At 59.5% G+C, this 41,929-nt stretch carries 35 protein-coding genes; 18 read left to right on the top strand and 17 right to left on the bottom strand.

Annotated features, from left to right (window positions below; all coding sequences use genetic code 11):
* Positions 1-691: 691 nt before the first annotated feature.
* Positions 692-1,288, bottom strand: a complete 597-nt coding sequence (locus tag HMPREF3175_RS09820; RefSeq protein WP_218078865.1) for a hypothetical protein — start codon at positions 1,286-1,288, stop codon at positions 692-694.
* A 233-nt stretch (positions 1,289-1,521) separates the two neighbouring features.
* Between HMPREF3175_RS09820 and HMPREF3175_RS10250 the strand changes: the two genes are divergently transcribed.
* A complete protein-coding gene (locus tag HMPREF3175_RS10250; protein WP_176744695.1) occupies positions 1,522-1,662 on the top strand; it encodes a hypothetical protein in 141 nt (46 codons plus the stop codon).
* Positions 1,663-1,711: 49 nt separating this feature from the next.
* Here HMPREF3175_RS10250 and HMPREF3175_RS02700 read toward each other — a convergent pair whose 3' ends face one another.
* The 10 genes from HMPREF3175_RS02700 to HMPREF3175_RS02660 form a co-directional block, all read right to left on the bottom strand.
* Entirely contained in the window at positions 1,712-2,095 is a 384-nt protein-coding gene (locus HMPREF3175_RS02700; RefSeq protein WP_070490557.1) for an SdpI family protein, read from the bottom strand.
* Positions 2,096-2,149: 54 nt separating this feature from the next.
* Complete coding sequence (locus tag HMPREF3175_RS02695; RefSeq protein WP_070490556.1) at positions 2,150-2,773, bottom strand: hypothetical protein; 624 nt, start codon at positions 2,771-2,773, stop codon at positions 2,150-2,152.
* Positions 2,774-2,858: 85 nt separating this feature from the next.
* A complete protein-coding gene (locus tag HMPREF3175_RS02690; RefSeq protein ID WP_070490555.1) occupies positions 2,859-4,484 on the bottom strand; it encodes an inorganic phosphate transporter in 1,626 nt (541 codons plus the stop codon).
* A 107-nt stretch (positions 4,485-4,591) separates the two neighbouring features.
* Positions 4,592-5,197, bottom strand: a complete 606-nt coding sequence (locus HMPREF3175_RS02685) for a response regulator transcription factor (RefSeq protein WP_070490554.1) — start codon at positions 5,195-5,197, stop codon at positions 4,592-4,594.
* Positions 5,194-5,607, bottom strand: a complete 414-nt coding sequence (locus tag HMPREF3175_RS10345) for a sensor histidine kinase (protein WP_218078864.1) — start codon at positions 5,605-5,607, stop codon at positions 5,194-5,196. Before HMPREF3175_RS10345 ends, HMPREF3175_RS02685 begins: the two co-directional genes overlap by 4 nt.
* The gene (locus HMPREF3175_RS10340) at positions 5,582-6,388 is read right to left on the bottom strand and encodes a histidine kinase (protein ID WP_218078863.1); all 807 of its coding nucleotides are present in this window, start codon (positions 6,386-6,388) and stop codon (positions 5,582-5,584) included. The genes HMPREF3175_RS10345 and HMPREF3175_RS10340 overlap by 26 nt, the downstream gene beginning before the upstream one ends.
* Positions 6,325-7,101, bottom strand: coding sequence for an ABC transporter permease (locus tag HMPREF3175_RS02675; protein WP_070490553.1), 777 nt, complete (start codon positions 7,099-7,101; stop codon positions 6,325-6,327). The genes HMPREF3175_RS10340 and HMPREF3175_RS02675 overlap by 64 nt, the downstream gene beginning before the upstream one ends.
* Before the next feature lie 4 nt (positions 7,102-7,105).
* The gene (locus HMPREF3175_RS02670) at positions 7,106-8,074 is read right to left on the bottom strand and encodes an ABC transporter ATP-binding protein (RefSeq protein WP_083289356.1); all 969 of its coding nucleotides are present in this window, start codon (positions 8,072-8,074) and stop codon (positions 7,106-7,108) included.
* 149 nt (positions 8,075-8,223) lie between these two features.
* Entirely contained in the window at positions 8,224-9,057 is an 834-nt protein-coding gene (locus HMPREF3175_RS02665) for a PspA/IM30 family protein (protein ID WP_083289355.1), read from the bottom strand.
* Positions 9,058-9,238: 181 nt separating this feature from the next.
* Positions 9,239-10,855 carry a coiled-coil domain-containing protein gene (locus tag HMPREF3175_RS02660; protein WP_070490552.1) on the bottom strand — a complete coding sequence of 539 codons (1,617 nt, stop codon included), beginning with the start codon at positions 10,853-10,855 and terminating at the stop codon, positions 9,239-9,241.
* A 147-nt stretch (positions 10,856-11,002) separates the two neighbouring features.
* Between HMPREF3175_RS02660 and HMPREF3175_RS02655 the strand changes: the two genes are divergently transcribed.
* The 4 genes from HMPREF3175_RS02655 to HMPREF3175_RS02640 all read left to right on the top strand — a co-directional run bounded on the left by HMPREF3175_RS02655 (position 11,003) and on the right by HMPREF3175_RS02640 (position 15,373).
* Positions 11,003-12,457: a S1C family serine protease gene (locus tag HMPREF3175_RS02655; RefSeq protein WP_070490551.1), complete on the top strand. Its 1,455-nt coding sequence runs from the start codon at positions 11,003-11,005 to the stop codon at positions 12,455-12,457.
* A 170-nt stretch (positions 12,458-12,627) separates the two neighbouring features.
* Complete coding sequence (locus HMPREF3175_RS02650; protein WP_070490550.1) at positions 12,628-13,434, top strand: electron transfer flavoprotein subunit beta/FixA family protein; 807 nt, start codon at positions 12,628-12,630, stop codon at positions 13,432-13,434.
* Positions 13,435-13,513: 79 nt separating this feature from the next.
* On the top strand, positions 13,514-14,485 hold the full coding sequence (locus HMPREF3175_RS02645; protein WP_070490549.1) for an electron transfer flavoprotein subunit alpha/FixB family protein: 972 nt from the start codon (positions 13,514-13,516) through the stop codon (positions 14,483-14,485).
* Positions 14,486-14,497: 12 nt separating this feature from the next.
* Positions 14,498-15,373 (top strand): PIG-L deacetylase family protein, encoded by an 876-nt coding sequence (locus tag HMPREF3175_RS02640; RefSeq protein ID WP_239446442.1) that lies wholly within the window; start codon positions 14,498-14,500, stop codon positions 15,371-15,373.
* A gap of 151 nt (positions 15,374-15,524) precedes the next feature.
* Here HMPREF3175_RS02640 and HMPREF3175_RS02635 read toward each other — a convergent pair whose 3' ends face one another.
* From HMPREF3175_RS02635 to HMPREF3175_RS02625, 3 genes are read right to left on the bottom strand one after another with little or no spacing between them, the layout of a single operon-like run.
* Positions 15,525-16,091 carry an anti-sigma factor domain-containing protein gene (locus tag HMPREF3175_RS02635; RefSeq protein WP_035754436.1) on the bottom strand — a complete coding sequence of 189 codons (567 nt, stop codon included), beginning with the start codon at positions 16,089-16,091 and terminating at the stop codon, positions 15,525-15,527.
* Positions 16,092-16,107: 16 nt separating this feature from the next.
* Positions 16,108-16,614 carry a tRNA (cytidine(34)-2'-O)-methyltransferase gene (locus HMPREF3175_RS02630; protein WP_070490548.1) on the bottom strand — a complete coding sequence of 169 codons (507 nt, stop codon included), beginning with the start codon at positions 16,612-16,614 and terminating at the stop codon, positions 16,108-16,110.
* A gap of 30 nt (positions 16,615-16,644) precedes the next feature.
* The gene (locus tag HMPREF3175_RS02625; RefSeq protein ID WP_070490547.1) at positions 16,645-17,646 is read right to left on the bottom strand and encodes a DnaJ domain-containing protein; all 1,002 of its coding nucleotides are present in this window, start codon (positions 17,644-17,646) and stop codon (positions 16,645-16,647) included.
* A 142-nt stretch (positions 17,647-17,788) separates the two neighbouring features.
* Here HMPREF3175_RS02625 and HMPREF3175_RS02620 point away from each other — a divergent pair, with 142 nt between their 5' ends.
* From HMPREF3175_RS02620 to secA, 9 genes are all read left to right on the top strand, one after another.
* Positions 17,789-19,027 (top strand): cysteine desulfurase family protein, encoded by a 1,239-nt coding sequence (locus HMPREF3175_RS02620; RefSeq protein WP_256276242.1) that lies wholly within the window; start codon positions 17,789-17,791, stop codon positions 19,025-19,027.
* A gap of 148 nt (positions 19,028-19,175) precedes the next feature.
* Positions 19,176-20,315 (top strand): tRNA 2-thiouridine(34) synthase MnmA, encoded by a 1,140-nt coding sequence (mnmA, locus tag HMPREF3175_RS02615; protein WP_070490546.1) that lies wholly within the window; start codon positions 19,176-19,178, stop codon positions 20,313-20,315.
* Positions 20,316-20,324: 9 nt separating this feature from the next.
* Positions 20,325-20,690, top strand: coding sequence for a chorismate mutase (locus tag HMPREF3175_RS02610; protein WP_052048209.1), 366 nt, complete (start codon positions 20,325-20,327; stop codon positions 20,688-20,690).
* A 22-nt stretch (positions 20,691-20,712) separates the two neighbouring features.
* Positions 20,713-22,035 carry a hypothetical protein gene (locus HMPREF3175_RS02605; RefSeq protein WP_141742445.1) on the top strand — a complete coding sequence of 441 codons (1,323 nt, stop codon included), beginning with the start codon at positions 20,713-20,715 and terminating at the stop codon, positions 22,033-22,035.
* A gap of 96 nt (positions 22,036-22,131) precedes the next feature.
* Entirely contained in the window at positions 22,132-22,812 is a 681-nt protein-coding gene (gene mtrA / locus HMPREF3175_RS02600; RefSeq protein WP_035754442.1) for an MtrAB system response regulator MtrA, read from the top strand.
* Between the two features lie 160 nt (positions 22,813-22,972).
* Positions 22,973-24,691, top strand: a complete 1,719-nt coding sequence (mtrB, locus tag HMPREF3175_RS02595) for an MtrAB system histidine kinase MtrB (RefSeq protein ID WP_141742444.1) — start codon at positions 22,973-22,975, stop codon at positions 24,689-24,691.
* On the top strand, positions 24,688-26,427 hold the full coding sequence (locus tag HMPREF3175_RS02590) for an LpqB family beta-propeller domain-containing protein (protein ID WP_070490543.1): 1,740 nt from the start codon (positions 24,688-24,690) through the stop codon (positions 26,425-26,427). The genes mtrB and HMPREF3175_RS02590 overlap by 4 nt, the downstream gene beginning before the upstream one ends.
* A 1,203-nt stretch (positions 26,428-27,630) precedes the next feature.
* Complete coding sequence (gene hpf / locus HMPREF3175_RS02585; RefSeq protein ID WP_070490542.1) at positions 27,631-28,275, top strand: ribosome hibernation-promoting factor, HPF/YfiA family; 645 nt, start codon at positions 27,631-27,633, stop codon at positions 28,273-28,275.
* A 186-nt stretch (positions 28,276-28,461) separates the two neighbouring features.
* Positions 28,462-31,152 carry a preprotein translocase subunit SecA gene (secA, locus tag HMPREF3175_RS02580; protein WP_070490541.1) on the top strand — a complete coding sequence of 897 codons (2,691 nt, stop codon included), beginning with the start codon at positions 28,462-28,464 and terminating at the stop codon, positions 31,150-31,152.
* 123 nt (positions 31,153-31,275) lie between these two features.
* Here the strand turns inward: secA and HMPREF3175_RS10435 are convergent, their stop codons facing one another.
* On the bottom strand, positions 31,276-31,767 hold the full coding sequence (locus HMPREF3175_RS10435; RefSeq protein ID WP_256276241.1) for an Rv3235 family protein: 492 nt from the start codon (positions 31,765-31,767) through the stop codon (positions 31,276-31,278).
* 91 nt (positions 31,768-31,858) lie between these two features.
* Positions 31,859-32,557, bottom strand: coding sequence for a LysM peptidoglycan-binding domain-containing protein (locus HMPREF3175_RS02570; protein ID WP_070490540.1), 699 nt, complete (start codon positions 32,555-32,557; stop codon positions 31,859-31,861).
* 159 nt (positions 32,558-32,716) lie between these two features.
* Between HMPREF3175_RS02570 and HMPREF3175_RS02565 the strand changes: the two genes are divergently transcribed.
* The 4 genes from HMPREF3175_RS02565 (at position 32,717) to HMPREF3175_RS02550 (ending at position 40,949) form a co-directional block, all read left to right on the top strand.
* Positions 32,717-33,259, top strand: a complete 543-nt coding sequence (locus HMPREF3175_RS02565) for a hypothetical protein (protein WP_070507125.1) — start codon at positions 32,717-32,719, stop codon at positions 33,257-33,259.
* A gap of 262 nt (positions 33,260-33,521) precedes the next feature.
* Entirely contained in the window at positions 33,522-34,166 is a 645-nt protein-coding gene (locus HMPREF3175_RS02560; protein WP_070490539.1) for an SAF domain-containing protein, read from the top strand.
* 9 nt (positions 34,167-34,175) lie between these two features.
* A complete protein-coding gene (locus HMPREF3175_RS02555; protein WP_070490538.1) occupies positions 34,176-35,939 on the top strand; it encodes a hypothetical protein in 1,764 nt (587 codons plus the stop codon).
* A gap of 54 nt (positions 35,940-35,993) precedes the next feature.
* Positions 35,994-40,949: an NAD-glutamate dehydrogenase gene (locus HMPREF3175_RS02550; RefSeq protein ID WP_083289354.1), complete on the top strand. Its 4,956-nt coding sequence runs from the start codon at positions 35,994-35,996 to the stop codon at positions 40,947-40,949.
* A 185-nt stretch (positions 40,950-41,134) separates the two neighbouring features.
* Here HMPREF3175_RS02550 and HMPREF3175_RS09815 read toward each other — a convergent pair.
* The coding region (locus HMPREF3175_RS09815; protein ID WP_176745113.1) for a lytic transglycosylase at positions 41,135-41,929 on the bottom strand (795 nt) is incomplete at its 5' end.

Raw genomic sequence — 41,929 nt, 5'->3', positions numbered from 1 at the left:
CTCGCCTGGATTAGCGGAAATAGATACCAGATGCTCGTCATGTTGCTGAGCGAAAAACTCAGGAAACATAACCCCTGTCCCTTTGAGGACAAAAGTTTCTATCTCGACTTTCGTCTCATTCATCCAGTCGTTCATACGCTCCCAATCTATCGTGGATAAAATGGCGAGCCGGCAATCGACTCAGCTAAAATCCGCACACACGAATAGACCGCCGCCGTATGCATCGCGGAGCGTTCAGTCCCCAACCTACCCGAACTGGTGTGCTCGAACAATAAACTATAAGAAGAACCAAGCACGTGGTCATCACTTTTGCGGGCGGTGGTGCCACGTAACCAATTGATTAAACCCGTGGTGGCCTTCTTTCAATAATAGTTATGGGTGCCTCCACAATGGAGACACCCATAACTTTAGCGGGAATAGCAGGCTCTCACCTGCTGTTATACGGTGGTGCAGCCTGTATCTTATTTCATGGTGAAAACAACGAACTGATCATGATTTCCTGTTTTGATCACGTGGTTGAACATTGGTTTTACTTTTCCAGGTTGCCAGATGTCCAATAAGAGCCCCCGCACACAAAACGGCTCCGATCTTTCCGGTATCAACCCAAAAACTAAGAATTAGCAATGTTAATCCGAGGATTCCCATTACGAAAATAATTATTCGTGCCTCTTTTTGCTTTCGCACTCTATCCTTACTCGAAGCAAGCACTATAAACATTCCCTAGGTTAAAGAGTTCGATCAAAGTCTGTTGAGCTTCTGGTCCAGCCTTTTTTGCAGCCCGCTTAACGGCCCGCGAAACTGCCGTCTTAAATGGTACTTTTGCTCTCCGCTGTGCATCGTAAACACGCTTGAAAGTCTTTGCAAACTTAGTTGCACCACCAGCAGCTTTCAGAGCCGTACGGACTTTCGTAATCTTAAAGATTGGAAGGTTTGTCACGATGGCAAGGCCGATAGCACTAACACAGCCGACTACTCCAAAAGTGGTAATCGCACCTGACTCTGAGTGAAATCCATCTCCCAGTCGCGCTTTGAGCCAAGATTGCGCTACAGCATCTCCGGCTTGAAGGACACTCTCAGGAATCTCTTCAATCGCTTTAAAAGCAGCTAATAGCTGATCCTCCGATAATACAGGGGCTGGTGTGGTGCGTTGTGTGCCGTGAGAAATTTGTTGAGACGATGGTGTGTACTCGCTAAGTGGCGTGGCATTAGCTACTCCGCCAAATGCTAATGACAACGCAATTGTGCAGGTACTAGCAGTCGTCAGCTTCACAAATTTTCGAAGATTCATGGTCTTCATTCCTTTCGTCGTGCTGTCTTGATTGACGGCGGGTAGTGCAGCTTGGGAATCTGGGCTACGGCCTCCTCTTGGAGACAAGAAAAATGTTAAGTTAGATAACCCTTACCGTCAATAATGTTCATAAAAAATTCTCAACACCAATAGACCGCGTGACTCGTACACCGGCCGGCTCGTATCCGCGCCGCCGCCTCGGTTTGTTCCATCTTTAGCCTTAGCACTTCGTTGTGCGAGGTAACAAACTCGTGCCCGGCAAACCCGCAACTGAACGCCACATTGACGAGATTGAAGACAGCGAGCACGTCCTCCCAGACTGGCGTCCAGCCCACGACCGCAAACCTTTGGAAGATCTACGCAACACACAGTAGCCACTGGCTTGGCTTGCCATTACTCGAACGGGCGACCAATGGGGGCGGTTCAGTTTTCCTGTTTCACGACTTCCTTGGCCCGCCGGTGGCCCACTACGGCGCCCCACACCAAGATGATGACTTGCAACGCGCACGCGGCGATCGCGACGACGCAGTGCAGAAAGGTGAGCGAACTACCACCAGGCCTGATCAGCAGAGACACCAAGGAGAGTAGCGCCCCCGCATTCCCGATGCGTACCACCGCGTTCATGTGCGGAAGGGACGCCTTATGCGCTTCGGCCCACGCCTCATCCGACGCAAGCGTAGCCCTGGTCCGGATGCCGATCATCGGATTGCGTTCTAAACTGCCCTTGCCGATCGACTTGACCACCCACATCGCCATCAACGAGACCAGCAGGGCATCGAACAAGAAGACGCCGTAAAGAACAACCAAGGGATGAGCCTCCTCCGCCGTTGCTAGGCTCCCGGCTTCACCCCAGCATATGGGTTACGCGGTTCGTTTTGCGACCTGAACCACTTTCCAGCCGTCAGGTAATTCCCACACATAAAACGTGGCGTATTGGGTTGGAGCCTCAAACTGCTGAGCCACTCCCGTCGTGTGGCGCACCAATAACTGCCCACTCGGCAACTCAAGCAACACCACATAAATCAGTAGCGATCCTTCATACGAGTGGTCCCACACCTTCACCGGTTGAACCGCAATAGGCCGACGGTCCGCTCGTGCCGCCCTGTACGCGTCCACAAACTCCTGCCGGCTACCCGGATCAGACGGTTTCCTCATGAAGAACATCACCGCCAGAACCAGTGCCACAGCAACAGCCGTAAGCAAAGGCAGAAGCGCAAAGAACTTTTGCGACGCGGGCATAGAACTATCGGTGAAGGTCCTCGTGAGGTCTTCCCTCGTCAGGAATGCCACGAGGGCGATGACACCCAGCACTACGGCCCGGAACGCATCTTTGTAAACCAGAAAGCCGTTAGGTTCTTGCACCGCCCGGAAGGCATCTTCGTGGGGAAGAACCGCGGGGTCCTCACCCAGGGGAACGATGCGCAAGAAAGCCTTAGGGTCAGAGCGCTTATTAGCCTGTACGAGCGATAACGATGTGAGAGACACCTGGGAACTCCTCTGTAGCTGTGCCGGGTTGTATGGCTGTGCCGGGCAGGTCTGGAAACCTGCCAGGCACGCGAACACGACGCAGTTAGGCGCCAAAGACTGCGCGCAACGCTAGCACGCCGACCGCACCGAGGACGGCGGCGACCGGAACCGTGATAACCCACGCGAGCGCGATCGGCTTCATGAGCTTCCAGTTGGCGGCCTTGTTGACAATACCGACGCCCAACACAGCGCCAATCAAGATGTGGGTCGACGAAACCGGCAGACCCATAACCGACGCCAACATCACGATGCCCGCCGCGGAAAGCTCTGCAGCGAAACCAGAAGCCGGGTGCATCTCCGTCAACCCAGAGCCGACAGTCTTGATCACAAACCGGCCGATGAACCACAGGCCAACAATCAGCGCGACGCCGGCGGTCAGCATCACGGCAGGCGGAACCCCGGCCTCGTCGTTGATCTGACCGGTTTTGAGAACATCGAGGATCGCCGCGAACGGACCAATCGCGTTAGCGATGTCGTTAGAACCATGGCTGAACGCAAACGCGGACGCCGTGAAAACCTGCATCCAGCTGAACAACACGAACGTCGAACGCGAAAGATCACGCTTCTTCAGTGACCGCGCGAAAATGAAAACCGCCATCCACACGGTCGCCGCGATCATGCCCAGAATCAAGAAGTTACCGACCGAGCTGAGCTCAAAATTGAGGTTCCTCAACCCCTTGAACAGCATCATCGAGCCGATTACCACAGCACCGAACGCCGCGAGCAACGGAACCCACGTCTCCAAAGCCCGATGCGCCTGAACCTCCCGAGCACGCGCCTCCACACTATGCAGGTCCCGGTAGTACTCGGATTCGAGCTCCTCCGGATCCAAATCCTCACGCTGATACACCGACGCGTCACGCGCCATTGCGTTCGTGTAAGAAATCTTCTGCAGCTCATCGAGCCGCTCAAAAGCCTTCTTGTGGCGGGTGCGCAGTTCAGCGCGTTCACGCTTGAGCTCACGCAGCTTCACATCCATCTGTTCGTTATAGACCAGAATGTGCTTCTTGATCTGTCCGAACAGAACCCACGCAACAATGCCACCCAGCAGCGGAGACAGCACCCACGAGAGCACGATCTTTCCGATCTCGCTCCACTGCACCATTTCGAAGCCACCGGTGCCGGTCGCGAAACCCAACGCGAGCGCCGCGCCAACAATACCGCCAACAATCGAGTGCGTCGTCGAAACCGGCCAACCCATGCGGGTAGCAACCAAAAGCCAGATCGCCGCGCCGAACAGCGCCGACATCATGATGAACACAAAGTCCATCGGCGCAAGATCGATCGCGTTGAGGTCTACGATGCCCGAACGCACCGTCTCCGTAACCTCGCCGCCAGCGAGCACCGCGCCACTGACCTCGAAGATTGCAGCGATGATGAGCGCCTGTTTCATCGTCAGCGTTCCCGCGCCAACACTGGTACCGAACGAGTTCGCGACGTCGTTACCGCCGATGTTGAACGCCATGAACAATCCGAAAAGGATCGTCAGAACGAGGACGGCCTTGTTCGCGCCCGGATCAACATAGGTGAAGGACCAGCTCATAAACACCGCGAGCGTGACGGCCATGAGAGTTCCGAAAGACAGATGCCACCACCGGTCTGGGCCTAAGAAACCGTGTTTGCCTGGAAGCGCTGAAGAATCTTGTCGAGGTTTGAGTGACTGCGCCATAGAAAGCCTTTCCCCAGAGCTGGGATGCTCTAGTGGCAATATCGTGGCGCAGACGGTTGAAATACAGGGCAGGAATACGTGAACACCGCGTGACAAGCTGGTGCGGACTAGATCCAACCGTTCGCTTTAGCGAGGTGGGCGGCCTCAAACCTGTTAGCTGCACCCGTTTTCGCCATAATGTTGGAAATGTGGTTACGCACCGTGCCAGGGGATAGGTGCAAGGCTTTCGCGATCGCGGGTGCGCTCTTGCCTTGGAACAGTTGCTGACACACCTCAGATTCCCGCTCGCTCAAGGGATTATCGGGTACCAGTAAGCTGTCACGTGCCAGGGTTGGGTCTATCACGCGCAACCCGGAATGCACTCGCCGGATCGCGTCCGCCAACTCATCAGGTGGTGTATCTTTGACGATGAAGCCGTCCACACCCACCTTCATCGCCCGTTTCACATACCCGGCTTTACCGAACGTCGTCACAATCAGGCAGCGGCACGGATGCCCAGCCAACTTCTCGGCAACATCGAGGCCGTTGAGGCCAGGCATCTCAATATCCAGTAGCGCCACATCAATGGGTTGTTGCTGCACGAGGTCTATAGCCTCGGTCCCTGTAGCGCATTCCGCGACAACCTCGATGTCCGTCTCCGAACCCAGCAACGCAACCAACGCGCCGCGTACCAGCGACTGGTCCTCAGCGATCAACAAACGAATCCTGTTCACTCGCTCGCCTCCCGCACCACAGCGCCGTCACGCATCAGTTCGCTATCGCCGCTCATCGTGATCAGAACCCTACTCAGCCCGTGCTCACGGCGCACGATGAGGCGCCCACCAGCGGCCTCAACCCGCTCACGCAGCCCAGCCAGCCCGCCCTCGCGGTTCTGCACGGTATCGGTGCTGAACCCGCTGCCGTCGTCAGTCACCCGCAGCTTATCTGCGCTCACGCTCACCCAGCAGGTGTTCGCCCCAGAATGGCGGACCACATTCGTGGTCAACTCCCGCAACCCCCAAGAGAACACGTTCTCGTGAGCACCCACCGGGGTGAGGCGTTCAGGAAGATGCGCGGTGATGCCTTTCGTTTCTAACGCTCGGCGCGCGGCTTGTAGCTCACCAGCGAAGGTTGGGGTGCGCATGCGCGTGACCGTTGCGCGAACCTCGGCAAGCGCCTAGCCGGGAGAGCTCGCTGATCTCTTTGAGCTCCCTTTCGGCCTGCTCAGCGTTGGTGTGTAGAGCCCGGCGGGCCACCTCGGATTTCAGGTTGATCACCGTGAGCGAGTGCCCTAGAAGGTCGTGAACATCGCTCGCGATGTCCTCCCTCTGCTGCGCAAGGTCAAGCTCGTGTTGCAACTGGTAGCGGGACTCGTCGTACTGAGAAAAAGCACCCACCCCAACCAGTAACAGGGGCATGAAGAACAGCAGGAAACATGCCCAGCCCAGATCTTGCGGCGATAGCCGCCATACCGCGAAAGCGCCGGCAGCACCCGTAGCTACCACGATGGGGAGGGACTTCTTCCACGGGACAGCGAAACCCAGTACCGCCGCCAGATACGGTGCGTAGGTCACCACTCCCGTTTTGATGACAGGCACGCTCACCAGCGCAATGACGAACAGGATGCCCCACCTCAACAATGCGCGAGGAAACTGGCCCCACCCGCTTGGGAACGTGTCCATTGAGCCGAACGCATAGAAGTAAAGCAACCCAAACACGGTCACACAGACCGTCATCCACGCCTTGTCGACGGCACTGAACTCGCCGCTCACATATACCTGAACCAAGACGGAGGCGAGGAAAACAAGCCATATTGAGGCGAAGATCGCGTTGTTGAACTGGAAGTCTTTGAATAGGCGCATCAGCTTCGGTTCTTGTCGCGCTGGCGCATGATCAGGCAGAAGCCCACGAAGATCACCGTCCATACCGAGATGCTAACCCAGGCATGCCACATCGGCTCGAACATCAAATCGAACATCACCCCGGAATCAGCAATCTGAGCGCCTTCCGCCAAAGGCCAGCGCACCAGCATCATCGCGCCATACAGCGGGGTGAACCGGCCTATGTCCAGCAGCGATCCGGTTAGGGGCATGAACACATTGGACGCGAAAGCAAGGATCACGATCGAGCCGGTAGCGATCGCTACCGTGTTCTCTTTAGGGACCACGAGCGTCCATGCCAAGCCATAGAAACCGAACGGGATTGAACACAGAACGCACGCGATGAACGTCAATACCCACTGCTCGGGTTGCATCTTCGCTCGAACGAGCGCCCCGACAATGAATACCGCGGCGATCGGCAACACCGCACGCACTGCGATGCTCACAGTGTTGGCGAAAGCCAACTGCCACGGACGCAGAGGAGTCAGAGCGAGCTGCCGGCCCCACCCGCTACGGCTATCCGTCACAGATGAACCGGCCGCGCCAACCGCACCGACCACGCCAGCATAGAACGCCATACCCAGCATCACGTACGCGGCGACGTTACCGCCGTTCATCTCGTGATCACTGTAGCTCTGCAACGCGCCGAAGATCAGGTATAGGAAAATCGGTAGCCCGACGCTGAAGAAGATCGTGGTCATGTCCCGGCGCAGACGCAACAGCTCATGCCCGGTGAACCTCAACGTAGTGCTCAACATGTGCTTAGTCCTCCTCGTTGTTCTGGGTCTGGCCGCTGTTCTGCGTCAGGGCGAGGAATGTGTCCTCGAGGCCGTGGCTTGTCACTTCAAGGTCACAAGCGTCAGTTTCGGTCAGTAAGTACCGGGCAAGCGCATCGGAATCCTGGGTTGTGATGTGCACACGGTTGCCGTGAGCCTCAACGCTTTCCGCGCCTGGCAACCCCGATAACTCCGGGACCCCGCCTGGGAACGTGGCGCTCACCGTGCGGTTGGAGCTCATGTTTCGCAGCTCATCGGTGGTGCCGTCCGCGATGACCTCGCCCTTGTTGATCAGCACGATGCGTTGGGCAAACTGGTCTGCTTCCTCCAGGTAGTGGGTCGCGAAGATGATGGTGCGGCCCTGCTCAGCCTGATGCTTCATGGACTCCCAGAATCGATGGCGAGCGCCGGCATCCATGCCGGCGGTCGGCTCGTCAAGAATGAGGACGTCCGGGTTGCCGAGAATCGCCAACGCGAAACGGATCCGCTGCTGCTCACCGCCGGAACACTTGCCGACGCGGCGTTTATAGATCGGTTCCAGATGCGCCTGCTCGATAACCTCATCCAGAGGCAGATGGCGCGGGAAGGTCGAAGCGATCATCTTCAACGTGTCCTTGACCGTGAGATCGCTGAGCAGGCCACCGGTTTGCATGAGGGCGCTGATCTTTTGCTGATACACCGCTTTTTGAGGGGCCTGACCCGTGACCTTGATAGACCCGGACGATGGGGTGGTGAGCCCCAGAATCAGGTCCACCAGCGTGGTCTTGCCGGCCCCATTAGTGCCCAGCAGGGCAATGATCTCACCGGGCTGGACCGTGAGGCTAACGTCCTTCAAAGCGTGCACGGGATTGCCTGAACGCGCGTTGAAGGTTTTGTTCACTCCGTGCAGTTCTATAGCTGGGGTGAGTTCTATAGCGGGAGAATTCTGTTCCCTCGTCAGGTGTGTTCTCTTCATGCAATTCACGCTAATGAGCCAGCGAGGAATGCACGCATAGCAGGTGTCACCACTTACCCATGACAGTTGTCATGGGCCGCGAACACAGCAGAAGGCCGGTTCCCTGGAAACATGAGGGAACCGGCCTTCTGGCTGTGTCTATACCGGGCTTAGCCTTCGAGCTTACGTAGCGCTTCGAGCTGCTCCGGAGTCAAGTCCTCGTCGATCTTGCCACCGTTAGCCTGCCCGCCGCCAGCCTGGGACTCAACAGCCTTAGGTGCGCCCTTGCCAGCGCCATGCTTGAGGGCAGCGAGACGCGCCTCAACCTCAGTCTGTTCGCCGAGGTCCTCAAGCTGCTCAAACTGCGAATCGATCGAGGATGCGTGCAGTTCCTGCTGGCCGCGAACCTGTGCCTCCTGGCGGCGGATCTTCTCCTCGAAACGGGAGATCTCGCTGGTCGGATCCATGATGTCGATCGAGCCGAGAGCCTCGTTGACCTTGCTCTGAGCGTCAGCGGACTTCTGGCGGGCAACAAGCTGGTTGCGTTTAGTGCGCAGCTCTTCAAGCTTGTTCTTCATCTGAGCTAGGCCGTTCTTCAGCCGCTCAACCACATCCTCCTGAGCCTTGATGCCCGGCTCAGCGGCCTTCACATCGTTCTCAGCAGCCATCTGCTTCTGCAGTGCAACCTTGGCGAGGTTATCGAACTTATCAGCGTCCGCGGAATTACCCTGAGAACGGAACTCATCAGCCTTATTCGACGCAGCGAGAGCCTTCTGGCCCCACTCCTGAGCGGCCCTAACGTCAGTCTGGTGGTCCTCTTGAGCCAGGCGCAAGTTACCGATCGTGGTCGCGATAGCCGCTTCAGCTTCGCGGATGTTGTCCGTGTAGTCGCGGATCATCTGATCCAGCATCTTCTGCGGATCCTCCGCGTTGTCGATCATCGCGTTGATGTTCGCACGGACCAACTGGCCAATACGGCCAAGGATCGACTGTTTCTTTGCCATGGTTCTCCTTCAATGATGATGGCGGAAAGCTGATGAATGATCAGACGAGAAACATCCAGATTTCAGACTAGTGTGCTTCTTGATCGATGAGTAGAGGCCGCGGCGCAAAGTTCGCTAGTGGCACGAAAATCGCCAGCGTCAACGCGCATTAATGCGCGGTTGCTAACGCCCCAGGGCTGCATCAGTACGGGCGGCGGCGTCTGGAATTGCGCCGGTTGTCGTTGGGGTAACCGTAACCGAACGTGATGCGCGGAACCCCGTTGCGTGAACCGGAGAACGTCGGGTTGAAGATGTTATAGACGCTCTCAAGCGGGTCATCTTGATCACTACGGCTGGCGGTTTCCGCCTCGGCGTTACGCGCTGCAGCCTCAGCGAGCTTGAGCGCACGGTCAGCGTGCTGAGCCGCCGTCACTGGGTCAGTAGCGCGCATATCCATCGCCTGGTTCAAGAACCGTTGCGCCTCAGAAAGCCGCGTGCGAGTGGTGGAACCCACCTTGTTGCGGTTCGCGCGAACATAATCCTCAACAGACTCGATACGGGCAGCAGCACGGTTCGCCAGATCATCCAGGCGAGCCTGAGCGCCCGCACGCTTCTCATCTTCCGACTGCGCTTGGCCGAGCGGATCACTCAACGCATCATGCGCGGTTGCCAGCTCATCCGTCAACGCAATCGGATCATGCGGGCCAGCATCCATTTGGCTATAGATCTTCTTGATCACCCGGTCCAAACGATCAGCCGGGCCCTGCAACGCGGAACGGCCAGCATCCACCATCGCCCGTGCCGCATCGATATCCTTCTCAGCCTGATGAATATGCTGCGGCAACTCCTGCTGGGCGGTAGCCAGCCGTTGCTTGACCGTCTCAACACGAGTGACCAGGGCCTCGGCATCCACCTGCGCGGTTTCGGCTTGAACAATCGCAAGTGCCGCGCTCGGCTGGTTCCCGGAACCCCACGCGGTACGGGCATTATTCAACGCTGCAGAAAGGTCTTCCAAACGGCCCGTTGCCCGCTTGACAACACCATCCACACGCTCACGAGCGCTCGTGGTGTATTCCTGTTCGATACCACCCAAATTCGCTTGGCCCTGCTCGAGCCGGCCCACTAGCTGCATCAACGCGGCATTGAGCTCATCGATACGCTGCGGCGCATCATGTTCCACGTTACGGAGCTGACTGAACTCGTCAGCGCGAGCCTGCAACGTGTCGATAGCTCGTTTGGTGCGCTGCAGGATCTCCTCAAGCCACGCGTTCTGATCCTGCGGGGAATCAGGGGTGTCATCGTCAAGTAACTGCTGCCGCTCGAACGCAGCAGACAAATCAGCACGGGCCTCATCCAATGATGCGCGGAAAGACTCAACTTTCTCCTCACCATAGGCAGCGACCGCGAAATCAACCTCCTGGCCTGCGGCACGAACCGCCTCATCGGCGGCGATCAAGGCAGCGGAGGCGTCCTTACGTTTAGCATCCAGCTGCTCAGCGGACAGAACCTGCGGCGCATCCTCCGGCACGCCACCCACCGGCAGGCCGGTAGCGCCCCAGCCTGGCGAGTTCCGCCACCTCTCACGCCGCTCCCTGCGCGCCTTCGAACCCTTCATGTTGAAAACAACGGCCGTGATCACAAACCCGATAATGAAGAAAATCAACAAGCCGAACAGAGACGAACTTGAAGCGGTACGTTCAAAACTATCCCGAATCACGGCATCCTGCGCCGCGTTGAACTGAGCTGGAACAGCGTGCGATGCGAAGGCCTGTGCCGCGGTCACGGTCGAGGAATCAAGCATGTCGATGAGAAGCGCCATATTCAAAGTTTTCCACATAACGGCCCCTCATCAAGCATTCTTTCGGTGAGCTTCAAGAAACCGCGGATTGACCGTCCAGCCGCTTTTCAGGGGATATCGCTACTCTGTTCTTAGAAGTTTTGATCATCTCTATGAGAAAGCCCGCAGATGTCTAATTCTTATCCAGCCGGCCAACAGGGCTACCCCGGCAATCAGAACCAGCCAGGCCAGCAACATACTCAGCCGCCTCCACCAAGCCCCGGCCCGCAACAGCAACAAGAGCCGGTACAGACTCAACATCCAACGCAGGCTCAGCAGCCAACGCAGACCCAGCAGTCGCCGCAGTATTACACACAGCAGGTGGGCCAGCAGCCACATGAGTCGCAATCGTCTGGTGGGCGTAAGAAGAAGGAACGCGGCACATCGCGGCGTCCCGGTTGGGGGATCGTTGCGGGGGCTTTGATCCTGGGTGCTGTTGCAGGCGGCGGCGCCGGCGCGGGTGTGGTTGCATTCAACCACTCTGACTCCGGACAGAACCCCGCCGCGAACAGCCCTGCCGCGCAACAGGCTTATCAGGAACAGTTCGGTGGTGACCCCAAGTCCGCGACCCCGGTTTCACTCGCGGCAGCAACCGCGATGCCATCCGTCGTCACGATCTCCGCAAGCGATGGCAAACAGTCCGGCACAGGCTCGGGTGTGTTCATCTCTGAAGACGGCTACGTACTCACCAACCAGCACGTCGCAACGCTCAGCGGTGCTTCAGATAAAGCGACCATCGAGGTCCAGACCTCGGACGGAACAACCTATCCAGCCAGATTGGTGGGCCAAGACCCGCTCTATGACCTCGCGGTTGTGAAGATCGATAACCCTGGGGATACAAGGTTCACCCCGATCAAGTTCGCTGATATGAACGATGTGAACGTGGGCTCGGAAGCGGTCGCGATCGGTGCGCCGTTGGGGCTTCCCAACACGGTGTCTACCGGCATTATTTCTAACCGTGAACGCTCGATCTCGATCGCATCTTCGGCGGTCAAATCGACCCCGGAAGATGACCCGAACAATAAAGACCTGCCGGAGTTCCGGATCCCCGGGCAAGAACAGCGTCAGCAACCTTCGGGGCGTATCTCGATCAATGTGTTGCAGACTGACGCCTCGATCAACCACGGTAATTCCGGTGGGGCGCTCGTCAATGACAAGGGCGAGCTGATCGGGGTGAACGTAGCGATCTACTCGCCAAGCGCCCAATCCGGTTCTATCGGACTTGGTTTCGCCGTGCCTGGTGACATCGCCCAGCGTGTTGCCCAAGAGCTCATGAGCAACGGTAAAGCGACCCACGGCCAGCTCGGTTTGATGGCGCGTGCCCAGCCTTCAAACGCGGGCCGTTCCACGATCTTCACGGAAGGCGCGGTGGTTTCCGAGGTTGTGCCTGACTCACCGGCTGCGAAAGCAGGCATCCAGAAGGATGACGTCATCACCAAGGTGAACGATAAACGCATGAATGACGCCGTTGACCTGACCGCGACCATCCGTTCCTACCCGGAGGGCGCTACCGTCAAGGTGACGGTCAAACGCAACGGCGAGGAACACACCATGGACGTCACATTGGGTGGCGCTGACGCATAAATCAACGAGCGCATTCGCATCAATCAGCCAGCGTGGACGCCTACTTTCTGGCTGCGGGATGCCACGATGCGGGCGGTGGCTTATACGATGGACTACGGAAGGCATCGTATAAGCCACCGTTTTTTGTTCATCGAGAGCAGTTTGTGTTCATTGCGAGCAGGAGTGAAAACATGAGTACAGCCGAGACGAGCCCACAGCATGTGATGGTCTTGGTCAAGTACGTTCCTGATGCCCAGTTTGAGCGGCAGTTCGATTCGGAGAACCGCCTGGTTCGTGAGGAGTCGATCTTGTCTGAGCTGGATGAGAACGCCATCGAGGCGGCTGTCGCGTTGTCTGAGGCTGCTGGCGGGGACAAGGTGTGCCCGGTCACTGTTGTGACGATGGGCCCAGACGGAGCTAAAGCCGCGTTGAAGAAGGCCCTGCAGATGGGAGCAACACGGGCCGTTCATGTTCTGGATGACGAGTTGGCTGGTTCTGATGCGTTGTCGACCTCTCGTGTTTTGGAGGCCGCGATCCGGGGCGAGAACCCGGATGTTGTGGTTTTCGGCATGGAATCCACTGACGCGGAGATGGGTGTCATGCCTTCCCTGGTCGCCGCGCGTCTTGGCTGGCCGCAGCTGACGATGCTGGATTCGCTTGAGCTTGATGCGGGCCAGTTGCGTGGCCGCCGCCAGGGTATCGGCGAGGTGCTTGAGGTTGCTAGCGGCTGGCCGGTGGTGGGTTCGGTTACGGATCAGGCTAATGAGCCGCGCTACCCGAACTTCAAGTCGATGCTTGCCGCTCGGAAGAAGAAGACGGACACGGTCACGCTTGCGGATCTCGGCTTGTCTGCTGACTGGGTGGGTTCGTCTGCGGCCTCTGCTGTTGTGACTGCTGCGGAACCGGTTCCGGCACGTAAACCGGGCCGTGTGATTGTTGATGATGGTGCAGCTGGTGAGGCGCTGGCTGAGTATTTAGCTGAAAATAATCTGCTCTAACCCTCGTGCGCGGCAGGCGGGGTGTCTGCGGCCGGCAGAGTTTCTCGGTATCGGGTTTTAGACGTTTCTGGAGTTTCTTGTGACTGTTCTTGTGTATCTGGATTCTGTTGGGCCGCAGCTTTCGGCTTCCCAACAGGAAGTTCTCGGTGTTGCGGCCGGTTTAGGGCCCGTTGCTGTTGCCGTGGGTTCGGCTGTCTCAGCCGATGCCGTCGCGGCGTTGGGTGCCGCGGGCGCTCAGCGGGTGTATGCGGCTGAACAGGATCCGTCGGGCTCTGTTGCGGTGGGGCAGGCCGATGTTTTGGTCGGTGCCGTGCGTGCAAGCGAGGCCGTGACGGTGCTCAGCAGCATCGAGCCGATCGAAACCGAAGTCATGGCGCGTGCGGCCGCGCTTACGGAGTCGGCGCTCATCACGCAAGTTTCCGCCGTTGAGCCTGCAACTGAAGGTCCACTCACCGCGGCCTCGGGTCTTGCGGTGCGTAAGGATGTGCTTTCGGGGGAGTGGAGCTCTGCAGTGCGCCCCACCACGGCGACCGCTTTCCTAACGCTGGTTCCGGGCGTTCCCGCTTCCGCGCAGGCTGTCGCACAGACCGCCGAGGTGGTTACGTTGAGCACGGGCGGGCGTGAAGGCGCACAGATTATCTCCCGCACCCCGGTGGTTTACGACGGACGCCCCGACGTGTCCTCGGCCCGAGTTGTGGTTTCGGGCGGCCGCGGTACCGACGGCGATTTCGGCCCGGTCGAACAGCTCGCTGACGCCCTCGGCGGCGCGGTCGGTTCAACACGTGATGCGACCGATGAAGGATGGATCCCACACAACACACAAGTGGGGCAGACCGGCGCCACGGTGCGGCCTGACCTGTATATCGCAGCCGGTATATCAGGTGCGGTGCACCACGTTGCGGGCATGCGCCAGTCCGGCACGATCGTCGCGGTGAACACTGACATGGACGCCCCTATTTTCGATATCGCTGATTTCGGTATCGTAGGCGATCTGAACACGGTCCTACCTCAAGCTGCTGAAGCTATCCGCGCCCGTAAACAACAGAGTTAGTAGGGCAGTCTCGTGAACGCTTCAGCGTCGGTGAATTCGATGTCAGCGGATTCGACGGCCGGGGCAGAGGGCCCCGGAGTAACGGGCACCGCGGTAGAGGGTGCCGGGGTAGCGGGCGCCGTCGCGCTTGACCCGGCCACGGGCGCCCCGGTGGGTGTATCGAAAGTTCTGGTGCTGACAGCGCACCCAGACGATGTTGACTTCGGCGCCGCTGGAACACTGGCACGGTGGGCGGCAGGCGGCATCGACATCCACCTCACCGTGGTGACCGGCGGGGGCGCCGGCGGTTTCAGCGATGAGGCCCGCGGCGATGATGTTGTATCCCGCCGTCGGGAGGAACAGCGGGAAGCGGCAGAGGTTGTGGGGATCGCTTCGGTCGAGTTCTGGGACTACCCGGACGGGGATCTGCACGTGAGTGATGAGCTGCTCAAGGACATCGTGGAGATCGGACGCCGAGTGCGCCCGGACCTGATCTTGACCCACCACCCTGAGCGGGACTACACGAGCTTCCAGAAATCACATCCTGACCACCTTGCTGTAGGGCAAGCGGTCACTCATGCAGTGTATCCGTCGCTGGAGAACCCCTACGCATACCCGGAGCTGCTGGAAGCCGGCCTCGAGCCACACAAACTGCCTCACCTGTGGTACTTCGGGCAACCGGGGCACCTAACGAACATGGCCGTCGACATCACAGAGAGCCTCGAAACCAAGATCCAAGCGCTTCTCAAGCACGCATCCCAACACCCGGATGTGGAGAAGATGCAACAGTTTGTGCGGCACCAAGCCGCACGCATCGCCCAGCAACGCGCCGCCTCGGACGATGCGAAAGCGGCGGAGTCGTTCCACGCGGTGTGCGTGAACTCCGCCGAGACGATCGCCGGTTTCTAAGCTGTCCCGATAGTCGGCCTTTAGCAGCGGCGATACTGGACCTCTGCCCTGCCGCTACACTCGCGCCGCAACTGGCCCTCTCCCGCGCCGCTTCACCCGCGCTGCTAGTGGTCTTGAGCTGCGGCGCTAGCGAGCACCTCCGCTATCCGCGCTACTTACCGGCGCCTTCCGGGATCTGGATGGCAACCACATCGTTGGCTGGTGGGCGCTGCTGCCCGCCTTCGGTGACGATTGTGACGTGGATTTCACGCGTCGTGTTGAGTTCGTTGCGGACGCCGACCCACTCATCGTTCGGCTGCCCACCTAGCAAGGTGGAGGGGCGTAGCGCGTTGTCTTTATCGCTTAGATACAGCTGGTATTCGCTGTTCTGCGGAGCGTGAGGGACACCCTTGACCTTGATCGCGTACGAGTTCAACTCCGCGCTAGTGACCACCTCAATCTCGCCGTCTTTCGACTTAGCGGTGTGGGTCTGGGCGTCCGGGGCGTCGAGGACCTCTTGCGCGACTTCGCCTGCGATCTTTTCAGAAGACGGCCACATGGCACGCACCGCGAAGAAACCGATCACAGCGAGCACAACCACCGTGATGACGCTGATGACCGCGATCTTGCCAGCCGAAGGCGCCTTGCGGCGGCTACGGCCGTGTTCTTGTTCCTCGAAACCGTCGAGTTCCTCAAAGTCACCGAGTACGTCAAGGTCGGCTTCATTCAGTTGGTTCATGGTTGTAAGCCTTTCCTTAAACGTTTCCAATAGTGAGATCAGCAGGTGCCGCATCCAGCGGCCGGGAACCTGGGAACCCGTGTTGCCGCCACGCCTCATAGACAGCGATGGAAGCCGAGTTCGCGAGGTTTAGAGACCTGCGGGCCGGCTGCATCGGGATCGTGAGACGTTCAGTGATGCGCGGATGGTTCTTTTCTTCTTCGGTGAGTCCGGAGGACTCTTTACCGAAGAGGAGAATATCGTCTTCGCGGTAGGTCACGGTGTCATAACGGGTGTGTCCGTCAGTAGTGAAAGCAAAAACACGTCCCGGCCCCAATTTCTGCAACGCAGTATCCAGGTCCGGATGCACCGTAACCACAGCCAGATCATGATAATCGAGGCCAGCGCGGCGCAATTTCGCGTCTTCAAAATTGAAACCCAACGGCTCCACAAGATGCAGTTCGGCGCCGGTGATGGCAGCGAGCCGGATCGCGTTACCGGTGTTGCCTGGGATTTCAGGAGTATTGAAGACGATGCGTAGCACGCCGCCAGTTTAGCTAATGTAACGGTTTGATCACGGAACGGTGTTCTTTTTGTGTGTGTCGCGTCCTGCGAACTGGAGCAACTGACCATACACAGAAAGGTTGATGCTACTGGGGTTCGGGCCACCTGCAAGATAAGCAATCCCCTCGCCGGCGGCACGCGCAATCGGTGAAGGCCCCGTGACACCTGCGGTAGCGCCCACCCGGTTCACCACCGGATGTTGAGCCGAACGCCCCGGAACGAACAACACATGCAACGCCTCAGCGCGGCTGCCGCCGATCTTGCGTTCCAACGCATGCACCGCATCGTGGTCTGGGGTATAAGCCAGGGGCTTTCCATTCGCTCGCAGTGTTGTGCCATCCCACGCGTGTTCGGCATCCACGGAAGCCTCAACATCAACCGCGAGCAGACGGTGGCCAGCGAAAATCACTGCTTCAATATCCGTCCCGTCGATGCGGACGCCCAGCACCATGCGGGCCGTAGGAACGTGTTCGTGGATGCGTTCGAAAAGATCCATGACGGCCGCGGTGCGCGCCTCGCGGTAGACGGCGCGGTCAAATAAGCTGCGACGGCGGATAGAGCCCCGCACGAGCGTGTGCGCGTCACGCTCACTCAATGCAGGGTGGGCGCCGTCGTAGGTGACGTCCTGGGAGGCAGGGCCAGATGGTGTGTAGCGGTTGTCTGTGTTGTGCGCGGCCGTGCTGTTGGCGCGTGAAGCGGCGCCGCTAGCGCCCGATGCGTGCCGGGTCTGCGCTGCACGCTGAGTAGACGGCGCGGACTTCGACCGCGCAGAAGGACTCGCTGGCGGCTGTGCGGTCGCGGCTCTAGCGGCCGCGGCATCGGCTTGTGCCGCAGCGGCAGGGTCGGTCAGGACCGTGTAGGCGGTGGTGATCGCCTGATACGTTTCGGGATCGCCGCCGAGATCCGGGTGATGCGTACGTGAAAGCGCACGGAACGCTTTACGGATGGCTTGGCTGTCAGCGTTAGGGGGTAGACCGAGAGTTTCAAAAGCTTGACGGCGGCTGGCGGACATAGTCAATATTCTGCCTTACCTCACTCATCGGGTGCGGAACACGGTGAGCGCTGGGGAGCGAGGGTGGACGAACCAGGCTGGAGTGAGCCAGGCTGGAGTGAGCCAGCAGTGCCAGCCAGGGGAGCGGGGCTAGGCTGGGAGGGTGAGGAATCAGCCGATCCATTACTTCGACCACGCCGCAACCACCCCGCTGTCTGAGCCGGCACGTGCCGCGCTCATCGAGCATATGGGGGTTATCGGCAACGCGGGGTCGCTCCACACCGCGGGCCGCACTGCTCGCCGTATCCACGATGCCGCGCGCATCGAGCTCGCGCACGCCGCCGGAGTGGATCCTGCTGAAATCGTGTTCACCTCAGGTGGCACCGAGGCCGATAACCTCGCGATCAAGGGTCTCTACGCTAAACGCAACGCAGGGCCCGGATCCAAGGCGGAGCCCGCTGTGGGCAAGCCAGCCCGGCCGCGCATCATCTATACCGGGATTGAGCATCCTGCCGTGCTTGATGTGATCGAATACCTCGCCCAACACCACGGCGCCGAACCCGTGCTGGTTCCGGTCACCGAGGATGCCGTGGTGGATCTCGATGTGTGGCGTGCCGCGCTAGCATACGCGCCGGAACGCACCGCTCTGGCGACCCTGATGTGGGCGAATAACGAGGTCGGCACCATCCAGCCAGTCGAAGAAGCCGCAGCCATCGCTGCCGAACACGGTGTGCCCTTCCACACGGATGCGGTGCAAGCATTTGGGCACACCCCTACACAGCTGAACAATCCTGCTATCACCACCGCGGCCATCACCGCTCACAAACTCGGCGGGCCAGTGGGGATCGGGGCGCTCATCGTGCGCCGCACCGCCCAGCTCACACCGCACATCCACGGAGGCGGACAAGAACGTGGCCTACGCTCCGGAACTGCCGACGTCGCCTCCGCGGCAGCCTTCGCCGCAGCCGCTACCGCCGCGCAAGCAAGCCTCAACCAAGAGAATGAACGGCTGGAGTGCCTGCGGGAAAAACTGGTCCACGCGATCACCACAACCATCCCCAACGCGACCGTATCCGGCGTCCAGGCAGCCGCTAGCTGCGCATCACGTGGCGGGGATTCAGTGCGCCAGTTGCCCGGCATCGTGCATCTGAGTGTGCCGGGCGCCCAGGGGGACTCGGTCCTGTTCCTCCTAGACAGCCTCGGGTTCGCGACCTCGACCGGCTCCGCATGCACCGCCGGGATGGCGCAGCCCTCCCATGTCCTGTTAGCGATGGGCCGTAGCAAACAAGACGCAACCGATGTGCAACGCTTCAGCATGGGCTCACTCACCACCGAAGAATCAGTGCAGGCGCTCATCGACGCCCTCCCCGGGGTCATCGCGCAAGCCAGAGCCGCCGGTTAGCTCGCGCATGCATTGCTGGCACCGCCCGCAAACGCCACTAGCGCCTACAAAGATCACGGCGCCACCGGTGGTGCATGAAACAATAGAGAATTGCCCTTGCGCACAGCCTTGAGCAGAATTGACCGGCCACAGTTTTGAGGGGGATTTCATGAAGGTTCTGGCCGCAATGTCTGGCGGCGTGGACTCCGCCGTAGCGGCGGCGCGCGCCGTTGAAGCCGGCCACGACGTCGTGGGTGTCCACCTCGCCCTCTCACGCATGCCCGGAACCCTACGCACCGGATCGCGTGGATGCTGCACCATCGAAGACTCCAATGACGCTTTCCGTGCATGTGAAACCCTCGGCATCCCGTTCTATGTGTGGGACTTCTCCGAACGTTTCAAAGCCGATGTGGTGGATGACTTCATCGATGAATACGCCGCCGGCCGCACCCCGAACCCGTGCCTGCGCTGCAACGAGAAAATCAAGTTCGAAGCCCTGCTTGATAAAGCGATCGCGCTAGGGTTCGATGCGGTCGTGACCGGCCATTATGCCCGCGTGGATCAGGACGGTGACGGCCGCCCAACCCTGCACCGAGCCGCCGATATGGCCAAGGACCAGTCCTATGTTCTGGGTGTTCTGCGGGAGGACCAGCTCGCGCACTGCTGGTTCCCGCTGGCACACGCACCCACCAAGGCGGAGGTCCGCGCAGAAGCTGAACGCCGCGGCCTCGGCGTGGCAGAGAAACCCGATTCGCACGATATCTGCTTCATCCCAGACGGCGACACCCGCGGCTGGCTCGCCGAACAGATCGAGATGCAGCCAGGCAAAATCATCGACCAAGAAGGCACCCAAGTAGGCGAACACGAAGGGGCCCAAGCCTTCACCGTAGGGCAGCGCCGCGGGCTCGCTATCGGACATCCAGCACCTGACGGTAAGCCGCGCTTTGTGCTCTCGATCCGGCCGAAAACCAACGAAGTCGTTGTCGGTCCCAAAGAGGCGCTCGCCGTGGATCGGCTCAGTGGCATTCGCGTCTCATTCGCAGGTGCGGAACCTGCCGAGGCCGCCAGCGGCGCATGGATGGACGTCACCGTCCAGGTTCGCGCCCACGGAAAACCTGTACCGGGCCGTGCCCGCTGGGTCGCCGACGACGAACACGGCCGCCGCGTAGAAGCCGAGCTGGAAGAAACACTCAACGGGGTAGCGCCTGGCCAGTCGATGGTCCTCTACACCGGGGACCGTGTGATTGGGCAAGCAACAATTGCTTCAGCCCATTCATCAACGTGGAATCCGGCCGCACTCACTGCGTAGGGTGAGGTTATGAGCGATCAACACGAAGGCATCGTGACCAACGAATGGGACCCCGCGGCATCCTCGCTACCTGACACCGTTGACCCTGCTGTGATGCAGGAACTGTTGCGGATCCGTGGCAGCATCGACAACATCGACGCGACGCTGGTATATCTGCTCGCCGAACGGTTCAAATGCACCCAGCGGGTAGGCCACCTCAAAGCTGAACACCAACTCCCGCCCAGCGACCCGGGCCGTGAAGCCGCCCAGATCGCCCGCTTGCACTCGCTTGCCAAAGACGCGCAGCTAGACCCGGAGTTCGCCGAAAAATTCCTGAACTTCATCATCGCTGAAGTGATTCGCCACCACGAGGCGATCTCCGAACAACGCAACTGAGCCGGCAGGCTTGATTGTGATCATGACTTCTTCTACTTCTACGGCTCCCGAGCGTTCAGCAGACACCGAGCAGGGCATTGCGTGGCAGGGTGTTGTGTGCGCGCCGCAGGTTCGTACCCAGGCGCGCGCCCAGGCACGCACACCGAGCCGGGCACAAACTCACACCTCGTTACGTGCAACACCATTGCGGGCAACACAGCTACTCAACGAGGTGTTCGGCGGACTCGAATCCGGCCCACACGTTCTGCCTCTTCCGGAGTCCCCGGCAGACACCGCGTGGGAGCGCACCATCACGCATCTGTCCGGGTTGCCGGTGGACCTCACAGCGCACGGATGGCGGCTGACCGGAACCCGCGCTAAAGCTGGGATCGCGATGCGCCGGGCGAGTAACGGCTTGCGTGAGCTCATCCAGCTCACCGCGGATGACGCCCAAGACGCTCCGCTCGGGCAACGCAGTGTCACCGTGATGGGGCCAGCCACAGTGATGCACCGGCTGGCTTTACCGAACGGCGAACCCATAGCTTCCGACCACGCAGCCCGCACCGACATCGCGCAAGCCTGGTGCGAAGGCATCACGGAGCTAGTGCCGCAACTCGCTTCACTGCCCGGCGCCACGCCGGTGGTGCGGATCATCGACCCCGATGCGCACCACGCATTCGCAGGCTCGTGGCGTTCCAGCTCCCGCTACCGCAGGCTTCCGCACCTGGACCCGCAATGGTGGGAATCCCTCATGGCCGATGCGGCAGCGGCACTAACTGCAACGCGGACCGGCGTCAGCGAAACGAAAGCCCTAGCACACGAGAACACAGTGGCTCATGAGAACACAGTGACAGTGTGGCTTCCCGAGGTCGCACGCGGGCGCACACAAACCATTGCGAAGGCGGTGGAGAAAAACAACGGCGGCGTCTCGGTCGGGTTCGAAACCGTTTCATGGCCGGAGGATGCCCACGCGGCGGAAAACCTATTGGAAACTATCGAAGCGCTCGCTGATGGGGAACACGCCGGTAGCCGTGTGCTTGTGCCGCTACCCGAGAGTGCTGTGAATGAACCGCTAGCCGATGGAAAAGCCCGGCCCTTCACCCGCACTGCGCACGACTGCCTCACCCGTACAGCAGACGAGCTGTTGGAGTCGCTACGGCAAGCCGGGATGGAACCCCGCCACTTGCTTGGCATAACCCTGCAAGCCAGCTACGGTTTCCGTTCCGCGGCACACGCATCGGCGGCGACCAAGCCCGGTGCCGCCCAGGGAAAACCGGCGCCCGAGTTCACCGACCTGCAGCTTGGCCACGGGCTCACCAGGTTGAACGATCTAGCGCAAAAATTTAGCGACATCGCGCATGGTTGACCCAACCGAGTTTCTGTGTGCTGATCACATAGGATAAGAGATACATAGGCCACGGTTCGGTGGATTCGATGCGTCAGATGTGAGGGAATGCGGGAAATGAAGGGACACGTCCTCGTCGTTGATGATGATGAAGCATTGGCGGAAATGATCGGCATCGTTTTGAAGAACGATGAACATGAGCCGGTTTTCTGCCATCACGGCATGCAAGCTGTCGAGATGTTCCGCCGCAGCGAACCAGACCTTGTGCTGCTGGATCTGATGCTTCCCGGGAAAGACGGCATCCAGATTTGCCGTGAAATCCGTGAAGAATCCGACGTCCCCATCATCATGCTCACCGCCAAATCAGACACGCAAGACGTGGTGCGCGGGCTCGAGGCGGGCGCTGATGACTACATCCCTAAGCCCTTCAAACCGGCGGAGTTGCTCGCGCGCGTCCGTGCACGCTTGCGTGGCGGCGGGCAACGCCACGACGGTAGCAAACTCACGGTCAAAGACATCACGATCGACGTGGCGCGCCACACGGTTTTCCGTGGGGACGAGCAGTTGCAACTGACCCCACTGGAGTTTGATCTCTTGACCACCATGGCCCGCAAGCCGGGCGAGGTTTTCACGCGCGAAGACCTGCTCAATGAGGTGTGGGGTTACCGCGAAAGCGCAGACACGCGGCTTGTGAACGTGCACGTTCAGCGTCTGCGTTCCAAGGTTGAGCGTGACCCGGAAAACCCAGAGATCGTTCTGACCGTCCGAGGGGTAGGTTATAAGACTGGCCAGAACTAAACCGAAGGGTAGACGAGCAGCCCTACCCAACCGTTATTTGGTGCGCAGGCGCCGCCGAAGCACGGTGGTGCCCGATCCGAGCGCGCATTCCAAATGGGATCCACGTAGATGGTTTGGCCTCGGTTTGCGGTTGTGGCGGCGTTCCGTCCAGTTCCGAACCGTGGTAATCACCGTGGTCCTGGTGGGTCTTGCCGAGATTCTTGTGGGCGGGTTCTTGAGCGCCCAGATCTCCAAGGGCCTGTTCGAAGAACGTCTTGAGCAGGTTTCCGCTGAAGCGACCCGCGGGCTCGCACAAGCGGACTCCGCGTTCTCTTCCGCATCGACCACCAACGCCAACGCCGCATCCACCCTCGTGATGGACACTCTGCGCGGCATGCAAGGCGACGGTGTCGCGGTGCGCCGCGACGTCGTGTTCCGGCTCCTGCCAGGTGCTTCCGCTTACTGGGTTCCGGGCCAAGACACCTCATCAGTTGCATCGGCGGCTATCACCGATGAGCTACAGAACCAGGTCTCCAGCGGCTCCGACATCTACTGGCAATCGGTCGAGCTGACCGGGGAAAAAGGCGAGATCAAACCCGGGGTTGCGTTCGGTAAACGCGTCACCGTCCCGCCGGGCCGCGACTATGCGCTATTCCTCGTCTATGACTTCTCGCAAGTAGCTGACACCCTCGTGTTGGTTCAACGCGTGCTGCTCGGAGGCGGTGCGGTTCTGTTGCTCATCATCACCGGTATTTCTTGGTATGTGGCCCGCCGTTCGCTGCAGCCTGTCGCGGAAGCCGCTCAAACCGCCGAGAAGGTCGCGGCCGGTCGGCTCGATGAACGCATGGAAGTACAAGGTCAAGACGAGCTTGCGCGTTTGTCTACGTCCTTCAACCGGATGGCGGATTCACTCGCCGAACAGATCGTGCAGCTTGAAGCGCTCTCACAGATGCAGCAACGCTTCGTATCTGACGTGTCTCACGAGTTGCGCACACCACTGACCACGGTACGTATGGCCGCTGAGGTCCTCTACCTCAGCCGCGACGAATTCAGCACCGTCAACGCCCGCTCAACCGAACTGCTCTATGACCAGGTTGAACGCTTCCAAGGCCTGCTGAATGACCTGCTCGAAATCTCCCGCTTCGACGCCGGCGCCGCGCAACTGGCGGAGACGAAAACCGATGTCGAAGCAGTCGTTTCCCGCGCGATGGCCACAGCCCAACCGTGGGCAGACAAAGCTGGCTCGCCCGTCAAAGTCACCATCGTGGGTGCTGATAAAAACAAGCGTGGGGTCTATGCGTCAATGGATCCACGCCGCATCGAACGCATCATCCGTAACCTGATCCTCAACGCGGTCGAACACGGCGAAGGTAACCCGATCGAGGTGCTGATCGCTGAGAACTCCGATGCGGTTGCAGTCGCCGTACGAGACCACGGCATTGGCTTGAGCGAAGAAGATGCGGTGCGGGTCTTCGAACGGTTCTGGCGTAAAGACCCAGCCCGTGCACGCACGACCGGCGGCTCGGGGCTTGGCCTATCCATTGCGCGGGCGGACGCACGCTTGCATGGCGGTGCGCTCGAGGCATGGGGTAAACCTGGCGTCGGCTCGACCTTCCGCCTGACACTGCCTAAAACCCTCGGCGAGAAAATCACCGTCTCCCCGCTGCCGCTGGGACCCTACGGTAAGAGGATTGGCGCTATCGAAGCCGCAGTCAACACCGACACCAACCCGATCCAACTGCCCGCTGCGGAGGAGAAAGCAGCGGAGGCGAAAGCGACGGAACAGAAGACGACCGCGCAGAACACAGCGACACAGAACACGCCAACTCAGAACACAGCAGCCCAGCACACAGCAGCATCGACGAAGCCGGCATCGCCTGAGGGGAGTGACGCGCCATGACCTCGCTGATTTCACCCAGCCACAACGCAAGCTGCAACACAGGCTCGCGTGGCTGGCGCATCGTGCTGATGTCCGTGCTGAGCGTTGTGCTCGCTACCGTCCTGGCTGGGTGCGGGAGCATCCCCACCGCGGGGCCTGTCGGAACGTTGGAGCCGAGCGAACGCAGTGGCGGGGAACAAAGCTATACCTTCGATGTGCCTGGCCCGTCCCCGGGGGATTCACCAGAAACCATCGTGAGGGGTTTCCTCGCCGCGGGTGTCTCTTCACAGGATGACTGGGCGGTGGCCCGCAGCTTCCTGACTGCAGAGAAGGCGCCTGAATGGAACCCGACCCATGAAGTCATCGTCACTGACTCAACACCTGAGGTGAAGCGTTCCGGGGAGGGCGCAAGCGCTCTGGAAGCGAACCCTCGCGTGCTGCGCACGATCGACGCCTACGGTGTGAAAACCGATGCTGAGAACCCTAAACCACGCAACCTCAAATTTGAGGTTTTGAAAGAAAACGGGGAATGGCGCATCTCGAAGGTGCCCGATGGCGTAGTGGTTGAATCGCAGCTGTTCCAACGCGCCTACGAACCTGTAGAGCTCGCGTTCTATAACCCGCAGTTCACGGCCGTGGTGCCGGATGTTCGGTGGTTCGCGCGCCGTCAAGGTATGGCTACCGCTGTCGTGACCGCGCTACTGCATGGCCCTGCGCCCTATCTTGAGGGTTCGGTCTCGAGCGCGTTCCCGCGCGATGCGAAACTTGCCCGGCAGGCTGTGCCCGTGCAGGACGGCATGGCTCAGGTTGATGTTCCGGAGGGTGTTGTTGCTGGCGCTGATGACCGGCAACGTAGCCTCATGATGCGGCAACTGGACCTGAGTTTGAACGAATTGTCCTCGGTCAATCAGGTCTCAATGTCGGTGGATCAGCAAGAGCTGAAGGTTTCCGCTGATGCTGAACGCAATCCACCTGTTGTCGAAGCCGAGGTATCGGATAAGCTCGTGGGGCTTCAGAACGACCTTTTGGTGCGTGTGCGTGATTCCAACAGCACACTCATTGAGACGGATTCGACTTTAGGCCCGGGGCTGTCGTCTCCGACGATGCAGCCAGAAGATGACACCAAATACGCGGTCTTAGCGGCCCAACAGACCCGGCTTCTGGCCGTGGACGGTGAGAAAAGAACGTACAAGGAGCTCGCCAGCGGCCCGGTCATGACCGCGCCGTCGATGGATAGCTTCGGGTGGGTGTGGACATCGGACCCTGAGGGCGTGGTGGCCTACGATTCCTCGAACGGGAAAACGGTCCGCATGAAGCTGGACATGAAACCTAACACCTCTGTGACCTCGGTGCGGGTTTCTCCGGACGGAGCACGGCTTGCGTTTACGCTCACGGACGCTGATGGCGAACGCTTGCAGGTATCCGGTATTCAACGCACCAAGACTGACCGTCCGGTAGCTTTAGCGAGCCCGCTGAGGTTAAAGACCACCGTGAACCCGACACGCGTGCAGTGGATCGGGGCGGCCGACCTGGTTGTGTATAAACCCGATTCCACGGCCCGGGTGGATGTTGAGCAGATCGGCCTCAACGACGAAACGAGCATGTGGCGGCAACCGTTGCTGGGGCTAACGCACCTGACGGTGGGTGTGGGCCCCGAGGATGTGTATGCAGAGAACGCTGACGGCCTCTATCAGCGCACCTCTAACGGATGGCGGCAGGTTCGCAGAGACGGAAGCCAGCTTTCCTACGCAGGCTAAGTAGTTGCTGCGTTTGCCTATTCACAGGTCTGGTTTCCCGGTGTTCTGTCCACATCTTTTCCTTCTCGCGGTTGAGTGCGGCGTGCGGTGCGCGATGCTGAGTACATGGCGGCACCAAGCAGGCGCTTAGACGGAACCGGTGGAACCGACAAGCGCGGAACAACCGGCAGGCGGCGACTCAACAACAGCCCTGGCGGTCGTGTAGCGCGGTGGCGGGAGGCCGCTGATGCCGTATGGTTTGGGCCTGCCGGAACCACGATGCGCCAGGCAGTGAGTGAGGCAGCACGTGCGATTCTGCCTGCTCGGTGCGTGGGATGTACCAGCGATGCCGGCCCGCTGTGTCCGGAATGCTCCTCGCGCTTAGGCAAGGCTCTGTTGCACCCTGCGGTAGTTGATGATCTACGCGAATTTGATGTTCTAGCCCCGAGCTCTCCGGCCCCGGTGGTGTGTGCGGCACCGTACTCCGGGATCGTCTCTAATGTTTTGCTGGCGGCAAAGACGCGTGGTGGGCTGGGGTTGATCGAACGATTTGGGCCTGCCGTTGAGCGGACGTGGAACCTTTTGCAATCGGTTGCGGGACCTGTTGCGGTTGTTCCGATACCCTCGAAAGCTTCTTCGGTGCGATCCCGTGGGTTCTCTCCGGTTGAAGAGCTCTTACGTGCTTCTCACGTGGGTCCCGTCATGAACCTCTTGCGGGTGCGGACGTTGACGAGCCTGGGGCTGGCCAACCAGGGTCCGCAGAAGTCCCGGGGTAGAAGTGGCCGAGCGAACGCAGTGAAAGGACAGTTCGCTGTCGATTACCGTGCCGTGGCCCACGTGAAACATCGCAGTCCCTACAGAAAGGTTCCCAGGCATGTGGTTCTGTTCGATGACGTAGTAACGACCGGTGCCACGCTTGCCGAGGCTTCCCGCGTCTTGCGTGCTCACGGCTTCAACGTCAAAGGGGCTTTCTGTGTCGCCTGGGTGCGTCCACCGGGAGGGGCAAACGTAGTGTCAGAAATAAGCCACCCGCTTAACTGATCCACAACACGAGCACATGGGATGCGCTCCAGGGTGTGACCGGGGTAACTTTAAGCATGGGCTTGAGTTCGAGGATGAGCCTCCAGCCAAACCCATCACCTGGCGTCAACGGCGGTGATGAGTTCATAATCTTCCCGTCAGACCGTCACCGGGTGTTGTTTCGGAATTGAGGGAGGACCTCTCATGGATGTCAACGTAATTGGCCGCAACGTCAGCGTTACTGACCGGTTCCGCGAATACGTCGAGGACCGTGCCGCGAAGGTTGAACAGCTTTCACCGCGGGCCCACAACATCGATATCAAGGTCTCACGCCAACCGAACGCACGCGTCTCTGATTCTGAAATGACTGTCGAAGTCACCGTGATCGGGCCTGGCCCGGCGGTCCGTGCTGAAGCGCACTCGTCCGAGAAGTTCTCGGCTTTTGACCTCGCATTCGCTAAGTTGCTTGAGCGTTTGCGCCGTGCACGCGACAAAGCAAAGGACCACCGCCGCAATGACCGTGCGTTGAACCCGCCGATCGATCTGGAAGCTGTTCCTGCAAGTGATAAGTCCCTGGTTGAACAGGTGCAGGAAGCTCAGCGTAAGGAAGAGGTTGGCGATGTTCCGGTTGAGATCCGCCGCAAGCGTTTCCCAGCCATCCCCATGACTGAAGACGATGCCGTGGACAACATGGAGCTGGTGGGCCACCCGTTCTATTTGTTCCTTGACTCCGAAACCGGCCTGCCATCGCTGGTTTATCGTCGCCGCGGCTGGTCTTACGGTGTTATTTCCCTGGATGAGAACCTTACGGAAGCAACCCGGGACGGAAGCAAGACCTACCGCAGCTAACACAAGCATCGTGTCTAGCCTTCCCGTGGCAGTGGGGAACTAGAGTTTTAATAACTGTCGCCTGAGTCAGTGGCGGGAGATTTTTCATGAATCTCCCGCCATTGGCTTGGGGTTAAAACATATTCAACGCGTAAGATGGCGAAAGGCCGGTAGATTCCGGTTGCTTTGTCATGGGGGAGAACACACGTGGCCAATCTGTTCGAACGTATTCTGCGAGCTGGCGATAAACGCATTCTGAAGCGACTGCGTTCATACGTTTCACAGATCAACGCACTCGAAGACTCCATCATGGAACTCACGGATGACGAGCTGCATTCCATGACGGATCAGTTCCGTGAGCGTTACGCGGCGGGCGAGAGCCTCGATGACATGCTCCCGGAAGCGTTCGCGGTGGTTCGAGAAGCCTCACAACGCACACTGGGTATGCGCCACTTTGATGTTCAGATGATGGGTGCGGCCGCCCTACACCTGGGCAATATCGCTGAGATGAAGACCGGTGAAGGTAAGACGCTCGTGGCTACCGCGGCCGCGTATCTCAACGCGATCTCCGGTAAGGGCGTCCACGTCGTGACGACCAACGACTTCCTCGCCAACTATCAGGGCGAGCTGATGTCGCGCCTCTACCGTTTCTTAGGCATGAGCACGGGCGTGATCGTTTCGAATCAGAAGCCTGCGGTGCGTCGTGAACAGTACGCCGCGGACATCACGTACGGAACCAATAACGAGTTCGGTTTCGACTATCTGCGTGACAACATGGCTTGGTCCAAGGATGAGCTGGTTCAGCGCGGCCACAACTTCGCGATCGTCGATGAGGTCGACTCGATTCTGATTGATGAGGCCCGTACTCCACTCATCATTTCCGGCCCCGCGCAGGGGGATGTGAACCGTTGGTACAGCGAGTTCTCCAAGCTCGTGCGTGGCATGAAGCTGGATGAAGATTATGAAGTCGATATCAAGAAGCGCACGGTGGGCGTTAAGGAATCGGGTATCGACAAGGTTGAGGACTACCTGGGTATCGACAACCTGTATGAGTCCGCGAATACTCCGCTGATCGGTTTCTTGAATAACGCGATCAAAGCTAAAGAACTGTTCAAGCGGGATAAAGACTATGTGGTCATGAACGGCGAGATCATGATCGTCGATGAGCACACGGGCCGTTCACTGCCTGGCCGCCGCTATTCGGAAGGCATGCACCAGGCGATCGAGGCTAAAGAAAACGTTGAGATCAAGGCCGAGAACCAGACCTTGGCAACGGTGACGTTGCAGAACTATTTCCGTCTCTATGACAAGCTCTCCGGCATGACCGGTACAGCTGAGACTGAGGCTGCGGAGTTCAACAACACGTATAAGCTCGGCGTGGTCCCGATCCCAACGAATAAGCCGATGCAGCGCGTGGATAAGCCGGACTTGATCTATAAGAACGAGATCTCAAAGTTTGAGGCGGTAGCTCAAGATATTGAGGACCGCCACCGCCTGGGCCAGCCGGTGCTGGTCGGTACAACATCGGTTGAGAAGTCCGAATACTTATCGCAAAAGCTTGCCAAGCGCGGTATCCGCCACGAGGTTTTGAACGCTAAGCAGCACGAACGCGAAGCCGCGGTTGTTGCTCAGGCCGGTAAGAAAGGCGCTGTCACGGTCGCTACGAACATGGCTGGCCGTGGTACTGACATCATGCTCGGCGGTAACGCTGAGTTCCTCGCCGTCACGGAGATGAAGAACCGTGGCTTGGATGCAGAGAATGATCCTGAGGGCTACCAAGCGGTCTGGGATGAGGTCTTTGACCATATCCAGGCTGAATGCGAAGCCGAAGGCGACGAAGTGCGCGAGCTGGGTGGCCTCTACGTTTTGGGTACCGAACGCCACGAATCCCGCCGTATCGATAACCAGTTGCGTGGTCGTTCCGGCCGTCAGGGTGACCCTGGTGAGTCTCGTTTCTATCTGTCGATGTCGGATGAGCTCATGCGTCGGTTCAATGCCGGTATGGCAGAACGCATCATGAATTCGCCAAACATGCCGGATGATATGGCGCTTGAATCGAAGATGGTTTCGCGTGCCATCGAGTCCGCTCAGCGCCAGGTTGAGTCTGTCAACACGGAGCAGCGTAAGAACGTTCTGAAGTATGACGATGTGATGAACCGTCAGCGTGAAGCGATCTATGCTGACCGCCGCCAGATCCTCGAAGGCGAAGACTTGGGTGAGCGGATCAAGCAGTTCATCGAAGACGCCGTGGGTGCGATGGTCACCGAAACCACTCTGGCCGGTGAGCCGTATGATTGGGACCTCGACGCGTTGTGGAGCAACCTGCGGGTTCTCTACCCGGTAACGCTGAGCCCGGAGGACCTCATTGAGGAAGCCGGCGGCGATAAGGGTGGCTTGACCGCGGAGATGCTCAAGGAAGAGATTGTCTCTGATGCGATGGTCGCTTATGAACGCCGCGAGGAGTACTTGGGCTCGAGCACGATGCGTGACCTTGAGCGCCGTGTTGTGTTGTCTTCGATCGGCCGTAAGTGGCAAGAACACCTCTACGAGATGGATTATCTCAAGGAGGGAATCGGTCTGCGTGCGATGGCTCAGCGTGATCCGCTGGTTGAGTATCAGCGCGAAGGCTATGAAATGTTCGAGGCCATGATGGAAGCGATCCGTGAGGATTCGGTTTCCCTCTTGTTCCATGCCGAGGTGGAGCCGGGCCATGACGCCGGTGAGGCTCGCGGTGCTGGCCTGATGGATGCCCAGACGAGCCAAGAAAATCTCGAATACTCGGCACCGGATGAAAGCGGGGAGGCCCGTACTCGCCGGACTCGCGCCGCTAAGGAAGGGCCGAGGATGACCGGTAAACAGGCACGTAAGGCTAAGAAGCGTTCACGCAAGCGCCACTAGCTTCCAAACGGATGAGCGAACTAGGGCGTAGAGCTAGACCCTAGACCTAAGGAGCGGTCCTGACGCAGTGGGGTTTGCACACCTGCCTGGTGTGCAAACCCCACTGTTGATTTAGCTTTGCTTTCACCCGATGTGTACGTCGGTGCAACGCAGCCTGCGGCCGTGTGGTTTCAGGGTGAAGGCGATGGCGCGTACCCCGCGCGGGGTGAGGATGCTTGCGCAACATTCAAGCGTGGGGAGTGCGCGGGTGTCTTCGTGTTTGTATTGGGCTTGGACGTGGCATGAGATGAGTGAAAGTGTCCGCCACGGCCACGGGGTTGCGTTCGCTTGGGATGCTTCGCGTTCCCAACCGGCACGGTTTTGGACTTTGTTGAGTGGCATGAGTTCAAACCACCCGGCCAAAGCGAGGGAGGGGCGACGCCCGGAGAGTACATCGGCGATCGCTTGAGCTACCGTTCGTGCCAGATGCTGATGCGCCGGAGCACCCGCCCGCACCGGAGACTGTGGCGTGCTTAATGGCTGTGCTGATAATGGTGGTGCTGGCGCAGGTGCACCTGTTGATGCGGTTGCAAGTGTGGCAGCTGTGGTTGGTTCGCAAAGGGGTGCGGTGGTCATGGGAAGTCCTTTGTTTCCTTGCTGTGATGTGTCAGTAGAGGGCAGTGGGGTGACTGCAGGGCTGGATTGCTAGTACAGGGCGCTGCGCTGTCTAGGCGGGGATGTGTAGCTCTTGGCCGGGCATGATCAGGTGGGGATTGTCTCCGAGGAGATCGCGGTTAGCTTGGTGCCATCGGTTGGTTTCGGCTGCGATTTGTTGTGGTGTTGCGCCGGGTCCTAGGTGGCGTGCCGCGATGTCCCAGAGTGTGTCGCCCGATGTGACTACCACGGTGTCGTTTCGAGCTGGTGTACCCATGTTGCGGGGTAGGGGGACGGGGTCGGATTTCTTGATTGTGAAGGTCTCTTGCTGCTGTTTCGTTGATGGTGCTTGTTGCTCTTGGTCGTCGATCGGGAAGGCGGCGCTGAAGGGTGTGGGAGAGGTGTGCGTGGTGGTTTCGGTTGTGACCACGGTTGTGTCAGGCATGGGTGCCGCGTGGGATGTTGCCGGAGCTGCGAGGATCAGGCCTGCGGCAACAGCTGATGCGCGGGGGACCCAGCGGCTCCAACGTTCGGTGCTCACGCCGAGTGAGCTGAGGCCGCGTAGGAGGAGGGCGAGCGTGTGGGTGAACAGAAGCCAAGCGCTGATGAGGCATAGGGCCCAGGCCCCGATGCGGGCAATGAGGGTGTCCGCTGACTCTGCGGCTGGGAACCACGGGTTGAGTAAGGCAAGGCCGGTAGCTCCGATGATGAGGCCTAAAACTGGGGCGATCCAAGCGGCTGTGATGTGTATGCGTGAGGCTTTCTGGTTCATGTCGTTGCCCTCTTTTGAGACTCGAGAACTGTGTGTTTCTCAGCGCCTATTGAGTGCTGTAGGGAGGTGCCTCCCTATGGGCGCCAATTTGTTGTGCTTTGATTCTGTTTGATGTTTCGCGTTGGTGTCAAGAGGTAATTTTTTCAGTAGCCTGTGAACATGCGTTTTGACGATCTATTCGAGGACATGGCCCATGAGCTGCAGGCTGGGCAATGGCAGGAGATGCGTGCCGAAGCTGGCGAGCTGGCACGGGCGGAGTACGCGAGGCGAGGGTTCCTCACCGAGATCGCCGGCGCACATGTGAAAGTTCATGCGAGTGGGCACTCGTTTACAGGCGCGGTCGCGGCAGTGGGTGTGGGGTGGTTCGGTGTTGAGACTGCAACCGAGTCGTGGATGTTCCCGGATCAGGGCGGTGCCTGGGTAGAGGTTCTTATGCCTAACGCTGGTGTGCGCGAGCGTGACATGAAGGGTTCGTGTCGCCGCACCAAAGCCCCATGGAAGTCGGCTCTACGTGCGATAGGTAGGGACCGTCAGAGCGTTCGTTTCATCTTGTCTGACGGGGTGGTGGGCAGTGGCCTCATCGTTGCTGTGGGGGCGGACTTTATCCGTCTGCAAGCCCAGGTGGGTGGGACGGCGGCCCGCTCGCTTGTGCTGGTTCCGTTGGTGGCGCTCGTGGCGGTATCTGCGGTATCGACTAGCTAAACGCATCCCGTCGAACCCTACTCAAGGAGAACCTGTGTGAGACCTGTGTCCGAGATGCCGGATAGCACTACTTGTCAGTAGTTGTTGTAGTTCATCGTGCTGGTTATCGTCTAAGCATGCTTGTAAGCGACCTCGCGAGGCATCGAACCGCGAGGCATCGAACCACGCGGCGGAGCATCGTGCATGGCTACCAAGCGATGCGCGGCTGTCCATCGCGCACGGTCCTCGCGAACACGCAGGTGTAAAGAGCTTGAGGTGAACAATGACTGACCGCAGTGGCAATAGTTCGTCAGTGATGCGCTGGCAACCAGCTAGTTGGCGTGACCCTAGGCTTGTTATCGGCATCGTCCTGGTTGTCGCATCTATTCTGGGCGTCGTCTTGCTGGTGCGTTCGGTAACCCGCACGGACACCTACATGGTCGCAGCACATGATCTTGCCCCGGGGACCGTCCTGACTGAGAAGGACGTGGTCCCGGTTGAGGTTCGGCTTGCTGGCCCGGGTGAGCGGTATGTTCCAAGCGACACCAAGCTAGGCGGTGTGGTGGTGAGTGATTTCGTTTCGAAAGGTGAGTTGCTGCCTCGCCGCACCATCGAATCGGAGGCCCCCGCTGATTTGCGTTCGTTTTCGTTGACGTTGGAAGGCGCTCTCCCCGCGGGGGTGAAGGTCGGTAGCGGGGTGGATGTGTATGTGACCCCGAAGGACGCTGAGGAGGACGCCGAACCGAAGCGCGTGCTTTCTGGTGTGCGAGTTGTGAAAGTTGATCGCGCTGATTCCGGTTTCGGTGTCACTCAGGGGCACGTCTTGGAAGTCCTGATTCCGCGTGAGGATGTTGCCACGATGGTTGGTCATGTTGCGCGCGAAAACGTAGTGAGCGTGGTTTCTGCCCCGCTTTCAGGCAAGGAATAGGGGTCGGCTGTGAGTTCTTCCGTTGTTTTGTTTGGCGAGTCCCCTGAAGTATTTGCCCGCTTGGAGTCAGAGGTCGGACTGGTTACCGTGGTGCGGGTCTGCGCTGACGGGGCAGAGCTTTTAGCGACCCTAGCGGCCGGCTTGGCACGGTATGTGATTTTTGTGGACCAGTTCGATGAGGTCGATAGCGGTCTGGTCGATTCCGTCCACGCTGCCGGCGGCCGTGCTGTTGCGGTCACCAACGATGCGGCGGTGGCCTCGCGATTGCTCCGGCTTGGTGTCGGCTCGGTGAGCCGCTCGTCTTCGGCAGAAGTGATCGCAGAAGCGCTATCGCGTGCCGGCGGGCTTGTACCGGAACAGCCCCGTTCCTTACCTAAACGGCGGGGCCTGCGGCATATCGAACCTAAGCTGAAGACCCCTAAGGTTGTCGACCTTAAAGGTTTCGGAGTCCAAAGCGCGGCCCCCTCGAAATCGGAACCGGTGACGTCGAAACCAGACTCGGCCTCTCCGCAATCGGATTCGGTCCCGCCGAAAGTGGAGCCAGCTCCGTCGCGACCGGAGCCCGTGCCTACGAAACCGGAGCCAGCCCCGTCGGGACCGGAGTCCGCGCCTACGAAACCGGAGCCAACCTCTACAGAACAGGAGCCAGCCCCGTCCCAACAGGAATCAGCCTCTCCGCAACCGTCAAATAGCTCGGAAGAATCGAAACCTGCCGGCCTGAAAGAGCTGAAACCACGCGCACCACAAGAAGAGAAGTCATTCGATGAGTTGGTGGCTGGAATCCCGGACGATCTCTCGCAGCTGTACGTGGTTGATCCGCATACAGGAATGCTGAACCAGCCAGAGACTCAAACAGATCAAGCCGACTCACAGCATGCGGCTGGGCATAAACGGGGCCGCATCATCGTGGTGTGGAGCGGGGCAGGCGCGCCAGGCCGCAGCTTTCTAGCGATCGAGCTAGCAACGGAAGCCGCGCTAGCCGGGAAGAAAGTCACGCTCGTGGACGCGGACACGCGCGCCTCGAGTATCGCCGCACGCCTAGGGATGCTGGGGGAGACCTCCGGGATCGTGCGTTTGTGTCGTTCGGTCGAAGCGGGCACGTTTTCACCCACCGCTGACACGGATGCGCATGCCCGCATCCGCATCGGGAAGGCTGTACTCCGCGTCACCACGGGACTTCCGCGGCCCAGCCGCTGGCAAGAGGTCGGTAAGGCCGCGCTCAAGCGTAGCCTCGAGGCGCTACGTCAGGCTTCCGAGGTTGTGATTGTGGATGTCGCCGCACCGGCGGATAACGATCACGACGTCAGCTTCGACACGTTCGCCCCGCAACGTGATGACGCCACACTAACGGCCCTTGAAGTCGCCGATGACGTGGTGGTGGTCGGTACTGCGGACGCGGTAGGTTTGCCGCGTTTGATGCGGGCGGCCGCACACGCGCCCGAGCTCACGCAAGCACGGATTTCTGTTGTGGTGAACCAGGTGTCCAAGGGGGCTGCCCGCGGGGTCAAACGCGCGTGGGAACGCTTTGGTCCTAAGACGATGCAACCGGAGGTTTTCATCCCGAAAGATGCCGAGGCGGTAGAGCATGCACTGGAGGCCGCGACCGCGTTGAGCCACTCGGCGCCGCGCTCGCCGGTGCGCGCAGTGATACGGGAGTTTGCGCAGAGCTTGTGTGAGTGTGAAGAGAATCTGGAAACTCCCTTAAAACAGGTCCGTGGCAGGCGGTTTAAGGCTAGGCTAAATACGGCTCCATCTGTGACCCGGGGCACATAAAAATAGGCCGTTGCGTACGGCCGTGCGTCTAAACATGTGAAGGCGGTGGGTTGCGTGTCGAACACGCAGTCAGTTCCTCAGTCCGGCTCATCTGCGCAGTCTGGCTCATCTTCTCAGGCTGGCTCGTCTGTGCGGCCTGACTCGGTTCCTCAAACAAGCTGGCTTGGCGATGATGTTGTTGAGCGTTATGGCGCGGATATTGATGCGCAAGAACGTGAGGCGTTCGGTCTTGATCGGGTGAGGGAACTGCTGGAGCGGCACGCGTCAGTGGGGCGGGTTCGGCAGCCGGGTTCTGCGGTGGTCAGTGTTGAGCCGCATGAGCGGGGCACCGTTGTTTTCTTGGTTGCAGATGACATGCCGTTCATCGTTGATTCGGTGAGTAACTGCGTGGTGGAGTTCTCAAATAAGATTGGTTTCGTTTTCCACCCGACCTATATGGCGCACCGTTCGGTTGAGGATGGCACGCTGGTTGGTTTGAAGAAGGTTCCGCTTTCGGATGCGGCGCCGGCGTCTGAGAGCACTGCGGCGTTGCCCGCGTTGGGTATGTTGGCGGCACCTGAGGGCGCCCGAGCTGTCATTGAGTCGTGGACTGCGGTGTTGGTGACTGAGGAACTGGATGCTGATCAGCGCGCGCAGCTGCAGCAAGCTGTCGACTCGGTTTTGAAGGATGTTCGTAGCGCGGTTGAGGACTGGGAGCCGATGCGTGTGCAGGCCCGCCGTCTAGCTGATGCGCTTGAGGGGGATATCCCTTCGATTCCTGAGAAGGAACGGCGTGAGGCCGCGGCGTTTTTGCGGTGGATGGATGATGATTCGTTCACGTTCTTGGGCTACCGCTATTACGAACTTGAACAAGACCAGGGCCGTGAGGTTTTGCGTGGCGATATTGATTCGGCGTTGGGTCTGATGCGGCGTACGGATGCTGTTTCCCGTCCGTTGAGTGGTAAGGCCGCTCAGAAGGCGCGCGAGCCGCATCCACTGGTTTTGACTACCGCTAACCGCCGTTCCACGGTGCATCGTCGCGTGTATTTGGACTATGTGGGGGTCAAAGAGTTCGCGGCTGATGGTTCGGTGATCGGGGAGCACCGTTTCATTGGTTTGTACACATTTGAGGCTCTGCGTCAACCGGTCACTGATGTTCCTGTGGTGCGTTCTAAGGTGCGGCGCGTGCTTTCGCGAATGGGGTTCTTGGCTACCTCGCACACGGGTAAGTCGATTCTGCGGATTCTTGAGTCGTATCCGCGTGAGGAGCTCATCCAATCGAGCACGGATGAGCTCACTGAGATTGTGGCGAAGATTGCCCGGTTGGGTGAGCAGCGCCGTACGCGTGCGTTCGTGCGGGGGGATGCTTTCGGCCGGTTTGTGACGGTCATGGTGTATTTGCCGCGTGATCGTTACAACACTACGGTCCGGTTGCGTGTTGAAGAAGAGCTTAAAGAGACTTTCGCGGCTGAGGCGATGGATCTGGATGTCTGGAATTCCCCGTCCACGGTGGTTCGGTTGACGTACCGGATCAAGGCTGGCGAAGGCGTTGACACGGTAGAGATTGATGAGCAGGCACTTGAGGCTCGCCTAACACGGGCGGTGCGTTCGTGGAGCGAGGGCATCCTTGAGGTGTTCACGCAGGAGCATGGTTCGCAGGAGGGTCTGCAGCATGCGCAGCAGTGGGCTGAGGCGTTCCCGGCTGATTACCGGGTGCGGTATGAGGTTGAAGATGCCCTTGATGATGTCCGTGCTTTTGAGCGGGTTGAAGATGATGAGGATTCTGCCGGTATCGGTCTGCGCTTGGACACGATTGATAACCCGGAAGAGCTCGATGTTGAGGCGGATGGCGTAACGATCGCTAAGTTGCGTCTGTACTTGAGCGAGCAGGCTCCGTTGTCCTCGATCATGCCGCATCTTGAGGCGTTGGGGATCCGCGTGATTCAGGAGCGTCCTTACGTTGTGGAGCCTTTGGGTGCCCGGGAACGTTATCTCTATATCCTCACGGTCGCATTGGCCCCTGAGATTGATATTGCCCGGATCGCTCCGTTGGTTGAAGATGCCTACCGGGCGGTTGCTGCTGGGCGCACGGAGTCTGATGCGTTGGAGGGTTTGGTCACGGCACAGGGCCTCACCTGGCATCAGGTCGCGATTTTCCGTGCTTATGTCCAGTATCTGCGCCAGTGCGGCTCGATGAACAGTGTTGACTTCGCGGCCACCACTTTGCTGCGGTATCCGGCGGTGACGGCTGCGCTATTGGGCTTGTTTGAGGCGCGTTTTGACCCGGACTTAGCGGGTGATCGTGAACAGGGCCAGCAGGATGCCCGCGATGCGTTGGCATCGGCGTTGGATGATGTTGCGACCTTGGATGCGGATACGTGGATTCGACGTATGCGTGATGCGATGGGTGCCACGTTGCGCACGAACGCGTATCAGGGCAAACCTACTGTCGCGCTGAAGATCGCAACGGGTGAGTTGGGTTTCGCTCCGATGCCGCGTCCGTTCCGTGAGATCTGGGTTGATTCCCCGCGCGTTGCGGGTGTGCATTTGCGTTTTGGTGAGGTCGCCCGGGGTGGCTTGCGTTGGTCGGACCGTGAGGAGGATTTCCGTACGGAGGTTCTCGGTCTGGTGAAGGCCCAAGCTGTCAAGAACGCCGTGATCGTGCCTGCGGGTGCTAAGGGCGGTTTCTTCGCTAAACAGTTGCCTGATCCTGCTGTGGATCGTGGTGCTTGGGTTGAGGCTGGCCGGGCGGCGTATCAGGAGTTCATCCGTAGCTTGTTGGATATTACGGATAACTATGAGTACGCCGATGATGGCTCGCGTTCGGTGGTTCACCCTGAACGGGTTGTTGCTCACGATGGGGATGACCCGTATCTGGTGGTCGCCGCGGATAAGGGGACGGCGGCGTTTTCGGATACCGCTAACGAGATTTCCGCTGAGCGTGGTTTCTGGCTCGGCGATGCGTTCGCATCTGGCGGCTCGGTTGGTTATGACCACAAGGCGATGGGTATTACGGCCCGTGGCGCGTGGGAGTCGGCTAAGCGTCATTTCAAGACGCTGGGTACGGATGTGCAGTCTGAGGACTTCACGATGATCGGTATCGGTGACATGTCGGGGGACGTGTTCGGTAACGGCTTGATGCGTACCGAGCACGCGAAGTTGGTTGCCGCGTTTGATCACCGTGACGTGTTCATTGACCCGAATCCGGATCCGAAAGTTTCGTTTGAGGAGCGGGTGCGTCTGTATAACACGCCTCGTTCTTCGTGGCAGGACTATAACCCTGACTTGATCAGCTCAGGCGGTGGCGTGTTCTCGCGTTCCGCTAAGTCGGTTTCGGTCACCGAGCAGATGCGTGAGGTACTCGGCCTTGCTTCCGATGTGCGGGAGCTGACTCCGCAGGAACTGATTCGGGCCGTGCTGATGGCCCCGGTTGATTTGATCTATAACGGTGGCGTTGGCACGTACGTGAAGGCCGAATCGGAAACGAACGCTGACGTGGGGGATCGCGCTAACGATGCGATCCGTGTCAATGGTTCGCAACTGCGGGCTCGCGTGGTGGTTGAGGGCGGTAACCTCGGTTTCACTCAGGCAGGCCGTGTTGAGGCCGCGCAACGCGCGGGGACGGTCAATAACACTGACGCGATCGATAACTCGGGCGGTGTTGAGTCTTCGGACCGCGAGGTTAACATCAAGATTCTGATGGACGGCGCGGTCCGTGATGGTCGTCTAGCGTTTGAGGACCGGCCGGCGTTGTTGGCAGAGATGACTGACAATGTCGCCGACGCCGTGTTGGCTACGAATAAGGCGCAGAATGTTTTGCTCGCTGCTGAGCGGGGTGTCGCGGTTGAATTCGCGCCGGCCTATGAACGTCTGATGGGCCTCCTTGAAGAATCGGTTGATCTTGACCGTGCGCTTGAAGACCTGCCGAGCTCGGATGAGTTCGCTGCTCGCAGGCAGGGTGGCGAGGGGCTAACGACCCCTGAAACATCCGTGGTGGTTGCCTACACCAAGATGCAGCTGATCGATGCTCTGGTGGATTCTGATCTGCCGGAGGACCCTGCCATGCAGAAGGTCCTGGAAGCGTATTTCCCTCCTCAGCTGGTTGAACGTTTCCCTGAAGCGCTCGCCGCGCATCCGTTGCGCCGTGAGATCATCGCGACGATGGTCGCTAACCGCATCGTGAACATCGGTGGCGTGACGTATGCGTTCCGTGCGATGGAGGAGACGGGTGCGGACGCGGCGCGTCTGGCTCGGGCTTTCTTAGCGATGGACGAGGTCTACGGTATCGCTGAGCAGGTTGAAGCGATCGCCCAGTTGCCGGCAACGATCGATGATGAACAGTGGCTGCAGTTGCACGTGGATTTGCGGCGGCTTCTGGATCGTGTGACGCGGTGGGTTCTGGAGCACGAGGCTCTGGATAGTTCAGTTGATGAGATCCTTGCGAAGTTCGCTGATCCTGTGGCTCGGTTGCGTGAGGGTCTGCCGGGCATGGTGTGTGGCGTGGATGCCCAACGCACGCGTGCATGGTTTGAACGTGATGTTGAGGCGGGGCTTCCTGAGGAGCTCGCGCAGCGGCATAGCTTGGACTTTGAGTCCTACACGTTGCTGGATATCACCGCGTTGGCGTCAACGGGCGAGTGGGAGCTTGAGGAAGCCGCTGAGGTCTATTACGCGGTGTATGAGCGTTACGGAGTGGACGATTTGCTCTCGCAGATCAGCCAGTTGCCGCGCTCTTCACGGTGGGAAGCGTTGGCACGCAGCTCACTGCGTGATGACCTTTATGCCGCGGTGCTTGGTTTGACCCGCGCGGTTCTAGAAGAGACGGAGGGCACCGAATCACCGGACGTTAGCGATGCGGATGGCGTGGAGCTGTCTGCCGCGCAGGCTCGTGTGGTTGCTTGGGAGCAGCGTGATGCTGGCCGGATTGAGCGGGCGCACGAACAGCTTGATGCGGTGCGTGAGGTAGGCGGCGGCCAGATGGCTCCGTTGTTGGTGGCTACACGAACCTTGCGTTCGATGATCGGCCGCTGAAGCTAGTTCCGGCAGGCGTGTGTTGGGCGTGGCCAGCGAGGATTCGCTGGCCACGCCCAGTTTTATTGTGCCCGTTAAGGCAACTGGGGCGGTTGATCTTCCCCGGATCTACCGCCCCAGTTGGCTTGGTGGGGCCCCATGCTTGCGTCCGTTCCATAGACGCCGAGTCATGAGCCCCGTGCTTGTTACATGAACGCGCGGACTTTGCGGACGTAGTCCCTGGTGTCTGCGTACATTCCGTACCGCTTGATGCCGGCGAGGCCCTGGTAGTAGGCGCCGATGGCTTGGTCGCGGTTGTCCGCATTGTTGTGCAGGTACTTGATGAACAGGACCCCGGCGGTGACGTTGTCGTGCGGGTCGAGCGGATCCAGCTGACGGCCGATCGTGTTGCCCATCCATTTAGCGGTGGATGGCAGAACCTGCATGGTGCCGACAGCGTTAGCAGGGGACACAGCGCGGGCATCAAAGCCGGATTCGATTTGTGCATGTGCCAGGGCCAATCGTGGGTCCACGCCGTAGCGGACTGCCGTGTCGGCGACGATCTGCCGCATCTGAGCGCGGGAAGGAACCTGGCGCGCAAGCAGTGTGCGCTTGGATGCGTTGGCGTTGGCGTGCGTCTGCGCATCGTAGGTGTAGTGCAGGAACTTATTGGAGACCAACGAGTTGTTTGCCGCCCGCTTGGTGGTCTTCGACGCGGTCCTCGCGGCGGTCTTTGGGGCGGACGCGGTGCCGCTGAGCTTGATCTTCTGGCCCGGGTAGATGATTGTGGAGGCGCCCATGTTGTTGGCGCGGAAGATGGTGGCGAGGCTCACGCCGTTCTTGGCTGCGATAGCCGAGAGGGTGTCGCCCGCCCGCACCGTGTATGTGCGAGATGCGCCAGCCGATTTAGAGCGCGTGGTGTGAGCGGAACGCGTTGTCGTCTTAGCCTTCGATGCAGCCCGTTGCGTGGTCGCGGTGCCGCTGAGCTTGATCTTCTGGCC

It is taken from the genome of Arthrobacter sp. HMSC08H08 (genome assembly GCF_001807575.1).
Lineage (GTDB): Bacteria > Actinomycetota > Actinomycetes > Actinomycetales > Micrococcaceae > Pseudoglutamicibacter > Pseudoglutamicibacter albus.
Note: the sequence above shows the minus strand (reverse complement) of the source record. Positions and strands in the feature narration are given on the sequence as shown.

What these genes read in the sequence shown, in the direction of transcription:
- HMPREF3175_RS09820 (WP_218078865.1), bottom strand. Translation starts at nt 1,288, where the DNA reads ATGAATCTTCGAAAATTTGTGAAGCTGACGACTGCTAGTACCTGCACA.
- HMPREF3175_RS02690 (WP_070490555.1), bottom strand. Translation starts at nt 4,484, where the DNA reads ATGGCGCAGTCACTCAAACCTCGACAAGATTCTTCAGCGCTTCCAGGC.
- HMPREF3175_RS10345 (WP_218078864.1), bottom strand. Translation starts at nt 5,607, where the DNA reads ATGCGCACCCCAACCTTCGCTGGTGAGCTACAAGCCGCGCGCCGAGCG.
- HMPREF3175_RS10340 (WP_218078863.1), bottom strand. Translation starts at nt 6,388, where the DNA reads ATGGACGGTGATCTTCGTGGGCTTCTGCCTGATCATGCGCCAGCGCGA.
- HMPREF3175_RS02675 (WP_070490553.1), bottom strand. Translation starts at nt 7,101, where the DNA reads ATGTTGAGCACTACGTTGAGGTTCACCGGGCATGAGCTGTTGCGTCTG.
- HMPREF3175_RS02670 (WP_083289356.1), bottom strand. Translation starts at nt 8,074, where the DNA reads ATGAAGAGAACACACCTGACGAGGGAACAGAATTCTCCCGCTATAGAA.
- HMPREF3175_RS02665 (WP_083289355.1), bottom strand. Translation starts at nt 9,057, where the DNA reads ATGGCAAAGAAACAGTCGATCCTTGGCCGTATTGGCCAGTTGGTCCGT.
- HMPREF3175_RS02660 (WP_070490552.1), bottom strand. Translation starts at nt 10,855, where the DNA reads ATGGCGCTTCTCATCGACATGCTTGATTCCTCGACCGTGACCGCGGCA.
- HMPREF3175_RS02655 (WP_070490551.1), top strand. Translation starts at nt 11,003, where the DNA reads ATGTCTAATTCTTATCCAGCCGGCCAACAGGGCTACCCCGGCAATCAG.
- HMPREF3175_RS02650 (WP_070490550.1), top strand. Translation starts at nt 12,628, where the DNA reads ATGAGTACAGCCGAGACGAGCCCACAGCATGTGATGGTCTTGGTCAAG.
- HMPREF3175_RS02635 (WP_035754436.1), bottom strand. Translation starts at nt 16,091, where the DNA reads ATGAACCAACTGAATGAAGCCGACCTTGACGTACTCGGTGACTTTGAG.
- HMPREF3175_RS02625 (WP_070490547.1), bottom strand. Translation starts at nt 17,646, where the DNA reads ATGTCCGCCAGCCGCCGTCAAGCTTTTGAAACTCTCGGTCTACCCCCT.
- mnmA (WP_070490546.1), top strand. Translation starts at nt 19,176, where the DNA reads ATGAAGGTTCTGGCCGCAATGTCTGGCGGCGTGGACTCCGCCGTAGCG.
- HMPREF3175_RS02610 (WP_052048209.1), top strand. Translation starts at nt 20,325, where the DNA reads ATGAGCGATCAACACGAAGGCATCGTGACCAACGAATGGGACCCCGCG.
- HMPREF3175_RS02605 (WP_141742445.1), top strand. Translation starts at nt 20,713, where the DNA reads ATGACTTCTTCTACTTCTACGGCTCCCGAGCGTTCAGCAGACACCGAG.
- mtrA (WP_035754442.1), top strand. Translation starts at nt 22,132, where the DNA reads ATGAAGGGACACGTCCTCGTCGTTGATGATGATGAAGCATTGGCGGAA.
- HMPREF3175_RS02590 (WP_070490543.1), top strand. Translation starts at nt 24,688, where the DNA reads ATGACCTCGCTGATTTCACCCAGCCACAACGCAAGCTGCAACACAGGC.
- hpf (WP_070490542.1), top strand. Translation starts at nt 27,631, where the DNA reads ATGGATGTCAACGTAATTGGCCGCAACGTCAGCGTTACTGACCGGTTC.
- HMPREF3175_RS10435 (WP_256276241.1), bottom strand. Translation starts at nt 31,767, where the DNA reads ATGACCACCGCACCCCTTTGCGAACCAACCACAGCTGCCACACTTGCA.
- HMPREF3175_RS02570 (WP_070490540.1), bottom strand. Translation starts at nt 32,557, where the DNA reads ATGAACCAGAAAGCCTCACGCATACACATCACAGCCGCTTGGATCGCC.
- HMPREF3175_RS02565 (WP_070507125.1), top strand. Translation starts at nt 32,717, where the DNA reads ATGCGTTTTGACGATCTATTCGAGGACATGGCCCATGAGCTGCAGGCT.
- HMPREF3175_RS02560 (WP_070490539.1), top strand. Translation starts at nt 33,522, where the DNA reads ATGACTGACCGCAGTGGCAATAGTTCGTCAGTGATGCGCTGGCAACCA.